Source organism: Pseudomonas sp. A-RE-22, from assembly GCF_019956035.1.
Taxonomy (GTDB): Bacteria; Pseudomonadota; Gammaproteobacteria; order Pseudomonadales; family Pseudomonadaceae; genus Aquipseudomonas; species Aquipseudomonas brassicacearum.
In genome coordinates, this window is the sequence record NZ_JAHBCZ010000011.1 from 288,357 (window position 1) to 344,203 (window position 55,847).

The following is a 55,847-nucleotide window of genomic DNA, read 5'->3' on the forward strand; positions in this document are numbered from 1 at the left end:
GCGCAGAAAAGCAGCCTCGACACCCAGCGCGAAGAACTCGAGAAGGTTCGCAAGGAACGCCAGGTGGCCCTGGCCAAGCTCAATGACGACGTGAAGGCTCGCGACAGCAAGCTCAAGGCCCGCGAGCAGGACCAGGCCGAACTTGCCAATGTGTTGAAAACCATCGAAGAAACCCTGGCCCGCCAGGCTCGAGAGGCAGAAGAAGCGCGCCAGAAAGCGCTGATCGCCCAGCAGGAAGCCGAAAAAAAGCGTTTGCGTGAAGCCCAGGCCGACGCAGATGCCGGCGACGCGCCGCGCAAGCCGGTGAAATCAAGCCCCGGCGCGCTGGTTTCCAGTGATGGCGAAACCTTCGGCGGCGCTTTTGCGTCGGCGCGGGGCAAACTTCCATGGCCGGTCAATGGTCGACTGCTTGCGCGCTTCGGTGAAACCCGCGGCGACGACACCCGCACCAAGTGGGACGGCGTGATGATCAGCGCCTCCGCCGGCAGCCAGGTGCATGCCGTGCATGGCGGGCGCGTGGTCTTCGCCGACTGGCTGCGCGGCGCCGGCCTGCTGGTGATCCTGGATCACGGCAACGGTTATTTGAGCCTGTACGGCCACAACCAGACGCTGCTCAAGTCCGCGGGGGATGTGGTCAAGGCCGGTGAGTCCATCTCCACGGTCGGCAACAGTGGCGGGCAGGATACGCCAGCACTGTATTTCGCTATTCGTCAGCAGGGTCGCCCCAGTGACCCGGCCCAATGGTGTCGTGCGCAAGGATAAGCGCGCCCATCCTATTAAGGAGTTCGTTCGACATGCTGCATTTGTCCCGCCTTACCTCGCTGGCCCTGACGATCGCCCTGGTGATCGGTGCGCCCCTGGCTTTCGCCGCCGAACCGGCCCCGTCGGCACCCGCCGCCACAGCCGCGACCACCAAGGCCCCGCTGCCGCTGGACGAACTGCGCACCTTTGCCGAGGTCATGGACCGGATCAAGGCCGCCTATGTCGAACCGGTGGACGACAAAGTACTGCTGGAGAACGCCATCAAAGGCATGCTCAGCAACCTTGATCCGCATTCGGCCTACCTGGGGCCGGAGGATTTTGCCGAGCTGCAGGAAAGCACCAGCGGCGAATTCGGCGGCCTGGGCATCGAGGTCGGCAGCGAGGACGGTTTCGTCAAAGTGGTTTCGCCGATCGACGACACGCCTGCTTCCAAGGCCGGCATCCAGGCCGGTGACTTCATCGTCAAGATCAACGGCCAGCCGACGCGCGGCCAGAGCATGACCGAAGCCGTGGACAAGATGCGCGGCAAGATCGGCCAGAAGATCACCCTGACCCTGGTGCGCGACGGTGGCACGCCGTTCGACGTGACCCTCACGCGGGCGGTCATCCAGGTCAAGAGTGTGAAGAGCCAGCTGCTGGAGTCGGGCTACGGTTACATCCGCATCACCCAATTCCAGGTCAAGACCGGCGAAGAAGTCGCCAAGGCCCTGGCCAAGATGCGCAAGGACAACGGCAAGAAGCTCAACGGCCTGGTCCTGGACCTGCGCAACAACCCCGGCGGCGTGCTGCAATCGGCGGTGGAAGTGGTGGATCACTTCATCACCAAGGGCCTGATCGTCTACACCAAGGGCCGCATCGCCAATTCCGAGCTGCGCTTCTCGGCCACCGGCAACGACCTGAGCGAAGCCGTGCCATTGGTGGTGCTGATCAACGGTGGCAGCGCCTCGGCATCGGAAATCGTCGCCGGCGCCCTGCAGGACCAGAAGCGTGGCGTGGTCATGGGCACCACCAGTTTCGGCAAAGGCTCGGTGCAAACCGTATTGCCACTGAACAACGACCGCGCCCTGAAGATCACCACCGCGCTGTACTTCACGCCCAACGGTCGCTCCATCCAGGCCCAGGGCATCGTCCCGGACATCGAGGTGCGCAAGGCCAAGATCACCAACGAACAGGACGGCGAATACTTCAAGGAAGCCGACCTGCAAGGTCACCTGGGCAATGGCAACGGTGGCGCCGACAAACCGACCGGTTCCGGTGGCAAGGCCAAGCCAATGCCACAGGATGACGACTACCAGTTGGCCCAGGCCCTGAGCCTGCTCAAAGGGTTGAACATCACTTCCGGCCGCTGAGATGGGCCGGCGCTTCATCCTCGGCCTGTTGTGCTGCCTGGCGGGCACTGCCTTTGCTGCGCCCGCCGCTTCACCCGCTCCACCGCACAAGGCCTACCTGAGCCTGATCATCGACGACCTGGGGCAAAACCTGCCCCGGGATCGCCGGGTACTGGCCCTCCCCGGCCCGGTCACCACCGCGATCATGCCTGACACGCCCCACGCCGCCGAATTCGCCCGCGAAGCCCATCGTGCCGGCAAACTGGTCATGCTGCACATGCCCATGGACCCGGCCACCGGGCCGTTCGCCTGGCATCCGGAGCTGCCCATCGAAGAACTGGGCAAGCGCCTCGACGCCGCGTTCGCTGCCGTGCCTTATACCAGCGGGATCAACAACCACATGGGCAGCCGCATGACCGCCCAACCCCAGGCCATGGCTTGGCTGATGGCGAACTTGCAGCAGCGACACAAGTTTTTCGTCGACAGCCGCACCAGCGCCCAGACCGTCGCCGCCGCCGAGGCGCAGAAGATCGGCCTCGCCAGCGTGTCGCGGGACGTGTTCCTGGACGACGAGCGCACCGAAACGGCCATCGCCCGCCAGCTCCAGACCGCTATCGACCTGGCCCGCCGGCAAGGCTCGGCCGTAATGATCGGCCACCCCTACCCACAGACCCTGGCCGTGCTCGAACGCGAACTACCCAAGCTCAAGGCCCAGGGCGTCGAATGGATCGACATCAAGTCGATGATCAGCCTGCGCAGCAATCGGGCGATGGTCGGGCATGGGAAGGATGGGGTTTATCGGTAGCGGCGACCCGGCTGGCGCAACCTTCAGAGATACCGCGCCATGATCGCGTCCACTTCACCTTCCTTGCGCAATTCATCCAGGGCCTTTTGAAGCCGGGCAACCACGTCGTCAGGCACGTCCTTGTTCAAGGCCAGGTACAACTCGGCACTGTTGAAGCGCAGCACGGTCTTGAGATCGGTCACCCCCTCCTGACGCGCCAGGTAACGCCCGGCAGGATCGCCGGTGGCCCACAGATCGATCTGGCCGTTGACCAGTTTTTTGGCGTTGTCCTGATCGCGCAACACGACAATCGGGTTCAGCCCTTGCTTGGCCAATGTCTCGGCAATCGCGTCGCCCTTGTAGGCCCCGACCTTGTATTGGCGCGCCTGCTCCAGCGAACCTAGGGCGATCTTGCTGTCGGCCTTGGCGAGCATGATCCAATCATCCGGACCGATGGGGCCAACCCATTTGAAAAGCCTTTCACGCTCCGGCAACCGCGCCATGACAAACACACCGTAGCCTGGGTTTTCCAAGGCGAGTTTGTAGATCCGCTCCCAGGGGAAACGCAGTGTCAGGCTGTAGGAAATATCGGCACGCTTGAAGACTTCGCGGACGATGTCCACGGCAATGCCATGGATGTTCTCGTCCTGAGCGAAGTTCTTGCCGTTCTTGGCCATGTTGTACGGGGGGAAGTTTTCCGTCAGCAACACCAGCGATGTATCAGCGGCGCGGACGGTACCTGCGAGCAGCAGCGTGACACCGGCAAAGGCAAGAACGAGGCGTTTGAGCATGTCGGGCTACCGCAATCCATGGTGTGCCCAAGAGTGCCTTGGGCCCGCCATGGTGTCCAGCGATCAGCGAATGCAGATACCGCGATGCGCCATGTAGGCCTTGGCTTCCGGCACGGTGTACTCGCCAAAGTGGAAAATGCTCGCCGCCAGCACCGCGCTGGCATGACCTTCCAGGATGCCGTCGGCCAGGTGTTGCAGATTGCCGACGCCGCCGGAAGCGATCACCGGGATGCCCAGGGCATCGCTGATGGCGCGGGTGACACCGAGGTCGAAGCCGTTTTTCATGCCGTCCTGGTCCATGCTGGTCAGCAGGATTTCACCGGCACCCAGGCCTTCCATCTTCTTCGCCCACTCCACGGCATCGAGGCCCGTGGGTTTGCGGCCGCCGTGGGTGAAGATTTCCCAGCGCGGGGTTTCGCCCGGGCCGGAGACCTTCTTCGCGTCGATGGCCACGACGATGCACTGCGAACCGAAGTGCTGGGCCGCTTCACCGACGAATTCCGGGTTGAACACCGCCGCAGTGTTGATCGACACCTTGTCGGCACCGGCATTGAGCAGGTTGCGGATGTCCTGCACGGTGCGCACGCCACCGCCCACGGTCAGCGGGATGAATACCTGGCTGGCCATGCGCTCGACGGTATGGAGCGTGGTATCACGGCCATCGACGCTGGCCGTGATGTCGAGGAAGGTGATCTCGTCCGCACCCTGTTCGTCGTAGCGACGGGCGATTTCCACCGGGTCGCCGGCATCACGGATGTTCTCGAACTTGACGCCCTTGACCACCCGGCCGTTGTCCACGTCCAGGCAAGGGATGATGCGTTTGGCCAGCGCCATGGTGAGTCCTCAGCCTTTATAGGTATCGCAGAAGGCCTGGGCCTCGGCGACGTCCAGGGTGCCTTCGTAGATCGCGCGACCGGTGATCGCACCGATGATGCCCGGCGCCTTGGCGTCGAGCAGTGCCTTGATGTCACCCAGGTTATGGATGCCACCGGAAGCGATGACCGGGATCTTCGTCGCGGCGGCCAGGGCGGCGGTGAACGGAACGTTGCAGCCCTGCATCATGCCGTCTTTGGCGATGTCGGTGTAGACGATGGCAGACACACCGTCGGCTTCGAAACGCTTGGCCAGGTCGATCACCTGTACGGTGCTGACTTCAGCCCAACCGTCAGTGGCGACGAAACCGTCTTTTGCGTCCAGGCCAACGATGACCTTGCCCGGGAAAGCGCGGCAGGCTTCGGCAACGAACTCGGGCTCCTTCACGGCTTTGGTGCCGATGATCACGTAGCTCACGCCAGCCTTGACGTAGTGCTCGATGGTTTCCAGCGAACGAATGCCGCCGCCGATCTGGATCGGCAGGTTCGGGTAGCGCTTGGCAATGGCCGTGACCACTTCGCCATTGACCGGTTGTCCTTCGAAGGCGCCGTTCAGGTCGACCAGATGCAGGCGACGGCAGCCGCCCTCCACCCACTTGGCGGCCATGCTCACCGGGTCATCGGAAAACACCGTGGAGTCTTCCATGCGGCCCTGACGCAGACGTACGCAAGCGCCGTCCTTGAGATCGATAGCGGGGATAATCAGCATCTGGCAAACCTTCAAATACGAATATTCAGCTTGGCTCGAAAATCAGTTTTTCTCGAGCGCCCACAAGTCGCTTTCAATGCTTTCGAACCTTTCTTTAAGGTGCGTCTGCACATCGAAAATCGCCCTGTTGTAATAATGCGGAGCAATTTCGCGGGTAAACAGGTCAAGAATTTCCGCCGCTTCGAACGAGCCCAGGTCCAGCTCGAAACGGTCCTCCATGAACCGCTGGATCTTGCGGTTCGCTTCACTCTCCTGCTCGGACGTGAGGGTGAGGATCGGCGGTTTCTTGCGGGCCATTACCAGCGCCCGTCCCACGCTGCGAAGTTCTGCAACAGTTGCAGGCCATGGGTATGGCTCTTCTCGGGGTGGAACTGCACGGCGAAGCGCGAGCCATCGGCCAGGGCCGCGGCGAAATCGACGCCATAGTGACCGCTGCCCACCACCTGCCGCGCATTGCCGGCGGCGATGTAGTAACTGTGCACGAAGTAGAAGCGCGCCAGGTCCGGGATGTTGTGCCACAGCGGGTGATCCACCGTCTGCTTCACTTCGTTCCAGCCCATGTGCGGGACTTTCAGGTGCTCGCCGTCTTCATGCAGGCCCTTGCCGAAAAACTTCACCTGGCCTGGAAACATGGCAATGCAATCGACGCCGTCGTTCTCTTCGCTGTGCTCGAGCAAGGCTTGCATGCCCACGCAGATGCCCAGGAACGGACGGTCCTGGCTGACTTCGTGCACCAGCTTGTCGAAGCCCAGGCGACGAATCTCGGCCATGCAATCGCGAATCGCACCGACGCCGGGAAACACCACCCGGTCGGCTTCGCGAATCACGTCGGCATCGCTGGTGATCAGCACCTTGCCGGCGCCCACGTGCTCGAGGGCCTTGGCCACCGAGTGCAGGTTGCCCATGCCATAGTCGATAACCGCGACCGTCTGCATTACAGGACGCCCTTGGTGGAAGGCATCTGGCCGGCCATGCGGTCATCGAGCTCGACGGCCATGCGCAGCGCGCGGCCGAAAGCCTTGAACACGGTTTCGATCTGGTGGTGGGTGTTGTGCCCGCGCAGGTTGTCGATGTGCAGGGTCACGTTGGCGTGGTTGACGAAGCCCTGGAAAAATTCCTGGAACAGGTCAACGTCGAAGCCGCCGACGGTGGCACGGGTGTACGGCACATGCATCTGCAGGCCCGGACGGCCGGAGAAGTCGATGACCACGCGCGACAGCGCTTCATCAAGCGGCACGTAGGCATGGCCGTAGCGACGGATGCCCTTCTTGTCGCCGATGGCTTTGGTAAAGGCCTGGCCCAAGGTGATACCGACATCTTCCACCGTGTGGTGGTCGTCGATATGCAGGTCGCCCTTGCTGACGATGTCCAGGTCGATCAGCCCGTGACGGGCGATCTGGTCCAGCATGTGCTCAAGAAAAGGCACGCCGATATCAAACCGGGCCTTTCCGGTGCCATCCAGGTTGATCGAGGCTTTGATCTGGGTTTCCAGAGTGTCGCGCTCGACAGACGCCTTACGTTCGGCCATCACCAGCTCCGCAAAATCATTGGGCGAAAAAGGCAGCCATTATAGGGGCGCGAGCGGCAAACAGAAACACGGGAGGTGATATCCCTGACGGGTTGTCGGCGATAGACATGTCCATACAAGCTTTCACCACACATAAAACAAATGTGGGAGCGAGCTTGCTCGCGATAGCAGTGGGTCAGCCGACCATGATGTCGACTGACACGCCCTCATCGCGAGCAAGCTCGCTCCCACACAAGCTCGCTCCCACAAGGTTTGCCCTCACCTGATGGTCAGGGCAACGGTCTTAGTGGAACAACACCGCCGTCTTCTGCAGGGTCACCCACACACCCCACGCCAATGGAATGCCCACCACCAGCCAGGCGGCGATCGCCAGGGGCTTGGTGCCCGGCGCAGCTTTCCACTCCAGCGAAGTGGTGCTGTCGGCGCCTTTGTCATGGCCCAGCGCCTGTTCGGCGGCCAGTTCGGCGTCGGTCATGAAGTACTTGTCGGCGACCGGACGGACCAGCAGGTTGCACAGGAAGCCCAGCACCAGCAGGCCGGCGAGGATGTACAAGGTGATGTCATAGGCCGCGGCACGTTCAACGCCGATGCTCAGTTGATATTCACGCAGGTAGTTCACCAGTACCGGACCCAGCACGCCCGCCGCTGCCCAGGCAGTCAGCAGACGACCGTGGATCGCGCCGACCATTTGCGTACCGAACAGGTCCGCCAGGTAGGCCGGCACAGTGGCGAAACCGCCGCCGTACATCGACAGGATGATGCAGAACGCCGCCACGAACAGCGCGACGCTGCCCAGGTGACCCAGGTTCGGGATCAGCGCGTACAGGGCAAAGCCCAGGGCGAAGAACACGAAATAGGTGTTTTTACGACCCAGGTAATCCGAGAAGGATGCCCAGAAGAACCGGCCGCCGATGTTGAACAGGCTCAGCAGACCGGTGAAACCAGCGGCGATGGCCGCGATCTGGCCCAGTTGCACGGCGTCCAACTGACCGAAAGGCAGGTCATTGCCGAGCAACTTGCCGCCGAACACTTCCTGCAACAGTGGCGAAGCCATGCCGAGAATGCCGATACCGGCGGATACGTTCAGGCACAGCACCAGCCATACCAGACGGAACTGCGGGGTTTTCCAGGCAACGTTCACGTGAACGTGGCGATGGGTGATCATCGCGTTCGCGGCTTTCTTCGGTGCCGGGGTCCAGCCTTCAGGCTTCCAGCCGGTTGGCGGAACGCGGTACGACAAGGCGCCACCGATCATGAACACGAAGTAGATCGCGGCCATGACCAGGAAGCTCTGCCATACGCCCACGCCGGTTGGCGAAGCGAAATGGCTCATCAGCGCTGCGGCCAGCGGAGCACCGACCATTGCACCACCGCCAAAACCCATGATCGCCATGCCGGTGGCCATGCCGCGCTTGTCCGGGAACCACTTGATCAGGGTCGACACCGGGGAGATATAGCCTAGCCCCAGGCCGATACCACCGATCACTCCGGAACCGACCCACATCAGCCAGATCTGGTGGGTATAGATACCCAGCGCGGAAATCAGCAGGCCACCGCACCAGCACAATGCCGATACAACGCCGGCCTTGCGCGGCCCGGCGTGTTCCAGCCAGCCGCCCCAGATGGCTGCCGAGCAACCCAGGAAGATGAAGAACAGGGTGTAGATCCAACCGAGCATCGAGATCGGCCAGTCACATTGGGACGAAAAGACTTGCGAGATGAAGCTCATATCCGGTGCACAGGCCACAGGCTTGGTGACACCCAAGGCTTTGGACAGTGGCAACCAGAACACCGAGAAGCCGTAGGCCATGCCGATGCAGAGGTGAATGGCCAGTGCGGCCGGTGGAACCAGCCACCGGTTGAAACCGGGCTTGGCGATGATGCGTTCCTTGGAGAGGAACGCAGGCTGGTCGGCGACGCCGCCGGCCGTGATGCTCGTGCTCATTTGTGTATCCCCCAGTTATTAGAATGGTTCGCCAGTCACGCATCACCGTCAGCCTTCATTGCACGCAGGCATGACTGTATTTTCTGGTAAAGCTCCATATTAGTGCGACATTACGTCGCAGAAAGACGGGCGAACAGGCAAAGGTTACCATTTGATCGTTACAGAAGAATCAAAGTGATATCACCTTTTTCGTTTCATCTGTCTTATCGCGCCATTACTGACTTTCTGTAGGGCGTGAACCGTTTATTTTTCAGGAATACGTATGCCCATCGTCGTCGAGCACCTGAACGAAGCCACCTGCCAAGACCAGCAGGATCTGCAGAAAATCTACCGGGATGCCCCGGCCTGGCTGTTCGAACCGTTTAGCGATGCCACGCAATTGATCGCGCAATGCCTCGAGGAAGGCTCGCTGATCGCGGCACGCTTCAATGACCGACTGCTTGGTGCAGCACGTCTGCAACGGCACCAGAACGCCTGGCGCTTGTCCCACCTGTGCGTACGAAGCGTTACCCGTCGCCGTGGCGTGGCTGAACGGTTGGTGAGCGAAGCCCGGCGACTGGCCGCGCTAAACGGTGCCGAGCTGCACTTGTTGGCCCCGGCCGGGCATCTGCAAGCCCAGGCGCTGGCGGCCAAGCTGGAACTGATGCTGGCCCAGGATTAGAAACCACTGTGGGGCGAGCTTGCTCGCGATGGCGGTCGTACACGCAACACCTTCATTGACTGTCACACCGTTATCGCGAGCAAGCTCGCTCCCACAGTGGATTTGCGGTCCCAACGCACCACCACCAACCCACAGCGTTATACTCCCGGCTAAATTTTGAACTCAACCTACAAGGATTCGCCCATGAAAGCGTTCGGCAAAATCCTGGGTCTGGTACTTCTCGGGCTGTTGCTGATCATCGTGGCCCTGGGCTTTGCCCTGACCCACCTGTTCGATCCCAACGACTACAAAGAAGAGATCCGCCAGATAGCCCGCGACAAGGCCCACATCGAGCTGACCCTCAATGGCGACATCGGCTGGAGCCTGTTTCCGTGGCTGGGCCTTGAGTTGCACGACGCCAGCGTCGCTACCTTGGCCAGTCCGACCCAGCCTTTCGCCGACCTGCAGATGCTCGGCCTTTCGGTCCGGGTAATACCGCTGCTGCGCCGGGAAGTACAAATGAGCGATGTGCGGGTCGAAGGCCTGAACCTGCGGCTCAACCGTGACAAGAACGGGCACGGCAACTGGGAAGACATCGGCAAGGTGCCGACCTCTGCGTCGACGGCGAACGTGCCGGCCGAACAACCGACCCCACCCGTCAGCACCCCGGCAGAAAAACCTGCCCAGCCGACCCGACTGGATATCGATAGCCTGACCGTGAACAACGCCCGGGTCGAATACACCGACGAGCAGACCGGCAAGCTGTTCACGGCGGAGAGCATCCAACTGAGCACCGGCCCGGTCCATGACTCCACCAATATCCCGGTCACCTTGACCGCATTCCTGTCCAGCAACCAGCCGGCCGTACGCGTACGTACCGAAGTGACGGGTGAACTGCGCTTCGAACGTGCCTTGAAGCGCTACAAGTTCGAAGACCTGAAACTGTCCGGCGAAGCCACTGGCGACCCCTTGCAGGGCAAGACCCTGAACTTCTCCGCCCAAGGCCAACTGTTCCTGGACAAAGCCGCAAACGTCGCCGAATGGACCGGCATCAAACTGTCGCTCAATCAACTGCGCGCCCTGGGTGAACTGAAGGTCAATGACCTCGACAAGACTCCGCAGTTGAATGGCGGCGTGTCGATCGCCCAGTTCGACTTGGCGAAGTTCGTCGACAGCGTTGGCCAGAAATTCCCAGCCATGGCCGAAGGCAGCCTGAGCAAGGTCGAGCTGTCCAGCCGCATTGCCGGTACGCCAACCAGTGTCGAGTTCAACGACATCAACCTGAAAGTGGACGACAGCAACTTCAGCGGTCGCATCGCCGTGGAGGACTTTGCCAAGCAGTCCCTGCGCGCGCAGCTCAAGGCCGACACGTTCAACGTCGACCGTTACCTGGCGCCGAAGTCCGCCGAAGCCGACAGTTCCAAGGCAGCCCGTGAGGCCGAAGTCAGCAACACCGAAGCCAGCGCCATGGTCGGTGCCGGCAGTACACCGCTGCCAAGCGCCCCGACCCAGGGCGCCTGGAGTAACGATCGACTGTTTCCAGTGGAACGCCTGAGCAAGCTGGACCTCGATGCCGACCTGACCTTCGGGCAACTGACTCTCGATAAACTGCCGATCCAGAACGCTGCGCTCAAGGCTATCGGCCTGGGCGGCCTGCTGACCCTGGAGAATCTGCGAGGCGACCTGTACAGCGGCAACTTCGAAACCAAGGGCACCCTGGACGTGCGCCAGCCTACGCCGCAACTGAGCCTGCAAACGCGCATCAACCGGGTCCCTGCCGAGAAGATCATCGAAAGCCAAGGCAAGAATCCGCCGGTCAAAGGCCTGGTCACCGTCAACAGCGCGATCACCGCCAGCGGCAATAGCCAGAAAGCCCTGATCGACAGCCTCAACGGCACCGCCGGGTTCGTCATCAACGATGGCGTGCTGCTCAATGCCAACCTCGAACAGCAATTGTGCAAAGGCATCGCCACCCTCAATCGCAAGACCCTCAGCGGCGAACCCCGGGGCAAGGACACGCCGTTCCAGCAACTCAACGGCAATCTCACCTTCAACAATGGCGTTGCCAATAACCCGGACCTGAAAGTCCGCATCCCCGGCATGACCGTCAACGGCAACGGCGACATCGACCTGCGGGTACTGGGCATGGACTATCGCGTCGGCGTCATCGTCGAAGGCGACAAGAGCGACATGCCCGACCCGGCCTGCCAGGTCAACGAACGCTACGTCGACGTCGAATGGCCATTGCGCTGCCGCGGCCCGCTGGAACTGGGCGCAAAGGCCTGCCGCCTGGACAACGACGGGCTGGGCAAGGTCGCGGCGAAACTGGCCGGTGACCGTCTCGGCGACAAGATCGATGAGAAGCTGGGCGACAAGGTCAGCCCCGAACTCAAAGATGCACTCAAGGGACTGTTCAAGCGATGAGAGCCGAGCAGTTTTCCACCGCCGTACTGGACTGGTTCGACCGCCACGGGCGCCACGATTTGCCCTGGCAACAAGCCATCTCGCCCTATCGGGTGTGGGTCTCGGAAATCATGTTGCAGCAGACCCAGGTCAGTACCGTGCTCAACTACTTCGACCGGTTCATGGCCTCGCTGCCCACCGTTCAAGCCCTGGCCGCCGCGCCGGAGGACGAAGTGCTGCACCTGTGGACCGGGCTGGGCTATTACACCCGTGCGCGCAACTTGCAGAAAACCGCGAAAATCGTCGTCGAGCAGTACGGCGGCGAATTTCCCCAGGACGTGGAAAAACTCACCGAGTTGCCGGGGATCGGCCTGTCCACCGCCGGTGCCATTGCCAGCATCAGCATGGGCCTGCGGGCGCCGATTCTCGATGGCAACGTCAAGCGGGTACTGGCGCGCTTCACCGCCCAGGAAGGCTACCCAGGCGAACCCAAGGTTGCGAAACAGCTGTGGGCCACCGCCGAGCGCTTCACGCCACAGGACCGCGTCAACGCCTACACCCAGGCGATGATGGACCTGGGCGCCACGCTCTGTACCCGTAGCAAGCCCAGTTGCCTGCTCTGCCCGCTGAAGCAAGGCTGCGAGGCCCACATGCTGGGCCTGGAAACCCGCTACCCGATTCCCAAGCCTCGCAAGGAAGTGCCCAAGAAGCGCACCTTGATGCCGATGCTGGCAAACCACGAAGGCGCGATCCTGCTTTACCGTCGCCCTTCCACGGGGCTGTGGGGCGGTCTGTGGAGCCTGCCGGAACTTGACGACCTCGACGACCTGCAGCATCTGGCCCTGCAACACTCGCTGGAGTTGGGCAGCCAACAGGAAATGCCAAGCCTGGTGCACACCTTCAGCCACTTCCAGTTGGCGATCGAACCCTGGCTGGTCCGGGTCCGGGAAACCGGCCATCACGTGGCCGAGGCCGACTGGCTCTGGTATAACCTCGCCACCCCGCCGCGCCTGGGCCTTGCCGCCCCGGTCAAAACCTTGCTCGAACGCGCGGCTGCCGTAATGAACGCAGGAGAGTTGCAATGACCCGCACCATCATGTGCCGCAAGTACAAAGAAGAACTGGAAGGCCTGGAACGTGCACCCTTCCCGGGCGCCAAGGGCCAGGACATCTACGACCACGTCTCGGCCAAGGCCTGGGCCGACTGGCAGAAACACCAGACCCTGCTGATCAATGAAAAACGCCTGAACATGATGAACGCTGAAGATCGCAAATACCTTCAGGGCGAGATGGACAAGTACTTTTCCGGCGAAGATTACGCCAAGGCCGAAGGCTACGTACCGCCGTCCGAATAAGCTGTTCAGTACGGGGGCGGATCGTAAGCGACGGTAATAGTTAAATATTTTTTGAAAACTTGCTTGACGCCCCCCTGAAAAACCCGTTTAATGCGCCCCGTTGCCCAGATAGCTCAGTCGGTAGAGCAGGGGATTGAAAATCCCCGTGTCGGCGGTTCGATTCCGTCTCTGGGCACCAAATACCGAAAACCCCGATCAAGAAATTGATCGGGGTTTTTTATTGTCCGGGATTTTCTTCCTCCGCCTTATCGACTCGGCTACATTCGTCCGCTCCCCTCTAGCAAGCGAGTCGACATGGACATCACCGGCATCCCCTTTGGCACCACCGATTGGTCAACCATCGAACCCACCGAGCACACAGGCATCACCGGAATCGCTTATTGGCGCACCCAACAGTTCGGGAACATTCGCGTGCGGATGGTGGAATATACGCCGGGGTACCTGGCCGACCATTGGTGCACCAAGGGCCACATCCTGTTTTGCCTCAAGGGCGAGCTCAATACTGAACTTGAAGATGGCCGGCAATTTTTGCTCAAGCCCGGCATGAGCTACCAGGTAGCCGACCAGGCCGAGCCCCATCGATCCTCCACTTCATCGGGGGCTACGCTCTTCGTAGTGGATTGAGATTCGAAGCACTCCCGCTGAAGCTGTAGGATAGATAGCCTTATCCATCAGGAATCCGACTATGTCATCGGCGAACAAACAGCAGAAGCGCAGCCAGCGCGCCAAGGCGAAAGCCAAGCAGAACCGTACCAAGCGTGCTGCTGCGCCGAACGATTTCCTCGACCCGAACGACGAGCGCATCGATCTGGAAACCGTGGACCTGACGGAGATGTTCCAACTCATGGGCGCTGCCGAAAAGATCAGCCAGCAGGCCATGTGCATCGCCTTCCTGGGGCATCCACTGCTGGAGCTGGTGCTGGAGCAGGAAGGTGAGGAAGAAGCGACCGACTTCATCTTTACCGCATTGATCGAATACCGCCGCTTGACCACCGGTGTGGATGAACAGACCGCGCTGGATTGGGTAGAAAGCAAGCAATTCCAGGCCGATTATGTGGCTGCATCCCAGGCACTGGCGCAAGGCAAGGTCTGACTGTCACCCGCCAAGCGCTTTGTGGCGAAGGGGTTCGCGGTGGCTGACAGGCTGCGGGAATAGTTCCTACAAGCCAAGGTCAACCAACATGGGACGGCGTCATACCCGTCCTGCGTCAATCAGCTATTTTTCCTCTCAAATTTGCGCTACATGCGCCTCTTTTATCAGGCGTCTCCAATCTGTGACGCACTGCGTCACGAATTGAGCTGGACTCACTATCGAACGCTGCCACGCGTCGAAAATGCGAATGCACGCCGTTGGTACATGAACGAAGCCGTCACTCAAAACTGGTCCACCCGCGCCTTGGAACGACAGATCGGCACGTTCTATTACGAACGTCTCCTGGCAAGCCACGACCGGCCTGCGGTAGAGCAGGAAGCGGCCGCCAATCTTGAGAAGCTGGATTTCGGTCCCAGGGACATCGTCAGGGATCCCGTGGTCCTTGAGTTCCTAGGATTGCCCAATACCGGCATGCCGCTGGAAACCGACCTCGAACAAGCCCTGATCGACCAGCTACAAGGCTTCCTTCTGGAACTGGGAAAAGGCTTCGCCTTTGTCGCCCGCCAACAGCGCATCAGCACCGAAAGCAAAGACTTCTACATCGACCTGGTCTTCTACAACTACCTGCTCAAGTGCTTTGTACGAGCTGGATCGCGAACAGGCGCGACTTGAAGAGGGGCGGCAATCGGGTACCGCGACTTGAAGAAGTGAAGGCCAACCTGATGAGCGCACACTCAAAAAACCCATGTAAGATTGGCGCGCTTTTTTTCCAGCAATGCTTCAGTCAACGAGCTTCATCCTGCATGTCACCGGCCGCGCCCCACCCTTCTCTGATCCAGGCATTGCGGACCGAAACCGCTGAACTGCACGTCGCCCTGGAAAAACGCCTGCCGTTTTTCTCGCCACAGTTGGACCCGGATCTGTACCGACGCCTGATGGCGGCCTACTACGGTTTTTATCAACCGCTGGAACAACGGCTACATGTGCTGGCACTGATTCCGGCCGGGTTGGACCAGTCCCTGCGCATCAAACTTCCGGTATTGCGGGCCGACCTCACGGCACTGGGCCTGGATGAAACCGCTATCGAGGCATTGCCCACCTGCCAGGCGCTGCCGCGCATCGACTCCCGGGCCGCCGCCCTCGGCGTTTCCTATGTGTTGGAAGGTGCGACTCTCGGCGGGCAGATCCTGCGGCGCAGGGTGGCCGAGCAGCTCGGTCTCGATGCTTGCAGCGGTGCTGCCTTTCTCAATGTGTATGGCGAACTCACTGGCCGACGCTGGAAGGATTTCCTTCAGTACCTGGACGACAGGAACCTTGGCGAGACCCAGACGCTCGAAGTCACAAGCGCCGCCAAGGCGACGTTCACTCATTTCGAACACTGGCTGGACAGCCAAAAGGTACTGTTATGACCCCGGAAAACCAGGAAGCCTTCGAAGAGCTGCTGGCCAATTGCGCAGATGAACCGATTCGCTTCCCCGGGGCCATCCAGCCTCATGGCGTGCTGTTGATGCTGTCCGAACCCGATTTCGTGATCCGTCAGGTCAGCGCCAACGCCTTGCAATTGATGGGTCAGGATCCCCACAGGCTGTTGGGCCAGACGCTGGACGCACTGTTGGGGCTGGAACAGGCCGAGGCGATCCTGGTCGCCTGTCGCGCCGCCCCGGAAAGCGACAACGTGCCCGTGGCCATTGTCGTGAACCAGCAGCGCTTTGACGCCTTGGTGCATCGCCATCAGGGCGCCCTGATCGTCGAGCTGGAGCAACACCTGAGCGACTATCGCCCTGAAGGCGTCAGCGGCGAGGCCAACCTGGGCCGCATGCTGCAACGCCTGCAAAGTGCGAAAACCCTCCAGGCCCTGTACGAAATCAGCGTGCGGGAAATCCAGGCCATGACCGGTTACGACCGGGTACTGATCTACCGCTTCGAGGAAGAAGGCCACGGCCAGGTGATCGCCGAGGCCAGCGCGCCGTCGATGGAGCTCTACAAGGGCCTGTTTTTCCCGGCCTCGGATATTCCCGAACAGGCCCGCGAGCTGTATCGCACCAACTGGCTGCGGATCATCCCCAACGCCGACTACGCGCCGGTGCCGCTGGTCCCGGAACTGCGGCCCGACGCCCAGGCGCCCCTGGACCTGAGTTTTGCCACGCTGCGCAGCGTCTCGCCGATCCACCGCCAATACATGAAAAACATGGGCGTGCTGTCCTCCATGAGCATCTCGCTGATGGAAGGCGAACGCCTGTGGGGGTTGATCAGTTGCGGCAATCGCCAGCCGCTGCTGGTCCCCCATGAGATGCGCATGGCCTGCCAGACCATCGGCCAGGTGCTGTCGTTGCAGATCAGCGCCATGCAGGCCCTGGAACTGAACCGGCAACGGGACGCCAAGCTGGAAGACCTCCAGGTCCTCGCCACCGTCATGGCGGAGTCCAGCGAAAACGTCTTCGATGGCCTGTCCCATGAGCCACAACGGCTCATGGACCTGACCGGCGCCAGCGGCGTGGCGATTTTCGAAGACAACAAGCTGCACCGCCACGGCCAGTGCCCGGAACCGGAACAGATCCGCGAGCTGCACAAATGGATCCTGGAAACCGGCAAACCGGTGTTATCCCACCACAACCTGAGCAGCGACTTCGCGCCTGCCCAGGCTTATCAGGACGTGGCGAGCGGCGTGCTGGCGATCCACCTGCCCAAGCCAGTGGAAAACGGCGTGCTGTGGTTCCGTCCCGAGGTGAAACAAACCCTCCAATGGAGCGGCGACCCGCAAAAACCCCTGGACCTGGAAAACAGCGAGACCGGCCTGCGCCTGCGGCCCCGGACGTCTTTCGAGATCTGGAAAGTCGAAATGGCCGGCATCAGCACCAAATGGACCCATGGCGATCTGTTCGCCGCCAACGACCTGCGGCGCTCGGCCCTGGAAAACGATCTGGCCCGACAGGTGCGCAAGGAGCGCCAGGCCGTGCAGGCCCGCGATGAACTGGTGGCCGTGGTGTCCCATGACCTGCGCAGCCCGATGACGGTCATTTCCATGCTCTGCGGCATGATGCGAAAGGCCTTCAGCTCCGACGGCTCCCACAGTTCCAAGCGAATCTCATCAGCCATCGACACCATGCAACAGGCCACCAGCCGCATGAACGCGCTGCTGGAAGACCTGCTCGACACCTCGCGCATCGATGCCGGACGCTACACCATCAATCCCCAGCCGATGGACGTCAGCCAGATATTCGAAGACGCCTGCTCGCTGCTGACGCCGCTGGCCACTGCCAAGGCCATCGACATTTCCTTCCATGCCGAACCCAACCTGAGGATCAATGCCGACCCCGAGCGGCTGTTCCAAGTGCTGTCGAACCTGATTGGCAACGCCATCAAGTTCACACCGCAACAAGGCACCGTGGGCATCAGTGCGATGTCAGTCGGCGATGAGATCGTGTTCAGCGTTCGGGACACTGGTGAAGGGATCGCGCCAGAGCAGTTGCCTCATGTTTTCGAGCGCTACTGGACGACCAAGGAAGGCAACCCGAACGGCACCGGGCTGGGGTTGTACATTTCCAAGGGGATTGTCCAGGCCCATGGCGGTAAACTGCACGCCGAAAGCCAGCCAGGCCAGGGCAGCGAATTCCGCTTTACCGTGCCGAAAATCGACTGAGCCAGGCACCGTCCCCTAACGAATTGGAAACCGAAGCCCAATGGCCTCACTGAACAAGCAGCAAAAACGCGCCAAGCGCGCCAAAGACAAAGCCAAGCAGATCCGCATGACCGGGCGCAAATCGATCCCAATGTATGGCGACCCGGCCCACGCCACCGCCCAACCACCGGTCTACGTGCTGGAACTGTTCGCCAAGCTGCGCGAAGCCGAGGCCATCAGCCGCAGTGAAATGCTCGACACGCTGCTCGCGTCCCTGAGCGAGATGATCATCGAACGCCCAGGCCTGCTCGACCTGAAAAACGCCGAAAACGAAAGCATGGCAGCGACCAACCTGGCCGCCGACATGCTGGTGGACTACCGCATGTGGGTCGATGAAATGGACCGCGAGACCGCCCAGCGCTGGCTCAGCACACCGGAGTTCATCAAGGACTTCAGCGAGGCGCTGGATCGGTATCGCCAGTCGATGGAAGAACCCGCCAGCGAATAAGCCGGCCGGTTATTCGTCACCGTTCCAATGGAACACCAGGTTGCGCGCGGCCCCGCTGCCTATCTCAGCAGTGTCGCGCCGCGCCTCACCTTTGCGCGTCGTCACCACGCTGTACTTGCCCGGCGGCAGTTGCACATAAACCAGCGGTCCGGCCTCAGTCAGCGTCAGCAGCGTTTGCCCCGACGCGTTCTGGATGACGACCTCCACATCCGGGATGTATTTGTTTTCCGGGCCGACCGCGAATGTCATGTGCAGGTTGTAGCCCTGGGCCTGCCCAATGGCCCGGGCTTCGTCCTCACCGATACCGCCCGACAGATAAGTGATGCCGTTCTGCTGCATGGGTTGGACCTGCACGCCTGCGTTGTCTATGGGCGCGAGGTTGGTGGCGTTGAGGGCGATGGGGAACAGCAGGATGCTGATGGCGATGAAAGGTAATATAAGATAATGAATGAGCTTCATGGCGAGGACTCCAGGTTCTGGAAACAACTCACATGAGTTCTTTTTGGAGCACCGTAGCGGGTTAAGGTTTAGATCGATTGGGACTATTGACTAGGACGAACCTATCGCACAACCGGCATATACCATTTACATGCCCCTTCATTGCCCTATGCTTTTAACTGATTCCAATGGATCGAGTTCATGCTCGATGCCAATATCTAACTTCCACTACAAATAACGGGACCACACCCATGGCCTCCGCGAACAAGCAACAAAAACGCGCCAAGCGTGCAAAAGCAAAAGCCAAGCAAATACGCGTCAGCCGTACCAAGCCTGCTGCTGTCACGTTTGATCTTCCCGAATACGACGATCCGTATTTCCTGGATGCCCTGCAAGACGAATTCAAAGAACGCCCCGGAGATTTCCTGTCACTGTTTTATGAGATGCAAGACGCCGAAGAAAAGACGGGGCGCATCGACATGATGGTCAGGATGCTCGGATTACTCATTGCGATGACGGATGAACAGCCCGAGCTTCTGGACAGTCAAAATGCCGAAAACGAGGCCATGGCAGTCCAAAACCTGGTCGAAAATACCCTGATCGCTTACCGAAGTTGGGCTGACGATATCGATCAGGAAGCAGCGAAGCATTGGCTTCATAGCCCTGAAGTTCAGGCGGATTTCAAAATTGCATGGGTCAGCTTCAGAGAGGTTCTCAAAATACTGTGGGACGCGCCCGAATAACCCAACAGACTTTTGATCGCGGCAACGCTCATCCGTTTAACCCTTCCAACCCCCGCCCAAAGCTGGCACCATCGCGCCTTTTTTTACGCGACTCCCCGGACTTTTCACCGGTAACCCAGGATCAAACGGCCGTTAGGTTGTTGATGGCGCGACAGTCTGCTGCGCCGATGCGACAACCTGCCGCACATCACCGGTTTACCGCCCGTAGCGCTGTTGGCTGCCATTCGGACGCATGCTAGCTTGGCCGCCTCGCCAAGGAAGGCAGCCAACAGCAAGGGAGCACATACCATGAGGACCGCACATGGCCCAGGCCACGCCCGCGCTTGAAATCCGCAACCTGCACAAACGCTACGGACAGCTGGAGGTGCTCAAAGGCGTCTCGCTGACCGCCCGCGACGGCGATGTGATCTCGATCCTCGGATCCTCCGGGTCCGGCAAATCCACATTCCTGCGCTGCATCAACCTGCTGGAAAACCCCAACCAAGGCCAGATCCTGGTGGCCGGCGAAGAACTCAAGCTCAAGGCCGCAAAGAACGGTGAACTGGTGGCCGCCGACGGCAAACAGATCAACCGCATGCGCAGCGAGATCGGTTTTGTCTTCCAGAACTTCAACCTTTGGCCGCACATGAGCGTGCTCGATAACATCATCGAAGCGCCGCGCCGGGTGCTTGGCCAGAGCAAGGCCGAAGCCGTCGAAGTGGCCGAAGCCCTGCTGGCCAAGGTCGGTATCGCCGACAAGCGCCACGCCTACCCGGCCGAACTGTCCGGCGGCCAGCAACAACGCGCCGCCATCGCCCGCACACTGGCGATGCAGCCCAAGGTGATTCTGTTCGACGAACCCACCTCCGCCCTTGACCCGGAAATGGTCCAGGAAGTACTTAGTGTGATCCGCGCCCTGGCCGAAGAAGGACGCACCATGCTGCTGGTCACCCATGAAATGGGGTTCGCCCGTCAGGTTTCCAGCGAAGTCGTGTTCCTTCATCAAGGTCTGGTCGAGGAGCAAGGATCGCCACAGCAGGTCTTCGAGAACCCGCTTTCGGCGCGCTGCAAACAATTCATGTCCAGCAACCGCTAACGGAGCAGTACACATGCAGACCTACAAGAAATTCCTCCTGGCCGCAGCGGCCAGCCTGGTCTTTTCGGCCAGCGCCATGGCGGCCGACAAACTGAAGATGGGCATCGAAGCGGCCTATCCTCCGTTCAACAACAAGGACGCCAGCGGCCAGGTCGTGGGGTTCGATAAAGACATCGGCGATGCCCTGTGCGCCAAGATGAAAGTCGAGTGCGAAGTGGTCACTTCCGACTGGGACGGCATCATTCCCGCCCTGTTGGCCCAGAAGTTCGACTTCCTGATTTCTTCGCTGTCGGTCAACGACGAGCGCAAGCAAGCCGTGGACTTCACCGACCCGTACTACTCCAACAAATTGCAATTCATCGCACCGAAAAACGTCGATTTCAAAGTCGATAAAGAGTCTCTCAAAGGCAAGGTCATCGGGGCACAGCGCTCTACCCTCGCCGGTACCTGGCTGGAAGACGAACTGGGCAGCGATATCACCGCCAAGCTCTACGACACCCAGGAAAACGCCTACCTGGACCTGACCTCCGGTCGCGTCGACGCGATCCTGGCGGACAAATACGTGAACTACGACTGGCTGAAAACCGAAGCTGGCCGTGCTTACGAATTCAAGGGCGACCCGGTGGTGGAAGGCGACAAGATCGCCATTGCGGTGCGCAAGGGTAACGACGAGCTGCGCAACAAGCTGAACGCCGCCCTCAAGGAAATCATTGCCGACGGCACCTATAAAAAGATCAACGACAAGTACTTCCCGTTCAGCATCTATTGATACTGACGTGCCTGGCCGGCGCTGTTCCCTGGCAACGCCGGCCCTTAGCAAAGCCTGCCGCGATATGAACTCTTACCCATGATGATCGATCTCTACGGATTCGGCCCGGCGCTCGCCGCCGGCGCGCTGATGACCGTCAAACTGGCGCTCACAGCCCTCTGCCTGGGGCTGGGGCTCGGCCTGCTCGGCGCCTTGGCCAAGACCTCGCCGTACAAGCCGCTGCAATGGCTGGGTGGCACCTATTCGACACTGGTTCGCGGCATCCCGGAATTACTCTGGGTGCTGTTGATCTATTTCGGCACCGTCAACCTGATGCGTGCCCTGGGTGAGTATTTCGGCAAACCGGACCTCGCCCTCGACGCCTTTGCCGCCGGGGTCATTGCCCTGGGCCTGTGCTTTGGCGCCTACGCCACGGAAGTGTTTCGCGGCGCGATCCTGGCGATCCCCAAGGGCCACCGTGAGGCCGGCGTAGCCCTGGGCCTGTCGAAGTGGCGGATCTTCACCCGGTTGATCATGCCGCAGATGTGGCGCATCGCCCTGCCAGGCCTGGGCAACCTGTTCATGATCCTGATGAAGGACACCGCGCTGGTCTCGGTGATCGGCCTGGAAGAGATCATGCGCCATGCGCAAATCGGCGTGACCGTGTCCAAACAACCGTTCACCTTCTATATGGTCGCAGCATTCATGTATCTGGGCCTGACAGTGCTCGCCATGATCGGCATGCATCTGCTGGAACGACGCGCCGCCCGTGGATTTACCAGGAGCACCCAATGAACTGGGACGTCATCATCAAGTGGCTGCCGAAGCTGGCCCAGGGCGCGACACTGACCCTGGAACTGGTGGCCATCGCCGTGATCGCCGGCCTGCTGCTGGCGATTCCACTGGGCATTGCCCGCTCTTCGCGCCTGTGGTACGTGCGGGCGTTTCCCTACGCCTACATCTTCTTTTTCCGTGGCACGCCGCTGCTGGTGCAACTGTTTTTGGTCTACTACGGCCTGGCGCAGTTCGATGCCGTGCGCAGCAGTGCAATGTGGCCGTACCTGCGGGATCCGTTCTGGTGCGCCACGGCCACCATGACCCTGCACACCGCCGCCTACATCGCCGAGATCCTGCGCGGCGCGATCCAGGCCATCCCCCGTGGCGAGATCGAAGCCGCGCGGGCCCTGGGCATGTCGCGGCCCAAGGCGCTGCTCTACATCATGCTGCCCCGCGCCGCGCGCATCGGCCTGCCGGCCTACAGCAACGAAGTGATCCTGATGCTCAAGGCCAGTGCCCTGGCGAGTACCGTGACCTTGCTGGAACTCACCGGCATGGCCCGTACCATCATTGCCCGGACCTATATGCCGGTGGAGATATTCTTCGCGGCCGGCATGTTCTATCTGTTGATGTCCTTCGTCCTGGTGCAAGGCTTCAAGCAGCTGGAGCGCTGGTTGCGCATCGATGCCTGCCAAGGGCGCTGACAGTGGAGTGCTGACGGGCGAGGCTCTACTCGCCCGCTTCACGGCGCTGGATACTTTTCTCACGGCGCACCAGGCACTGTGGAAACCGCGTCCGTTCACCCATCTGCAACTGCCTTGGGAAACGTCCCACCCGGAATTGTCCCAATGGCTACGCCAGCGTTCTCTGGAGGCCGCGGAAAACGACCATCATCAGCCGTGGTTGATGGAACACGCGCCAGCTCCATTCCCCGAATTGGCCGCTATCTCCCGTGCATTGAGCGCTGTCGCAGAATTGCCGGCCAGCACGCTTGAGGCACCAAGCCATCGCCTCAACGTCGACGTGCCCGGACGCAAGTGGCAGCAGATCGAAGCCTTCGCCAGCCGCCTGCACTTCACCACCCAACCGACCCATTGGCTGGATTGGTGCGCCGGCAAAGGCCACCTCGGTCGACGCCTGCTGCACGGTGAGCAGCAACTGACCTGCCTGGAATACGACCCCGCACTGGTCGCCAGCGGCCAACAACTGAGCCTGCGCCATCGCCTGCCCGCCACACATCTGCAACAAGACGTGCTGGCGGCGGACGCAACCCAGGCGCTCCACCCCGGACACACGCCTGTGGCCCTGCACGCCTGCGGCGACCTGCATGTGCGCTTGATGCAACTGGCCAGCGCCGCTGGTTGTGCACAACTGGCTATCGCACCGTGCTGTTACAACCGCATCAACACCGAGCGTTATCAAGCACTGTCCGACGCCGCCAAGGGCTCTGTCCTACAGCTGTCGCTCGATGATCTCAGCCTGCCGCTGACCGAAACCGTCACCGCTGGCGCCCGCGTCAGAAGACAACGAGACCAGTCCATGGCCCGGCGCCTGGGCTTCGACCTGCTGCAACGGCACATCAGAGAGTGCGACGACTACCTACCCACCCCCTCACTGCCCAGCACCTGGCTGGAAAAATCCTTCGCCCAATACTGCATCGATCTGGCGGCCCTGAAAGACTTATCCACAGTCGGCACGCCGGATTGGCTCGCCTTGGAAGCAGCAGGCCATCAGCGCCTGGCCGAAGTGCGCAACCTGGAGTTGTTGCGAGGCCTTTTCCGGCGGCCGCTGGAGCTTTGGCTGGTGCTGGACCGGGCGCTTTTCCTCAGTCAAAAAGGCTACGAGGTTCGCCTCGGCTCCTTCTGCGAAACACCGCTTACGCCGCGCAATCTGATGTTGCTGGCAGAGCGTTGCTGAGACGAAACACCCTGTGGATAACTCTGTTGATGAAATAAACCTGGATCCAAGAAATTCGCGATTTCCTGACCGATTCAACATTGGTCATTTTTTGTTCATATGGATAAAAAACCATGAAAACAGGGATTTGCGACGAAACGAGAAAGCGGTCACAAAAACGCAAGGTTCCATCCGCCTCATCCTGCCCGTTGTGCATAAGCGTCTAAGCAAAACGACATAACCGCCGAATTCAGTGCTGCCCCGCGCCAGTAATTGCGTCCACCGCGCCCGTGCTATACAACAGCCAAACGTATCGTGATTGACACAATGCCGACACACTCAAGGACTGGCCGTGACGTTCATTTCCTACGCACAGAACTTCGAAGACATACGCCTGTGGCGCGCCCTTCAATCGGTGGAAAACGGCTTTTACCTCGACGTCGGCGCCAACCATCCGACAGATGATTCGGTCACCCGAGCGTTCTACGATCGTGGCTGGCGCGGCATCAACATCGAACCGGTACTGGCTTACTACGACACCCTCTGCCAACAACGCCCCCACGACATCAACCTGCAATGCGTGGCCGGCGAAAACGCCGACAGCCTGACCTTCTACACCATCGCTGACACCGGCTTATCCACAGTAGAAGCCAGCGTCGCCCAACAACACCGCGACGCTGGCATGGACGTGCGCAACCAGACCGTCCAATCCCGAACCCTGGCCTCCATCTGCGAGCAATACGCCCAGGACCGCCCCATCCACTTCCTGAAAATCGACGTCGAAGGCCACGAGGAAACCGTCCTGCGCGGCATGGACTTCAGCCGCTGGCGCCCCTGGATCATCCTCATCGAAACCCCATGGGCCCGTGACCAGACCTGGGAAACCCTGGTGACCGGTGCCGGCTACCAGTCCATCCTGTTCGACGGCATCAACACCTACTACCTCGCCGAAGAACACCTGGCCCTAAAACCCGCCTTCGACATCCCCCCGTGCAACCTCGACGGTTTCCAACTCTGCAAAGGCCACAAATTCAGCCACCCCATCGACGACGCAGACCAACAGCTCAGCGCCGCCCTGCAACGGGCTGAACAGGCCGAAGCCCAACTCCAGGCCATGCAAAACAGTCGTGCGTGGCGAGCCTTGCAGAAAATGCGCGCCCTGCTGCGCCGCGCTTGAGCATGGGTCGTGCAAAAATAGTCAGAATTCAGGGGTTTACAGAACGCACCCAATCGCTATAATCGTCGCCCACACGCCGGTATAGCTCAGTTGGTAGAGCAACTGACTTGTAATCAGTAGGTCCCGGGTTCGACTCCTGGTGCCGGCACCATCCAAGGTTCCAGAGAAGGCTTTCAAAATCTCTGAAACCCCCGAAAAACCCGCCTTCTGGCGGGTTTTTTCGTTTTGGCGTTCCGTCGGATTCCGCCAAAATCTTATGGATACCAGCCGTTTTAAGGATAAAGATAGGGGTAAGGTCATTCGATAAAGGGAGGAGTACCCTTATGTCGCGCACCACTGCCCCACTCTCCGATTCGGCTTGCCGTTCAGCCAAGCCCACCGACCGCGCCTACAAGCTTTTCGACGGCGACGGCCTCTACCTTCTAGTCCAACCCAATGGCCGTAAAGGCTGGCGTTTCAGGTATGTAAAACCTGATGGTCGTGAAGGACTGACCTCCTTCGGCAACTACCCCGTGGTCGGCCTCGCCGATGCGCGCAAGAAGCGCCTGGAGGTCAAGCGGATGCTGGCGGAAGGCATCGACCCCATCGAGTCCAAACACCAAGCCAAGACGCAAGCCACAATCCGAGGCCGAACCTTTGAGAGCGCAGCCTTGGACTGGCACAAAGCGATGTCTGCCAAATGGGCACCGGGCCACGCCAAGACAGTTCTGAGCCGCCTAAAAACCCACGTCTTCCCGCTGATCGGCGCTCGCTCCATTGTCGATCTGGACACCCATGACCTGATGCAACCTCTGGAAGCGATCCAGAAGCGCGGCACGATTGACGTCGCTTTAAGGGTACAAAACTACCTGCAAAGCATCATGCGCGAGGCAAAGCGTTCTCGGCAGATCACCGCAAACCCTGCCTACGACCTTGAAGGTTTGATCAAAGCCCCGAGAGTGGTTCATCGCCCCGCTCTACCCTTATCGCGCCTGCCTGAATTGCAGGAGCGTATCGACACCTACAAAGGCCGCGCACTTACCCGTCTGACGGTCATGCTCTCGCTGCATGTGTTCGTACGCTCCAGCGAACTGCGCTTCGCCCGCTGGAGCGAGTTCGACCTCAAGCGCGGCACCTGGGAGATACCGGACACTCGACCCGCGCTGGACGGAGTACCCTTTTCAACAAGAGGTACGAAGATGGCCGGGGACATCCACCTTGTACCCTTATCGCCGCAAGCCGTGACCCTGCTTGAACAGATCCGTACCCTCACCGGCGAATTCGACCTGGTATTTGCAGGCGATGCCAACCCGTCGAAACCAATGTCTGAAAACACGGTGAACAGCGCGCTTCGAAATATGGGTTACGACACCAAAACCGAAATCTGTGGCCATGGCTTCCGCTCGATGGCATGTAGCGCACTGATTGAGTCAGGACTGTGGTCCGAGACCGCCATTGAAAGGCAGATGAGCCACAAAGAACGCAACAACGTCCGCGCCGCTTACATCCACAAGGCCGAATTCATCGAGGAGCGCAGGCTGATCATGAACTGGTGGAGCCGGTACCTGGAGGCCAACCGGCAGGAGCATGTCACTCCACACGAGTTTGCAAACCAGACCGGAACGAACGTCACTCGCCTAAAAGCAAAACGTGGCGCAACTGAGTAAGCGCTCGGTCTTCATATCTCAGCGATCCGCTTGTCCACGCGGGTCCATCCAAGCAGGGCTGCAAAGCCGCCCTGCTTGGATGGACCTCACTTAAAAAATCTAAAGCCCACGCAACTGTCTGTGGAAAACCACTGATTTCCACCGGTGGATAATTTCATCCACAGCCGCAGAATTCCCGAAAACTCGAGCCTTGACCCAAATTATCCACAGGCGTAGAAAAGATCGGGCAAGCGCTGTCGTTGACAGCAGCCCAGGTAGTCAGAACCTTTAAGGCTACGCCACACCGTGGTGGTTCTCCCAAAGTGCGATTAGCGTCCGGCGGCTCGCACGGTCACAGCGATGTGATGGATGCCTACTTTTACCAGTGTGCCCACTGCGGCAACTTCCCCCTTTCATAGCTGCCTTGCAGCAACCTATCCGCTTGGCCATTTCCTTGCGCCAACCTGCGCCCGTCTCTTTCTCCCGGAAAGAGACGGGCGCTCCTACCGCTGCTGCAGCCCAACTCGTACAAGGCTTTGCGGCATTCCCCCTCGTGACAATCGGCGTGACAAACACCGACGTCACCAGCAACAGCGATGCAGATGATGGTGCCGCAGCCTACGGAATGGACTGCACCTGACTGACAGTCAGGCATGCCCCGGTCATCGCATTACTGCCTTCACCCGACTCAGGATCTCGCGGCGTTGGTCTCGTCAGCCAGTGCAGCCTCCACCCGCCCACTTCCTCGGAAGTGCTCAGGAGGCCAGATCATGAGATGCCCAAGCTCCCGGTCGTAAGGAGCCGCCAGTCCCGCGTGAGTGGACACCCCTCACAGGTCGCAGGGGCCTTGATCCCTGATAACACTCAACATCCATGGCGGGATGACGTGAGGAAGGTTTCAAAGGTTTTGGCTTCGAGAGGAGTTCGATCATGGCACTGGTCGGTAAACGGGATGGGCGCAATTTTGGCTATGGCCGGCAATTGAGCTATGCCGGGCCGCAAGCATTGCGAGATCTGTTTGGCGGCGGGCATTACGGCACGGTCAAGGCGCACAGTGATCGATGGCAGGCATTCGTACGATGGTGTCGATCAGTAGATGGGCCAGAGTTTAACGATGCCCGGCAAATAGATCGGCAGACCTTGCTGACTTACGCGGATCACCTGCGTCAGCTAGTTGAACGCGGCGAACTGGGCATTGCTACCGCGCAAAACCGACTGTCCAGTGTGAACCGAACCATGGCAGCACTGCGCGGTGATCAGCATGTGAGGGTGGCAAGTCCAAGCCAGGCTTTGGGATTGCAGCGCACCACCGTCCGCACTACGGCTCCGAAAGGTCAGAATTATGAACAAGTGCAGCGGATCGTCGACGCGCTCTGCGAGCAGCATCCACGTGCCGCCGCCATTACGCGTCTGGCACGAGCCGCCGGCATGCGCATGCGCGAGACGATCTTGGCCGACCTTCCGCGCCTGAAGCGTGAGGCTGAACGATACGGCAAGATCAACATCCAGGATGGCACCAAAGGTGGCCGCTCAGGCGCTTCGGCACCTCGCTGGATCTGGGTTGATGATCATATTCGTGACGCGCTGAGATTTGCCGATCAGGCCTCGCCCGACGGCAGCCGCAACCTCCTCGCACCGAACGAACGCTACCTCGATTTCTTGCAGGGAATCGTCCGCCCCGCACGGGACATCCTTCATAAGCACAACCTCAAAGGCTTCCACGAATTGCGGGCGGCCTATGCGTGCGAACGCTATGAACAAATCACCCATCATCCTGCGCCCATAAACGGTGGCCATTGCTACCAACTCGACCGATACCTTGATCAGGCGGCCCGAGTGCAAATCAGCTATGAACTCGGACACAACCGTATAGACGTGGTATTGGCTTACATTGGGGGGCGGGCATGAGCATGCCATTCGATATGGAGCTGTTCCTGGGGGGCGTACTCACCGGCTCGCACTCCACCCGCCAGCGCCACCTGCGTCAAGCGAAGGCCATCCAAACAGCAATCGCTGATCGCTGGCAACGCAACAATCCATGGACTTGGCAGCAAAAGCATCTCACATGGTTTCTAAATCACCACGTGAACCAGCGCGCCGAATCGACGCGTTACTACTATCTGCTGACCATTCATTTGCTCACTCTTCGCTTAGGAAAATCCTGGCTGTTCAAACGTTAGGCTCAATGCCAGTATCCGGACAAGGCTGTATGAAAGTGTTTTCGACTAACTACAGAGCACGCTCCTACTTAAAATCAGCGACACGGAATTAGCGCGCGTTGGAGGATTTCACGTAGCGACGTAGACTTCTCGATTCCGTTGCTTTTTTGGCACAGCTTGGATCGAGGCAGGCGGTAGACGTACTGATAGCGTTGAGATATCGTCAGATACAGCCCAAAAACCGCTCTTACTTCTTTACTCCTAGAGGCAGAAAGAGATTTGACAAGGAATCAATTGATGACTTCGCCAAAGTTAATAGCCAAGGATACCTCCATTGACCACGTTGAAGATCTTTATGAAAAATATAGCAATGGAAAAACTTTATTAATACCAAATGGATTTAAAACTCTACGCATTGGGCTAGTATCAAGGCTTTCTCAGTTTTTTATAACCCAAGAAAAAAAATATGGTTCCCCCTTATACTTTTCCTGGGTAAACCCAGAAAATAAAAACAATACCTCCGACATCATTGAAGATCCGATTTGCCTGACTGCGCTATTAATGGCCGATGATATTATCGGTGAAAATAAAAAACCAATCAAACGAGAATTATCTAGTCTTCTTGTGAAAAGATTCGACATTCCTGTGTTCAGGAAGGGTCGTCAAATACAAATGTTCGCAATTGATCACTCGATTGATAAATACGCTAGACCCGAGTGCTTTTACTATTCAGACAATGAAGCAAAAGCGCCACAAACCGCATCATATTATTTTGACATAATTCAAGAATACCTGAAGAAAATTGCGAAAGATTCAAAACTCAGGACCCGTGACTACATCGGAATTGGTGAATTGTTAGCGGAGTTAGTAGACAATACTGACCAGCATGGAAGATCAGATTACGCGAAGGGGAAAAGTTCCAGATCGGTGAGAGCTGCAATCTTGAACTCCCACTTAATTCCGACAGGAGTCGACGCATCTAGTATTTGTGGTGAAAACAACTCTATAGCGTCCTACATTGATACATTTCGCCCCAACAAAGAAAGCCTGAGCGTACTTGAAATCTCAGTTTTTGATAGCGGGCCTGGAGTATATAAAAGTTTCCCAAGACCCAAAGAGCGCCCTACCTTAATTGAAGAATCTGAGGTAGTTACGAGCTGCTTCAAAAATGGAATTACTTCAAAGCCCAACGGAATAGGTTTGGGCCGCGGACTGGACAGAGCGCGCAAAATTTTGAATGACCGGCAAGGCTATCTGTCTATTCGAACTGGGCGATTGGCCATGTACCGAGATTATCGATTAAATCCCATTACCGAACAGCCTGAATCGGATACTCCTGACGTTCTACTATTCGATGAAATAACTGGTCAGCAAAATATCTTTAGTGAGATGAACGAAGTTGAAGGGGTCAGCTACACTATTTTGGTGCCACTAAAATGAATAGCTTCTATTTATATCGAGCAGACATTTCCCCTCATCAGAATATTTTAGTTTGCTATATCGCAAGCTACGGATTCGATCTCGTAAAATTCAAAGCAGTTATCAAAAATGCATTTGACGGCTCTCCCTTCTCTAGAGAACTTGTAATAATAACGGCAGACTTTAATAGAGCAACCATTCTAGAAAACTTCATCGAACAACCTAACGAAATTAAAAAATTAAAACAGAGCATAAATAACTACCAAACTCTAAATCTACATCTAGCCCTAATTAATTCAAAAGGTGCTGCGTCCTTCCTAGAAAAAATCGAAGATAGCGCGAATCCTTTGTTCGGGCTGCCAAAAAATTTTGAAAGGATAGTTGACCATGGTTTAATAGACATTCTTTCAAGAAACAATCTGATAATGGAGTCTTCGCCAAACTATCATTTTGTAAAACCTTCGGGGAAACACTCACGAAAATTCATGAAGGCCTCCAATGTGATGCAGCGAAGCGCCGAGATATCTTTTCTCGCGATGAATCTGCTGAAACATGTGAATTCAAAAATCGACAAAATCTATACAGATACAGCTGGTATTTTTCCGCTTGCGTATGAACTAATTTCCATAAAACGCCGTTTCTCCGATGATCTCTGTGAATTCATAGACTCTTTTGGAACCTATAAGGGTCTTGAGAGTTATACATTTTCCGGCACCGAGAATACACTTGTTCTAATATCAGCCTCAACGAGTGACGATCTCTTAAATAAACTAAAAACAAAGTCAGGTTTAGAGCAAGCCAAAATCGTATCGTTATTCGCCTCCACCGCTAAACCTACATCCCCGGCACTTGTTAACCTGACGAATTTTCACATCAAGTATAAATTGGATTTGTTTGCAAATTTCACCTCAAGCTCGGAGCATGAATGTGAAATGTGCATATACGAAAAATCGATCCCACTATCCCTATCAAATAGCCAGTTTGTTTTCGAAGCTCCAAAGTCCGAGTTCTACTTACCTATTGCCAAAGACTCAACCGCTTCGCTCAGAGGTTTAATTTCAAGTTATAAAGACAGCAAGGCATTTAAGTGTCTTTATGATGGACTGGATGGAAAAAGCAACGCAACACCAGAGTATTTTATTGATGTAAGCAAGCTGGTTATCAAAAACTCTAATTATCAAAAAAAGATCAAGAACTACGTAGCGAGAAACTTCCCACTCAGTGCCGATCTTATTGTGCATGCCAATGACCAAGGAGCTTGTGACCTAGCGAATGCAATAAAAAAGGAAGTCAAACGCCTAGGTAAAAACGTCACGATATCATCGGTGAACGAAATCGAGACGCGATCCCCCAAGCACGGAATTGTAGTCGTAGCAGGCTCAATTCAGACAGGAAAATCACTCCTTGACATAAGCCGAAAATTGCGGGCATTCGACAAACTACCAATTAGCTATGTTGTTGGATTCGCTAAGTTCAACGACTGGGCGGGATACTCGAAACTAAAGAATGACCTATGTTACAACAATGGGAACCCCAGCTTAGGCTCTCATCAGTTCAATGCTATCGAAGAGATCATGTTGCCAATAAACGAGCATAGAGTAACCTCATGGGATCGGGAGCACGAGGTTATAAAGCTTGTTAGGCAAAATGTTAAACTATCGAAAAGAGCAAGGAGTTTGTTAAACCAAAGGTCTCTGGAACTACGCAAAGCTACTGATAGTACGAACCAGGGTCTCGGAGATAAAATCTTCCTAAAAAGTCCAACTGGGAATGACATGACTTTGGGCAAGACATTTGCATTCTGGAATGAAAAAGACAATAGCCAAATTTGGGAACATCAAGCGACAGTTTATTTCACTATCTCAAGTGTCCTGCAAGGATTGAGGTACACGAAGAACCCAAAAGATCCAGCACCTCTTAAAGGTGGATACATTCTGAAGCAACTTGACCCATTACTATTTGATCGATTCAATGAAGGCATAATTCAGGCTTCCGTTCTTAGATCTGCAAAACCAAGAGAACTTGACTATAGCGCCGATGATGTAAGTAGCAAAATCATTGGGTCGTTAGTCGAGCGAATGGTTCAAAATCCTGACGCAAGTACATCTGAGGCTCTGCCAGAGTTCCTCCTCGCAATTTGCTCGTCAAAATTACAAATAAAAAAAGACCACATTAAGAGTTTGAGCTCACTAAATATTGATTCAAAAAAATTTCCACTAACAGCTACACTTTATGATCATGCCAAGGCTTTACTGTTTGGTAACTTTGACGAAGGTGAGGAACTACCTGCGGTTATCCCATTCTAGCGAGGGTAACCTAGAGACTAGATGAAAGGAAATTTTAGGTGCCTTCTACCCTACCCCAAACAATGGTTTGAGGTAGGGCGTACAACGTTCTACTTGTCCGCTAAGACACCTACTTTCCGATTCCGGCGTATTATCCATTGAGATAGCCGGCGATAACATTCCAACTCAGGAGGTTTACTACACCGAGAAAGCAAGGGGGCATACCACGCTTTGTCAGACTCATATTAAATCGTAGCCTGCCCCTATCTCCCATCTACTTACTATTTTTCTTTACTATTAATTTCCCGTTAACTCTGCAAAGCGTAGGTCTGCGACCTCATCCCAGTAATATAAGAAGCCGCCGCAAACAACGCTAAATTCCTGCTCAAAGATCGTTCTCCATTTAACCATAACCCCAAAGCCTATGGAGCTAATTGATAGACGCGGGAAGTGTATTTCCCCATGAAGACCTCTTATTTTTGACGATAAATCATGAGGAATCTCCGGGCTTAGTCCCGTGCCAACAAGACGGTGTTCAGCAAGATCCCTGCTAAGTATTTGATGTACCTCAGAACGAGGAGCTAAGGGGATTAGTTGCTTCGTTGTTGCAGTAACTGAGAAATTTTTAACCTTAGAGATATCTATGCACTTGCTAGGGGAAAATTTTGCAATTTCTGAGTCAGTCTCTCCCGGCTTTTTCGGAAGGAGGATTGAAACCTCCAATGCATGAGCATCAAGTTTGGTAGTATTCTCTAGCTCCAGTGTCAAGTAGGGCTCATTATCCCCAATGAACTCTTTGAAGCTCAACTCGCGCATCACTAACTTAGTCGGGTTGCTCGCGACAAGAAACGCTTCCTGTTTTTTACTGAGAGAATCGGTATTGTACATGTTGGGATAGTATTTCTTGGCCACAGACTCATGCTCGTCAAGCAGAAGAACAATATCTTCCCACCCTAGAACTGTAACCATAAACAATCCGTTCTTTAAGTTTTCAAGAGTTATTTCACGAGCGAGCTTTTCAATTGAAATATCTTTTGGCCCCGTGGTGGCAATAATCAGGTGAGCGATGGGCGGGTCGAATTTCACGGCTTCCGCCACTTCGCTCCGTACCTCCGCTGCGGTTAATTTTGAATGCACTAAATTAGATTTACTTTTACATTGAACACCCTGAAATTTAAGCTCACCATCCGGTATACCGAAAACATCTACACCACACTGAGTTTGCCCTTTACGTCCGTGTTTTTGAGTATTCTTAGACTTCCAGATTTGGCGCCATAGGTCACAACAGAAGTCTTCAAAAATTTCCGCATGCTTTATAGGAGAAAGGTTGTAATGCGAAAGCCTCATGATAACTGACACTCCTTTTCGTACTATATTTAATTAGTTGAAAAAACGAGATTTTTGGCTTATACACGCCCTACCATTCTAGACAACCGAACCTACAGTTTTTTAAAGTGACGCATCTATTCCCCCAATAACAGAGCAATAAAATCACTATGCTTTGAGTCTTACTTTTAGCCCCTCGAAAGCAACTGCTCTAACGAGCGAGGCAAGGTCTATCACTAACAGCTGACGTGATCGCCAGGATTTGCATAAAAAAAGTAATGGCCATATAGTACCGCTCCAAACTCTGGATCCATCCTTAGATGTCAATCCTCATATTTCAAAGAATCTCGTCATAAATGGATTTTTAATGAACACCGAGCTTGCCATAAAAATTGACTATCTTCAAAAAAGAAAAAACCCCGCTCAGGTTTTTGAAGCAATGGGTCTTTATATAAATGCCTATCAAGATTTGTGCCAACTCCTGGCAAACTCCGTTGATTTGGAGATCGCTTTTGAGCTAGAGCTAAACTCTGTTGATACCGGTTCAATAATAAGCAAGCTAGGCAGTGTCGGAAGTTCTATTGCAAACTACATCGAGGAAGCCCTATATTCTTCTGGAAGCACCTTGAGCTCAGAGTTAATGCATGTATCTGAAACTGGAACCGAGGCTGAAGTAAATTCAATAGCGACCGTTTTAGAAGCAGATATTAGTAAGAAAATCCCGGAAACTATTGTCCCCCCCCACATAGATAGACAAGGCTTGGCATACGTTTTGACTGAGTTTTCAAATGCCAACAAAAGGCTTCAATCCGGCGAAATCGTGCAACTTGGAGCGGCAAATAGCGAATATTTATCGGAATTTAATACCGAGTGGAGATTTAGCGGCGACGCCAGCAAAATGTTTATCGGTGACACTTCTGATTTTAACGGAAGGGACAAACTATATACCATGGTGCAGGTGAATGAGGGCAATTCGGTATGGTCATTCAAAAGCGCAGCCATGGAACGTAAGTTTCCGGCAAAGATAGTTGATAAGGACTGGCTACATCGATATCAATCGGGTTTGATAGCCCCCATCGGCCCTCTAGATATTATGGACGCAGAAATATCATACTCTATCTATACGCCTCCTGACGGTAAAGGACGGCCACAGATTAGAAGAGCAAAAATTCATAAAATATTAAGCATCCATAGAAATCGAGATTATCAAAATGCTCTCGATGTCTGACCATCGCCGCCGGCGGGCTTTGCTCGCTGATTTAATGGCAGATTACATCTATGTAGTTATGCCGTTTATTTTACTGATCGGAATTAAGTTTTATTTAAGTAGCTGGCAAGATATATTTTTGTCATCCGACTGGGCGTTGGGCGCATGCATTGTTTTTGGTCAAGTTACGTATAAAGTTTCCAAGGCGGTAGCTAAAGCTAAAGCAAGGGCCAATGAACAACATTACGGCCTTTATACTGCGCATAGATTCTTACTTGTTGTAGTCTCAGCGGTTATCTATTGCGGAATGGTGGTAAAACCAACGATGCCACTCGGCATAATTCAGGTTACCTGGTTCTTTGTTGCGTCCTTTTATCATTTCAGGGATGGGATTGCAGCTAATTTAATTGAAAAAATGGAAGCTAATTAGGGTCAATAGCTTTATGACCACTCCAAATAATCACATAATCTTTAAAAAATAAATATCATTCCCAATATATCCCTCTAGACAAAAGCATTCACTATGCTTCTATCTTTCGCTTGCTAAGCCCTAAAGCGTTTCCCATGCTTTAGGGTAGTTTTAGAGGTAGCGAAATTATATCCATTTAGTATTTTCAATTATTTTCGGCATTTAGCATCTGGTTCGACTCCTGGTGCCGCACCATACAAGACGAAGCCCTCGCAGAAATGCGAGGGCTTTGTTGCTTCTGGGAGGTTTAAACCTCCTAGAAGCTGGATAAAGTCCAGCACTGCCTTATCAGCATCGACAGACCAAGCTTTACTCGCGCGTCTACTCGTTACAATTTCACGTCAGTGCAACGTTGACGGTCTCTTACACCTACCTATAATGCACCCCAACACACCCGCCAAGCCTAGGTTGACCCAGTCAGCAAGCTCAAATCGTGCGGGTTTTTTTTGCCTGGAGAAAACTACATGAGGCCCTTCGACAAACCGGCCCTCAGCGTAGAACAGCAATTGGAACTGCTGAAACAACGAGGCTTGCACATCGCCAACGATGATCGGGCCATGCGTTTTCTCGAAGTGGTCACGCTGTTTCGCCTGAGTCCCTACATGCGCCCCTTTCAGGAGCCAGACCCTGAACACACGTTCAAGCCAGGCAGCACACTGAAGGCAATCGTCGACATCTACCGCTTCGATGGTTCGTTGCGGCGCATCACCATGGATGCCATCGAACGTGTCGAAGTCGCCATACGAGCGACCATCAGCAATCATATGTGTCCAAAATACGGGCCTGACTGGATAGCTGACGCGTCAGTCTTCTCCTCGTCATACTCACACCCCGATCTGTTGCGTCCGTTGCGGGAGCAAATGAATAAGGAGGGCAGCAAACTCAGACGTGATATCGACCGCATCAAAAAGGGCCGACAGACCGATGGGCTCCAGCAACAGCGGATCGAAAACCGCATGCGTGACAACTACTTCCGATATTACGGTGCAACCTATGCCCACCCTGAGCTGCCGCCCGCTTGGGCAGTCCTGGAAGAACTCAGCCTTGGGACGGTATCTACCCTCTTCAATGCCATAGGCAGAAGCGCCGATAAGAAAGCTATCGCCACCCGATTCAGCCTGCCCTTCGAAGTATTGGCCTCCTGGCTTCACACGCTGACCTTCATTCGAAACTGCTGTGCCCACCACTCACGGCTATGGAACCGGGAGCTCTCGATTCGACCATCCTTACCTAAAGAATGGGTCATCCCAACGGCTCCCGCCGACCGGCCTCAGCCCAAGCAGCGGCTGTACGTTGTATTGACGATGCTGGCCTACCTAACCGACTTGATCAGCCCAGACAGCCAGTGGAAGCTCCGCCTGGCCGAAATCATGGATCAGCAGAAAGTGGATCATCTGCTACTCATGGGATTTCCAAATGATTGGAAAGATCAACAGCAATGGGGTCTAGCGTAAGCCTGGCAATGGCGCAGAGAGGAGGAATTGATATGGATACTCAACCTCGCAAAGCATCAAGCTCGCCATTGTGTCGGCAACCGGACTGTCAAAAGACGCGCTGCATATCTATTTGGGCATGGCAGTCTATTTAGGGGGGAAACGGGGACAGACCCTGATTGCTCATTCCGTGCAATGGCGGCTGTGCGTGGGAGACCTTCGGGTCTGCCGGGTTCCTGTATCTCCGGTTTCTCAGCCTGCGCACAGCTGCCACCCATTCGCCTGAGAACGAACGTGGCAGCTCTCATTTGATATGGGAGTTTATCGATGCATGCCTTGGATCTGCTGCAGTCTCGCTTTATCGCTTTGCTAGTCACCACCTGCCGCCAATTAGCAAATGGAGGTGCGCGATGACCCATCCCAAAGACCTCAAAACCCCAGGCCTAACCCCCTTCTCCTACCACTCCGACCGCCCGCTATTCCGCGTCAACAGCGGCATACCCATCGGCGAAGCCCTGTCCCACGCTTCCGACCTGCTCCACGTTGCCAAGGTCCTGGCCGAGGACGCGGCGATGATTCGCGGCACGGATCGGTATGCCTGGGCGTCGTGTTATTTGCAGGATATGAGCAAGGCCGTCATCGATGATGTGGTGAAGGTGCTGGAGGCGCCGGGGAGTAATTCTGCTTAAGAGTCGCTGTGCAATGCTGCTCCGAGCGGGGCAGCATTGAATTTCATTTGCGGGAGCGGATTAAAAAAAGGGCGCTTCGCAGCCCAGCGGGAGCAAGCTCCCTCGCCACGGGGTTACGGACAAACACTGAATCAATCTAGTCAGTCCCCGTTTTGGTGCCAGGATCAGGCGTGGACTTCGCGATCCAGAACGTCGGAAACCCACTGATTGATGCTCTTGTGAGCCAACTCTGCCTTGGCAGCCACTGTGGCATGAAGAGCCGGAGCCAGTCGTAGGCTCAGCTTTCCTGAGTAGGGTTTCTGTGGAGCACGGCCGAGCTTGGCGCAAGTGTCGAGGTAATCGACAACTGCCTCTTCAAACGCAGCTCGCAACTCCTGAACCGACTCTCCATGGAAGCCAACAACATCTTTAATGCCTGCGATATGGCCTACAAACAGGCCGTCCTCTTCGCTGTATTCGATTCGGGCGGCATAGCCCTGGTAACTCATCACGTTCATGGGGTAACGCCTGCTAGTTCAAGGAAAGCCCGAGCATCACGAACCTGATAGGGCTTTGCTTCTTTATCGGGGTGTGGCCGGTGGAAGGTACCGACCACCATTCAGTTCAAACCGTACTCGCGACCCATTGCCTTCAATGGTCTTGGCGCCTGCGGCACCAAACAGCGATTCGATGCGAGCCCATTCCAATGTCGCCGGAGCGGGCTTCGAGAAGCCGGCCTTTAGGGTGCTGAGCTGCTTGCTATTAATGGTATTACACTATGATACCGTTCGCGATAGGTAACCAATGCTGATTGAGTAGAGCCAAACTTGGCACGGCCTATCCGGGGTCTTGGATCGGGCCACGATAGCGTTCAACAAGCGTCCACACCTGAAAATAATATTTTCTACTCATTTCTAAATGGCCTCGAAATATCGCCCTCGTTGCCCCCTCGGTAGAGGCCCTGGCCTAACCCCTTCTCGTACCAGTCAGACCAACCGAGCCCCACCATCAATGTTCAACGTGGCGCCGTTCATAAACGTGTTGGTCATCAGAAAAACGGTAGCCGCACCTGCTTCAGCAGCAGTACCCACACGATGCAATGGCAACGCTTGTGCCCACGCACGAACATACGCATCGCGCCCTTCACCCAGGGCTTTGCTGAAAATGGGCGTATCGATCGGGCCTGGAGACAGGGTGTTGACGCGAACAGGCGCCAGTTCGAGGGTCAGGCCACGTGCCAATGCTTCCATCGCGGCCGAAGCAGCAGCGAGCACAGCAGTGCCGTGCGCATTGGGCCGGTCGGCCAAGCAGCCAGAGATAAAGGTGATGGAGCCGTCCTTGGACAAACGATCCCCGAGCGCGCGAATGGCGTGCACAGAAGCCCACATCCGCTCTTCGAACGCCCGGCGCAGGTGATCGATTTCAGCATCCAGCACCTTACCACCCACAAATGTGCCGGCGAGTAGAACCAAATGATCCACGTGCGGGATGTCCGCCAAGGCGGTGTAGATAGCCTCGCTATGGGTGACATCAGCAACACGCCAGCCGGCGAGCCCGTGTTCCAGGGCAGCCTGCTCGGCACGCTCGGCGTTGGAACCGATCACGGTCACGAATGCCCCGGCAGCTTTGGCCTGAGTCGCGGCGGCTAAACCGATGCCGGACGTGCCGCCGAAAATCACCACGGTGCGGCCGTCCAGTTGGGCTGGAAGCGGTTGGGTCAATGCGTTTTGGGTAGCAGTGAAATGGCTCATGGTCTCTCTCCTTGAACGCCTTGATGGCGTCGATGGGCAAAGACTAAAGGCTCGATACAACATTGATAATTAGGGCGGAAGTCGCTTTACTGATGCCATGAAGGAACAAATAGGGTTGGACCGCCTTACCGGTCTCATTGCCTTTGCCCGAGCGGCCTCTTTGGGCAGTTATACCGCTGCAGCGCGCGATTTATCAGTGTCGCCGTCCGCCATCAGCAAGAGCGTGCAACGCCTGGAGCAGCATTTCGAGCTGAGTTTGTTCAACCGCACCACCCGCTCGCTCACCCTGACAGCTGAAGGACGGGATCTGTACGAACGGGCGCTGCGGATTCTGCGCGAGGTGGAGGACATTGAGCAGGCCGCAGCGGCCTCGCGCGCTGAGCCCTCCGGCATCTTGAAAGTGACAGCGCCACCGCCTATCGGATTGAACATATTGGCGCCGGCGATTCCCAGGTTTCGCGAGCGCTACCCCAAGCTCGCCATCGACTTGCGCTTGGGCGATCAGTTTTCGGACATCGTTGAACAAGGCATCGATGTGGCCGTGCGCGTGGGCGATCTGGCCGATTCGCGACTCATTTCTCGTACGCTGGGACCGCATCGAATTTGCGCTTTTGCCTCGCCAGCCTATCTAGCCAAACGCGGCACGCCGCTGGAACTCAGTGATCTGGCCGACCATGACTGCGTGAATTTTCGCTACCAGAGTTCGGGTCAAGCGCTGCGCTGGCCATTTAGCGTGGGGGACCGAATGGTGGAGATCGCACCCGACGCAGCCATCGTCATCGACGCGAGCGATGCGGTTGCCGCGGTGCTCGCAGCGGGCGGTGGCATCGGCATTTCACCCACTTATGTCGCAGCGCCCTATGTTGCCCGGGGAGAACTGAAGCCGCTCTTTCCACAGTTCGCCGTCGACCGTTTCTCCATCACCGCCTTGTGGCCTGAAAGCCGTCGGGGAAGCCCTAACGTTAAAGCGTTTGTGGGTTTTCTGAGCGAGCTATTCCCCACCCCCACAGCGTGGGACGAGATCGTGGCGAAGGCGTAGGCGCTTGCTTCGCACCCTCGCGAGAAAAACTCCCTCGACCCTGCCTCCTGTCCAGACAGTCTGCGGCGTATTCATCTAATCATTTACCCCGCCGATACCCAAATAGGAGCCTGGCCCGTCCCAAGGCTCCGCCGGCACTCGACTACACTTTCCCAGAATTCCCCGCTCCAGGAGCAGTAAGCATGAAGATCCGCACCAAGGTCATAGGCTCGGGGTTGGTCAGTCTTTCTTTTGCGCTGTTGCTCGGTGGTATCGGGTTGTGGGGTTATCACTCCATGACCGAGGCCCTGGTGCAGAACGAGACCAGTATTTCGGCCATGCGCAAGCACATGGAGGCGGACATGATGCACGACGCCATTCGTGCCGATGTGCTCGCCGCTCTGCTGGTGAAGCCGGGCGATGCCCAGGGGGCGAAGGAGGTGCTTGAGGCGTTCGATGAGCATACGCAGCGGATGCGCAAGGTTATCGCCGAAAACGCCGAGGCCAAGTTGCCAGGGGATGTCGCCAAGGCGATTGGCGAGCTCAAACCACAGGTCGAAACCTATATCGACAAAGCCAAGCAAATAATCGGCAAGGCACTGAGTGGTTCCCAGGATGGCCATGCGTTGCGCGCAGAGTTCGACAAGGCGTTTTCAGCGCTGGAGGAACGCAACGAGGCGGTGAGCGAACTGATCGAGAACCAGGCGCAGTCGTCCCGCGAGCATCAGGACAGCAGCATTCAAACCTCGCAAACCTGGCTGATCGTTACCTTGTTGGCCACTTGTGTGGCGCTGGCGCTGTTGTCGTGGAGCCTGCTCAAGGCGGTACTTACGCCGCTGAACAAGATCATCCTCAATACCCAGGCGATTTCCCAAGGGGACTTGCAGCGCTCGATGGGGGCCCAGAGCAAGGATGAGCTGGGTCAGTTGCAAGGTGTGATCGAGCAGATGCAGACCAATCTGCGGCAGATGATCGCCACTATCCGCGGTCAGAGCGATGAGTTGCACGGCACGTCCCGGCACCTGGGCGATACGGCGCGGCAGATTGTGTCCAGCGCCGATCAGCAGGCCCAGAGCGCGACCAGCATGGCGGCAAGCATGGAGCAGATGATAGCGAACATCAGCCAGATCCATCAGCACGCCGACAGCGCCCGGACGATTTCCGCGCAGTCCGAACATTTGGCGAGCAGCGGTGGCCAGGTGATTCTCGGGGTGGTGGAGGGCATGAACCGGATCGCTGAAGTGGTCAACCAGTCGTCCAGCAAGATCACGGCACTGGACGCATCGTCCGAGGACATTCATTCCATCATCCAGGTGATCAAGAGCATCGCCGAGCAGACCAATTTGCTGGCCCTCAACGCCGCCATCGAAGCCGCCCGTGCCGGTGAGGCGGGGCGTGGTTTTGCGGTGGTGGCCGACGAGGTGCGCAACCTGGCGGCGCGCACCACGCAGTCCACCCAGGAAATCACCGCGATGATCGAGCGCATCCAGTCCAGCGCCCGGGACGCGGTGGCGAACATGCAGGCGTGCGTCAGCCGTGTGGACGAAGGCGTCAACCTGGCCCAGCAGGCCGGGGTGTCCATCAGCGAAATCCGCACCGGTGCCCGGCATGCGGCCGAAGTGGTGGAGGAAATTTCCCACACCATTGCCGAGCAGTCCAAGGCCAGTGATGAGATGGCTCAGCGGGTGGAGTCGATTGCCGAGCAGTCCCGCGAGAACACCCGCTCGATTCACACCCTGACGCAAACAGCGGATCAATTGAACAATGCGGCGGGGTCGATGCAGGCTTCGGTGCAGCAGTTCAAGATTTGATCAATCGACTGCGCTTCTGTGACGAGGCTTGCTCCTGTTGGCTGCGTGGCAACCTCTGATTTCAATAATCACGAATTGTTGAAAATTATGGCTGGGCAATAATTATTGCCCAGCCATAAAACGCCGTAGAAACCTGACTCACACCTCGCTCACCTCAAACACAAACGAAATCTCCCGCTTCTGGGCACTCCAGACGTACCGAATGTGCTTGCCCTGCGTCGGAATCGAAACAGCCGGCGGGCGAAACGCGGCCACGCATTCGTGGCCGGGCAGGCGGACGCTGTTGTACAGCAGCCCCCAGGACAGGGTTTCACGCAGCTGCCGGGCAAACACTTGGGACGGGCCGTAGGCGGTAGGGTCCGGGTTGTGGAGGTGGGGGTAGTCGTGGCGGATGTCGTGCAGGGGTTTGACGACCTTGTTGACGTAGGTGCGCATGGTCAACTCCAGGTCCGGCTCGTTGGTCGCGCCAAGGAATCGCGCCTGGTGATAGCAGGTCTCGGCGATGGCGGCTTCCTGGCTGCTGGCCGCGTAGTAGACACCGAAGGTGCCGTCGCTGAAGCGGCTGCTTTTGCCGATGTGGGTAAACGCCGCCATCACCGGCGAGGAGCCGGGCCCGGAAATGCGGTCTTCGGGGCGTACCCGGGACAGCACGCCGGCTTGTTCCATCAGCCGATCGTTGGTCAACGCTTCCAGAGCGTAGGCCGTGGGCAGGTCTTCCGGGTCGAGTACGTCTTCAAACAGCGAAATCGGCGGGAAGCTGCTGTTGACGATCCGATAGGCCCGTTTCCATTGCGGGTCCGCCAGTGGTGGCACCATTAACCGCGCACTCCGTCGAGGTATCGCCGCACATCGGCGATGTCCACCACCCGCCCTGTCAGCATGTAGGACAGCGCCGACTGGCCGTTGAACGGTGCCGCGGTGTTCGGGCTGCTGACCCATTGATAAGCACGGTCCCGGCTGTTGCTGAAGATGATGCTCAACGCCTTGTGAATACCCATGAGGTAGGAAATGCGCTCGAGCGTATCGCGAGGCAGCTTCACGTTTTCCGGCAATTGTTTGTATTTGTAGAAGGTCGTGTTCCCCACCTTGCCCAGCAATGTTCGCTGCTGCTCGACGCTGCAGCCCCAGAGCGCCATGAGGTTGAAGAAAAACTTCAACGCGACTCGACCCGCATCCGGGGAATCCAATTGTTGCTGTGCGTTGAGGGTAATGGAGGAAGTCGCCATGGGTTTGGGCTCCTTTGTCGCGGGGTGGTGCCTAGAGGATAGTACAGATGTGGATTATTTTTAAGTTTTTATTCGCAAGCGGACTCGGTAGGTTCCCTATTTGAACAATTCGGCATGACTTCCCAAGTCAACAAACGTAACCAGGTCCGGGCGTGAATGCTCATAAATCAACAGAAAGTCACCGCCAATATGGCACTCTCGAAATCCAACCCAGTTACCAGTCAAGGCATGATCCATGTATTCGCTCGGTAACTGCTCACCCAAAAAAAGCATGACCATCACATGACGCACTTCATTCATATCGCGCCGCCCTGCCCGTTTGTAACGCTCCCAGGACTTTTTGAATTCAGACGTATATGCACATTGCTTCGGCAATTCAGCGCGTTTTTGCTTTTCTCCCGGTTTCGCCATCAGCCTCTCTCAGCATGTCGTCTATCGAGTTGAATCGTTGACGGATATCCCGTGCCTCAATCATGGCCCGGGCGGTCTTGTCCGAAGGCACTCGTATCTCGAATGGAAGCCCCTGAGTCTCAACAACCTGGCGCAGGAAAAGACGCATCGCGTCGCTAACACTCAATCCGCAGGCGTTCAAAACCTCGGTGGCACGAGCCTTCAAGTCCTCATCAATGCGGCAACGCACGTCGGTGGTTTTTAATAATGCACCCATGAAATAAACCTCATCGCTAAATTTGTAGCTACATTGGCGCTACCTCAAAAACATTGTGGTGGGACTGCCGCCATGGGTCAACGTCAGGTGGATAAGCGGCCTTGCATGGATAACGGCAGGTTTGGCATCGCCTGTATTAAGGGGCGTATTTCAACCTGAGTTTCCAAGGACGGATATCAGAGCGATCAGCCATGATGTTGGGAGTGTTCCGAGACTCACGCAGGATTTTTCGCAAGACAGCCCACCTATGACCCTGCTAACTGATCCCGGCCAGCACCGACTGGGCAGAATCCCCAAATCCCGCATAAGCTCCAACCATCGCCTCCCGGCGCTTTTCGGCACAAAATCGCGACAACCGTGGCAAGGTGCATGATGATAGCCAGCATGCACTGCCTGGCCCGGACCAGGTGCACAACAATAGCGAGCCCACTTAAGCAGAGGGCATTACCTCATGGATAGCAGAACCCTACGCAACCTCATGCGTATCGTGCAGACCGGCTCGTTGTCGGCAGCGGCCGAGCATTCGTGCCTCACGGTGCAAGCGTTGGCGGCGCAGTTGAACAAGGTCGAGGAACAGTTCGGTTTCCGGTTGTTCCGGCGCTCGAACAAGGGCCTGACGTTGACGAGCCAAGGCTCGGAACTGACCCCCTTCATGGATCAGGTGCTGGTTGCCACCCGGCAGTTGGAGGAGAAAGTCGCGGCGCTCAAGACCCCGCGACAGCGCACGCTCAGAGTGGCGCTCAATACCACCCTGCCGGCAGAGTTCAACCGGCGAATGATCGACCGGTTGATCGCTGTGTTCCCCCAGTATCAGCTGGAATTCAGCTACGCCGAGTCGATGGAGAACCTGAGCAAGCTCAGGAATGAAGATTTTGACCTGGCGATCCTGATCGGCCAGCAACAGGGCGGTTTTACCAGCATCACCATGCCCGATGTGCAGGTGCGGGTGGTCGGCGCCCATTGTGGCGACGCAGACGATTCCCTTGGCCTGCTCGGTGACAAGTTTCAGGTGCGTCCGGCAGAAGAATGTCCGTATTCCCACAGTTTCCTGCGCTTTCTCGACGCCGGCCTGGGCGAGTACGGCTCGAGCCAGCGCATGGTGTATTCCTGCAGTGAGACGCTGACGTTGTCGTTGATCACTCAGCTCGATGGCTTGGGGCTGGTGTCCCGGGAAGCCGCGTTGCGCAACGGCCTGGCGATTTTCCCGGATTTCGAGGACTTCCTAGAGGTCCGCCTGGCGGTGAACAATCCGGAGTTGTCCGGCCAGGCACTGCACGATGTGGTGGACCTGACGCTACAGGAACGAACCGAGCGCGATGTACGCCGCCGTGCCCACCGCCACACTGAGAAACAGGTTGCGGCTGAAATACGCACATAACAGCGTCGGAATCGCGGCATAAAACTCAGGGCGGTCGAGTTGTATCCGCTGATCCTTGATCAACAAGGGAGTCAGGCTGATGGCAGCGACGATCGCCACTGGCAGGTATTCCAGGGCGCGGGCGACGAAGGGCGGCCAGTGTTCGGTATTGATCTGCAGCGGCAGGGCGCGTGGCAGGAAGGTCACGGCCATCATCAGGACCACGACCAGAATCAGGAACGTTTGGTCAGGCATACACCCACCCCGCAGCCAACGAACGTGGCAATGAAGACATTGAACGGCGAGCTGCCCAGCAGGCTCAGCCCGCCCATGCAGACGACAGCCGCCAGGGCTGCGATCAGTTTGTTGCGGGTGTTGCACAACGAAACCAGCACATAGAGCATCATCGCCGTCAGGGCATAGTCGAGCTGGTATTTGATGAGGTGCGCCGCGTACTGCGCACACACGGCGCCCAGCAAGCCTCCGAGCACCCAGGATGTATGGCAGAACAGGTTGAAGCCGACCAGATAGCGCACGCTCACCGGCGCCCCGCTGCCGAGCTTGACGCTGTGGAACGCGAACGACTCATCCGTCAGCCCCGCCGCGTAGCACCAGCGCTCTAAACGGCTGAGCCCCAGCGCACGCAGGGCCTTGGCCATGTAGACCGACATCAGCATGTGCCGGGCATTGATCAGGAACGTGGTGAGCACGATGGTGGTCAGCGACGCGCCGCTGGAAATCAACGCCAGCGCCGCGAATTGCGAAGCGCCCGCGTAAACGAACAGGCACATCGCCACCGGCAACCACAAGGGCAACCCGGCGTTGACCGCCATCAGACCGAACACAAACGAAACCGTGAAATAACCCGCTACCACCGGACTGGCTTCAGCAAAGGTACGCGAGGCTTGTGGTTCGACCGCCAGCGGCTGGCTGGAAGTCTTGTTCATAAATCCCTCTCGAAGGTGATTTCACCCCGGGGCTCACAGAAGCCCTGGGCCGCCCAGAAGCGCTTGCCGGCCAGATTAGCATCGTCGACGAAAAGGAACATGCGCAGCACGCCGACCCGCTTCATGTCAGCCGATGCGGCTTCGACCAGTCGCTGGCCCAGGCCTTTGGTGCGATGCTGCGGGCTGACCGCCAAGTGATTGATGGTGCCACGGGTACCGAGCATGCCGCCGATCACCGCGCCCACCACTTCACCGCTCGCATCGATGGCCAGGTAGGCGGTGGTGGTTTCCTGCAATAACACACCGCGCAAGAATCGCGCGTCCTGCCACTCGCAGAACGACACTTCGTCGAAACCGCGAAAAAACCGCTCCAGTCGCTCGGCGTCCCGGACCATGGTCCGGCGCAACAGGACCTGCTGCGCCGGGTCGTCCATGGGTTCGAGCCGTTCAGCGAACAATGTCGAAAGCGGTCCCGGGCCGCGAGAAGGAGATGGCCAGGATCTGCCGGTACGCCATGTCATGGCTATGGGTGTTGCGCGCCGGGGTCACGTAATGGCGCATGTCACGATCAAGGAAGAACGTGGTGTCGAGGATGTCCTCGTAGGTCGTCGCCGCCAGCTGTTCTTCCTGGGCGCTGTACAAGCGGCTTTCCGCACCCGCCACATTCTGACGGCCCCAGAAGTGCACGCCGCTGAACGGATAGCCGTCGCAGTGAATCCCTTCGGGGGTGATTTCCAGTTGTTTGCCCGGCTTGATCTCGATGCGGATCTGATGGATCTGGCACTGCCAGATTTCATCGTGCAGTTCCTGTGGCAGGACGTTCTTGTAAACCTCGAAGTCCGTGTCGATCAGGCTGCGCATCACCGGCGAATTGATCACTTCGTTGGAGAAGTCCTGGAAGTGTCGCTCCAGTCCACCGACATAGCTGTTGTTGGCCTTGGACTGAATGTAGGCCCGGTGTTCGAGCTGCGTGAGCTCACGGGTCGTAGGGTTGTATTCGAAGTCGCTGTAGCGGCGAAAACGCATGCCTGACTCGGCCTGGCCGTAGTAACTGTCGGGCTCCATGTTTTCCCAGCTTTTGGTCAGCCGGACAAAATCGCCGAAATGACCGTAGAGGTTGAAGTCCCCACCGCGAACGTTGACGTATTTGTCACGTCTTAGCGCTTCGCCCACTTCCCTGTTCAGAACGATCATTTTTCATAGGTCTCCGCTGCATTGAGCGGCCTAATCTAGTAGGTGCAGGATTTACGTCCATGAGAAAGTATTTGAGGCATTTCAAGCGGTGCTTGAAACGGCGGATAAAGCCGCATTAGTACGACTTTTGCTCGGGAAAACAGGCGGTTCCAGCGTTGTTTTTTGCGTTAAAAGCCAAAAGCACCCGAGTTTGAGGCCGCAACGCTATTCACTTCAGGCATGGCGAGGGAGCAAGCCCCCTCGCCACGGTTTTATCCACTTACAACGCGATCAGGCATCAGAAGACGTTGATCGGGTAATCCACGAACACCCGCAGCTCATTGCCGCTGACGTTGTACTCGCTGGACTTCTGCGACACCCGCAGCACGGAACTGCGCAACCTTACGCTCAAGTCCTTGGCCGGGCCGCTCTGGACCACGTACTTGAACTGGTTGAAGATCTCGCGCTCGGTACCGCCTTCGCTGGTAGAGGTGGTGATGTTGTCGCCACGCACATAAGCGACGTTATAGGTCAGGCCCGGCACGCCGAAGGTGGTGAAGTCCAGGCCATAGCCCAACTGCCAGCTGCGTTCGTCTTCAGCGTTGAAGTCGGACCAGTAGGAGTTGGCCAGGTAGATCGTGTTACCACCATCACCCACCCGATTCTGCTCGCGCTGATAGCCGCCGTAGGCATAACCCAGGTTGCTGTCGCCGGTGCTGCGCTGATGGGCGAGCGTGAAACTGTGCGGGCCCGTGGCGAAGGTGGCAGCCAGGCTCCAGATCTTGTTGTCATCGCCGGTGACGTTGTTTTCACGAACGTAGCTGTTATCCAGCTTGGTGCGATAGCCGTTGAAATCCAGGGTCAGGGACTGATCCTTGGCCAGCGGGAACACATAGTTGGCGTTCACGTATTGCTTCTTCAATACGTCCTCGACATCCGAGGCGTAGAGCGAAGCCTTGAACTGCTCGGTGAACTGATAGCTGCCGCCCAAGACGTTGATCGACTTCAGGCCACCGCTGTCGCGGCCTTCAGCGCTCTTGCGCGATTCGGCGGTGAAACGGCCAGCATTGAGTTCCAGGCCCTTGATCTCCTTGGAGGTGATCAGCGTACCGGTGTAGCTTTCCGGCAGCAGGCGCGAGTTGTCGTAGCTGAGCACCGGCAGAGCCGGCATCTGGTCGCCGTAGGCCAGCACGGTGTTGGAGACCCGGAACTTGACCGCTGCGCCGAACTTGGACAGGTCATCGGCCGCGTTGCCGCTGTCGCCTTGCTTGAAGAAGTCGATGCCACCCGCACCGCTGCGGCCTTTACCGCCGTCCAGACGCAGCGCGTACAGGCCGAACGCATCCACACCTACGCCCACGGTGCCCTGGGTGAAACCGGACGAGAAGGTACCTATGGCCGCCTGGCCCCATTCGGCCTTGTCTTCGTTGCCATCTTTGTAGTCGCGGTTGATATAAGCGTTGCGCAACAGCACTTTCAAGCTGCTGTCTTCAACGAACCCTTTGGACTCAGCCTGGTCGTTGGCCATGGCGTGTGTCGTGCTCAAGATCCCCAGTGCGATCAAACTAATGCGCTTGTTCAACATGATTATTTTCCTTGTACGGGTTGATACGCACTGCGGCGGGCAACCGAAATGGCGCTTTTGCGCTCTTTTTCGGACTCTTGCTCCTGAAAATAATGAAAAGGCCCGCCCACGAATGATCGTGTCGGGCCTTTTTATTATTTAAGAGTCATGGCTGTTAGCCACAGGCGTAGGACGAATCCTAGTCGCGCCCTCAACGGTGTGTCAATTTCGTGAATCGTCTGTAATTAGGCGAAAAACATCTAAGAATCGATCAAAACGAACAACCATCCAGACCGCAGGCCGCCGATGGCGTAGAGGCCTGCTCCGGCAAGGCTTGCGTCAGCCATTGGGCGAATGCCTCGGGTTTGCCGAGCCAAGGGCCGATGTCGATCAGCATGAACTGGCCGTCCTGCTCCAGGGCAAAGGTCGGGAAACCCTGGCCGCCGACCTGGGCCAGAAAGGTACGACTGGCCTTGATATGGGCCTGCACGTCAACCGCGCGCAACGCCGCCAGGAACGCCTGGGCCGGCAGGCCAATGGATTGAGCGAGCTCCAGCAGGACGGCTTCGTCAGCGATGCGCCGGCCTTCGACGTAGTGCGCGGTTTGCAGGCGCCCGAGCAATTCCAGGCCGTGGCCGCCGAGCTGTTCGGCAGCGAGGATGGCGGCGGTCGGCGGCGCCGAATCGAACACGGCGCTGTGATCACGCAGCAAACCTTCGAAATAGGCCTCGCCAAATGGCTGCCCGGAATATTCGGCGATGCGCCGGTCGTGGGGCATCACGTAATTGCGCAATTGCGGCGAAACCTGCTGGCGATTGGCACCGGTCATCATGCCGCCGCCATGGGCAGTGACCGGCAAAACGGTCCGGGCGGCCTGCACCAGCGGCTTGGCGCCGTAGCACCAGCCGCACAGAGGGTCGTAGATGTAGTGAAGGGTGGTCATGGGAACTCCGCTAGCCGTCAGGATTCGATGACAGCAGGGTAGCCTCGGGAGAGCTGCGGAAAAACGCCGGAATGGCTTTCAATCTATTTCGCGGATCGGTCGAATGCCCACTGAATTTGAACACCACCCCTTGTGGGAGCGAGCTTGCTCGCGATGGCAGTGTGTCAGTCAACAGCAGTGTTGTTGATCCACCGCTATCGCGAGCAAGCTCGCTCCCACAGGGATTTGCGTGAATTCGAAAGCCAGCGGACACAAAAAAAGCGCTGCCATCCCGGCCAGCGCTTTTTATCAATCCGTCGAATTCTATCCTTGCATCACATCCCACAACGCTTCCAGCTCCGCCTCACTGAACAGGCCAGCGGGGTAACGCTCAACGATCATCCGGCGCGGATCAGGTTCTCTGATCTGACGCGTTCCGTTGGACTTCAACCACTGCGCCAAGGCTTGAAGCGACTCACCATTAACGGCCAAGGGATGGCATGTGCGCTCGCTTGTCATATTCATTCCAGCGCCCTCTCCTGGTTGATGAGCGGCCAATTTATCCAAGGTTTATGACAAAACAACTCAGTTCTCTCCCCAGAACTGCCGAAGCACAGATACAAGAGCTATGCCAATGTATCCGCCACGCCAATAAACAGGCACAAAAAAACCCGCGCGCCAATCGGGCCGCGGGCTTGCCAGGGTGGATCCAAAACCGCCGACCTAGAGCCGACGCGTTCGATATCACCCAGCTGTTACATCGCCACTCATTTTGCCCGCGGTGCAGGTTGCTGTTGAGTAAGGCAATGGATATTGCCGCCCCCCAGTAACAGTTCGCGCCCTGGCACCATGACCACTTCGTGCTGCGGGAACAGGTTCTGCAGGATATCCCTGGCCGGTGCGTCCAGCGGATCGTCAAAACTTGGGGCGATGATGCCGCCGTTGACGATCAGGAAGTTCACATAGGAACCGGCCAGCCGCACGGTTGGGTTGCGCTCCTGGGAACCTTCCACCGCATCGACGCCGGCACATTCTTCCTCGGTGGCGTACAACGGCCCCGGAATCGGCATTTTGTGCACTGTGAACGGGCGTCCCTTGGCGTCAGTGCTGTTTTGCAGCACGTTCATCGCCGCGTGGCAGCGGGTGTAGTTCGGGTCTTGCGGGGCGTCGGTCCAGGCAAGCAGCACTTCACCTGGCCGCACGTAGCAGCAGAAGTTATCCACATGGCCGTCGGTTTCGTCATTGAACAGCCCGTCCGGCAGCCAGATGATCTTGTCCACCGCCAACTGCGCGCTGAGCACCGCCTCGATCTCTTCGCGGCTCAAGTGCGGGTTGCGATTGCGGTTGAGCAGGCACTCTTCGGTGGTGATCAGGGTGCCTTCACCATCCACGTGGATCGAGCCGCCCTCGAGCACAAAACCTTCGGTGCGATAACGCGGGCTGCGCTCGATCTCGAGGATCTTGCCGGCCACTTGCGCATCACGGTTCCACGGCGCATACAGGCCACCGTCGAAACCGCCCCAGGCGTTGAAATCCCAATCGACACCGCGCACTTCGCCGTTGTCATTGATGACGAACGTCGGCCCTGTGTCGCGAACCCAGGCGTCGTCGCTGGACATTTCCACCAGGCGGATATTCGGCACGTCGAGACGCGCCCGGGCATTTTCGTATTGGGCCGCAGACACCGCCACGGTCACCGGTTCAAAACGGGCGATGGCCTTGGCGACGGCTACGTGGGCCGCCTGCGCGGACTTGCCGCCCAAGCGCCAGTTGTCCGGGCGCTCAGGCCAGATCATCCAGACCTGGGTCTGGGTCGCCCACTCGGCAGGCATGTGGAAACCATCCGCGCGGGGAGTGCTGTGCAACGTTGTCATGGGTCGTCTCCTGGGCGATGGGCAGTGGCAACTTTATAAACGATAAATATCGACTAATAAAGCCAGAAAAACTAAGCACCATCAAAAAATAGCGAAAAAAACCGACAAAAATCGATTTCATAAAGTTTGTGCCAAACCCTGTGGGAGCGAGCTTGCTCGCGATAGCGGCGAGTCAGCCAAATCAATATTGGCTTGGGCACCGTCCATCGTGAGCAAGCTCACTCCCACTAAGGGGAACAGCTTGGCGTTCCAGATTAGTTACAGCCCTTCGTCCAAGACCTTCACCAGGATATCGACGAAGAAATCCACGCTCTGGCGCGTGGTGACCATCGGCGGCTTGATCTTGAGGATGTTCAGGTAATCGCCGGTCGGCTGCATGAAAATCCCCAACGCGCGCAGGCGGTTGCACAGCGCCGTGGTTTCTTCAGTGGCCGGTTCCAACGTGTCGCGGTCGCGGATCAGTTCCACGCCCAGGTAGAACCCGGAGCCATGCACCGCGCCGACCAATGGATAGCGGTCGATCAAGGCCTCCAGCCGCGCCTTGAAGTGCCCGCCCACCACCCGGGCGTTTTCCCAGAGATTCTCTTCTTCCATGACATCCAGCACCGCCATGCCGATCTGGCAACTGACCGGGCTGCCTCCGGCCGACGAAAAGAAATACCCCTCGGCTTCCAGCGCCTCGGCGATCTCCCGGCGGGTAATGACCGCACCCAACGGCTGGCCGTTGCCCATGCCCTTGGCCATGGTGATGATGTCCGGCACCACGCCTTGTTCTTCAAAGCCCCAGAAAAACTCGCCCATGCGCCCGTAACCGACCTGTACTTCGTCGGCGATGCAGACCCCACCGCGCTCGCGCACCATCGCGTAGACCTGCTTCAGGTAACCGGGCGGCAGCGCGATCCCACCAGCGTTGCCGTACACCGGTTCGCAGATGAAGCCGGCGAGTTGGCGCTTGTTTTCGGCGATTTTCGCCAGGTTGTGTTCGACGCTGCGCACGTAGTCTGGCGCAGTGTCGGCGCCACGGAATTCGCCGCGATAGGTGTTCGGTGCGGTCACCGGATGCACCCAGTCCGGGCGGCTGCTCAGGGCCTGGGGGTTGTCGGCGATGGACGTCGAGACCGCATCGGCCGCCACCGACCAGCCGTGATAGGCCTCCAATACGCTGAGCATGTCCCGCCCGCCGCTGTAGGCCCAGGCCAGGCGGATCGCCAGGTCGTTGGCCTCGGTGCCACTGTTGACCAGGAACACCCGGTCCATGTTGGACGGCGCCAACGCCAGCAAGCGTTCGGAAAATTCGGCGATCGCCGCATAGTGGAAACGCGAGTTGGTATTGAGCAGCGACCACTGCCGGGCAGCCACTGCCGCCATGCGTGGATGGCCGTGGCCCAGCACCGCGACATTGTTGAGCATGTCCAGGTAGGAGCGGCCCTGCATGTCGATCAGGTGATTGCGCCAGCCGCGCTCGATACGCGGCGGATCGACGTAATAGTGCTTCTGCGAACGGGCAAAGCTCGCATCGCGACGGGCCAGCAGCACCTCGGGATCGATCTCCGGCTCGGCATCGCAAGCCAGCCCCAGCAGCACCGCCGGCGAAGGGCATAGCGCCTGCCAGGCCAGTGCCCTGGAGGGCGTGCAGAACAGCGGTGGATTCACTTGGGCACCACGGCACAACTGAACCCGCAACGGCCCCGTCACTTCGCCCAGCACCTGCCCCTTGACCAGTGCCGCGCCGGAATGCAGCGGCGACGTCACGCCCCACAGCCGCACGCTCAACTGCGCACTGTCCAGCTGCAACAGACCGTCGGCCGCCTTGTGCACGACCCCAGCGAACGGGGATTCGAGCGGCGTCCCCCGAGGAACGCTCAACTCCACGTGCAGTGGATAAGTATCGGGTTCGACGGGGCTGTCCGGCCTCGTGCGGGATAACCGGTACTGCCCATAGCGACTGGCGGCCAGGCCATGAACGCCCGCGGCCTCGCTCAGCAGGCGCTGGTCGATCCCCGGCTGCTCCCAATTGCCGGCCTCGAAATGCGGGCTCAGTACACCCAGGTCAATCAGCGCGAACTCACTCCCCACCAGGGTCGGCAACAACGGCGCAAAGCCTTCGCTGGCGATGGGCGGCAGGCTGTGGCCGACGGCGGTGAGAATCGCCGCTTCCATCAGCTCGAAGGGCACCGAGTGGGCGACCCGGAAAATCTCCCACTCATGGGCCAGGTTGTCGCGGCTGTATTGGTTGTCCGGGTCGATGGAAACCTGCTGCTCACCGCTGAGCACCAGTACCGCGGCGCGCGCCACGATCAGTGGCCACAGCGCCAACAGTTCTTCGCGTTGCAAGGGGTTGACCGCCTGGTAGGCCTTGATCGCCGGCAAGATGAAGAACGGGTCGCCGTCGGCGTGGTGCAGCAGGGCCGCGCACGTCACCGACAAGTCAGTGATGCGCCAGGTGCGGATCAGGTCGCCGAAATCGATGACGCCCTGCAATTGCCATTGGCGCTGGGCATCGCGCTGCCAGACCACGTTGTCATCAGTGATGTCCATGTGGATCGCCTGCACCGGCAGGCTGGCCTTGAGCGGCTGCAAGCGCCGCTCGGCCTGTTGCGCAACCTCGGCGATCAGTTGTCGCCGTTGATCGTCGTCGATGACCGGCAACAGGTGATCGACCAGGGCAGGGGCGTGGCGAGCGTCCCATTGCAGCGTGCGCTCCAGGCCTGGGTGGTCGAACGTCGCCAGGGCCAAGTCCATTTCCGCGCACAGGCGGCCCAGGCCGGTCACCAGCTCAGGCGGCAAGTGCTTGAGCTGCGTGACGGACTCACCATCGATGTACTCAAGCAGTCGCATGTGAACCGCTTGGCCGTCGACGTCCAATGTCAGCAGGTCCTGGCCGTTACTGGCGGTAATCACCCGCGGCACCTTCACCACGCCGTGTCCGGCCAACTGCTTGAGAGCTGCGTGTTGGGCCTGGAGCTCCTGGACGGCGTAGTCGCCATGGCAAATTTTCAGCACAAAGCGCCCGCGCTCGCTGTCTACGCGGTAGTTGAGGTCCTGGTTGCTGCCAAGGGGTCGCAGGTCACCGCTGAGTCCGTAATTCAAGCGCAACAGCACCAACGCCTGCTCGGCGCTGATCTGTGGGCTTGGCAAACTGGCACGGTGAACCAACGTAGTGAGTGGCATACAACGACCCCTGAGGTGGTTTTGATCGGATGCCTATCACGCCACTGAGTCAGGGGATAAGCAACCCCTCTTACTTACGCACCCTGGTACTGGGCCTGCGGTGCGGGGATCTATCCCAATGCGCAGGTTCATTCTTGCGCTGGTCGCCTGTCGACGCAGCAATATCCCTCTTGCGCCGCCCCCGCCATGCCTACAAGCTATGCTCTTATCGCTCTACTCTCTGGTCCAAAAGGCTTACTGGATGCGTATTCTCATCACTGGCGGTGCTGGCTTCATCGGCTCGGCTCTCATACGGCACTTGATTCTTGATACCGGGCACCAGGTCCTGAACCTCGATAAGCTGACCTATGCCGGCAATCTCGAATCGCTGAGCAGCATCGATCACGACAGCCGCTACGAATTCGTCCAGGCCGATATCGTCGATCAATCAACCGTCAGTGCAGTGCTGGCGCGATTCAAGCCCGACGCCATCATGCATCTGGCGGCCGAGTCCCATGTAGACCGCTCCATCGATGGCCCGGCGGACTTCATCCAGACCAATATCGTGGGCACCTACAGCCTGCTGGAAGCCACTCGAGCCTATTG

Annotated in this window: 56 protein-coding genes, 2 tRNA genes and 2 pseudogenes (2 of these 60 cut by a window edge); 35 read left to right on the forward strand and 25 right to left on the reverse strand. The window is 57.5% G+C overall.

The window, feature by feature from the left end:
- The 3 genes in view from KGA89_RS07530 to KGA89_RS07540 are tightly spaced (at most 32 nt apart) and all read left to right on the forward strand, a layout consistent with a single transcriptional unit that may run on beyond the window.
- Positions 1-762 carry the 3' portion of a murein hydrolase activator EnvC family protein gene (locus tag KGA89_RS07530; RefSeq protein ID WP_223471089.1) on the forward strand. The gene continues 531 nt to the left of window position 1, outside the view, so the window shows 762 of its 1,293 coding nt (coding positions 532-1,293); its start codon lies off the left edge, out of view; its stop codon occupies positions 760-762.
- Between the two features lie 32 nt (positions 763-794).
- On the forward strand, positions 795-2,111 hold the full coding sequence (locus tag KGA89_RS07535) for a S41 family peptidase (protein WP_003196836.1): 1,317 nt from the start codon (positions 795-797) through the stop codon (positions 2,109-2,111).
- A gap of 1 nt (position 2,112) precedes the next feature.
- Positions 2,113-2,895: a divergent polysaccharide deacetylase family protein gene (locus tag KGA89_RS07540; RefSeq protein ID WP_223471090.1), complete on the forward strand. Its 783-nt coding sequence runs from the start codon at positions 2,113-2,115 to the stop codon at positions 2,893-2,895.
- Between the two features lie 23 nt (positions 2,896-2,918).
- Here KGA89_RS07540 and KGA89_RS07545 read toward each other — a convergent pair whose 3' ends face one another.
- The 7 genes from KGA89_RS07545 to KGA89_RS07575 form a co-directional block, all read right to left on the reverse strand.
- On the reverse strand, positions 2,919-3,665 hold the full coding sequence (locus KGA89_RS07545; RefSeq protein ID WP_223471091.1) for a substrate-binding periplasmic protein: 747 nt from the start codon (positions 3,663-3,665) through the stop codon (positions 2,919-2,921).
- A gap of 63 nt (positions 3,666-3,728) precedes the next feature.
- The gene (gene hisF / locus KGA89_RS07550; protein ID WP_003196830.1) at positions 3,729-4,499 is read right to left on the reverse strand and encodes an imidazole glycerol phosphate synthase subunit HisF; all 771 of its coding nucleotides are present in this window, start codon (positions 4,497-4,499) and stop codon (positions 3,729-3,731) included.
- Between the two features lie 9 nt (positions 4,500-4,508).
- Positions 4,509-5,246 (reverse strand): 1-(5-phosphoribosyl)-5-[(5-phosphoribosylamino)methylideneamino]imidazole-4-carboxamide isomerase, encoded by a 738-nt coding sequence (hisA, locus tag KGA89_RS07555; RefSeq protein WP_003196828.1) that lies wholly within the window; start codon positions 5,244-5,246, stop codon positions 4,509-4,511.
- A 42-nt stretch (positions 5,247-5,288) separates the two neighbouring features.
- Positions 5,289-5,543, reverse strand: coding sequence for a DUF2164 domain-containing protein (locus KGA89_RS07560; RefSeq protein ID WP_003196826.1), 255 nt, complete (start codon positions 5,541-5,543; stop codon positions 5,289-5,291).
- Positions 5,543-6,181: an imidazole glycerol phosphate synthase subunit HisH gene (gene hisH, locus KGA89_RS07565; RefSeq protein ID WP_003196824.1), complete on the reverse strand. Its 639-nt coding sequence runs from the start codon at positions 6,179-6,181 to the stop codon at positions 5,543-5,545. Before hisH ends, KGA89_RS07560 begins: the two co-directional genes overlap by 1 nt.
- A complete protein-coding gene (gene hisB, locus KGA89_RS07570) occupies positions 6,181-6,774 on the reverse strand; it encodes an imidazoleglycerol-phosphate dehydratase HisB (protein WP_003186751.1) in 594 nt (197 codons plus the stop codon). Before hisB ends, hisH begins: the two co-directional genes overlap by 1 nt.
- A gap of 283 nt (positions 6,775-7,057) precedes the next feature.
- The gene (locus KGA89_RS07575; RefSeq protein ID WP_003196821.1) at positions 7,058-8,719 is read right to left on the reverse strand and encodes an OFA family MFS transporter; all 1,662 of its coding nucleotides are present in this window, start codon (positions 8,717-8,719) and stop codon (positions 7,058-7,060) included.
- 262 nt (positions 8,720-8,981) lie between these two features.
- On the opposite strand from KGA89_RS07575, the gene panM reads away from it, so the two are divergent.
- The 11 genes and pseudogenes from panM (at position 8,982) to KGA89_RS07630 (ending at position 18,336) form a co-directional block, all read left to right on the forward strand.
- A complete protein-coding gene (gene panM / locus KGA89_RS07580) occupies positions 8,982-9,380 on the forward strand; it encodes an aspartate 1-decarboxylase autocleavage activator PanM (RefSeq protein ID WP_223471092.1) in 399 nt (132 codons plus the stop codon).
- Positions 9,381-9,563: 183 nt separating this feature from the next.
- Complete coding sequence (locus KGA89_RS07585; protein ID WP_223471093.1) at positions 9,564-11,783, forward strand: AsmA family protein; 2,220 nt, start codon at positions 9,564-9,566, stop codon at positions 11,781-11,783.
- Positions 11,780-12,847 carry an A/G-specific adenine glycosylase gene (gene mutY / locus KGA89_RS07590; protein WP_223471094.1) on the forward strand — a complete coding sequence of 356 codons (1,068 nt, stop codon included), beginning with the start codon at positions 11,780-11,782 and terminating at the stop codon, positions 12,845-12,847. The genes KGA89_RS07585 and mutY overlap by 4 nt, the downstream gene beginning before the upstream one ends.
- Positions 12,844-13,116 carry an oxidative damage protection protein gene (locus KGA89_RS07595; RefSeq protein WP_003196814.1) on the forward strand — a complete coding sequence of 91 codons (273 nt, stop codon included), beginning with the start codon at positions 12,844-12,846 and terminating at the stop codon, positions 13,114-13,116. Before mutY ends, KGA89_RS07595 begins: the two co-directional genes overlap by 4 nt.
- Before the next feature lie 102 nt (positions 13,117-13,218).
- A tRNA-Phe gene (locus tag KGA89_RS07600) sits at positions 13,219-13,294 on the forward strand.
- A gap of 116 nt (positions 13,295-13,410) precedes the next feature.
- Positions 13,411-13,740: a DHCW motif cupin fold protein gene (locus KGA89_RS07605; RefSeq protein WP_003196810.1), complete on the forward strand. Its 330-nt coding sequence runs from the start codon at positions 13,411-13,413 to the stop codon at positions 13,738-13,740.
- Between the two features lie 61 nt (positions 13,741-13,801).
- Positions 13,802-14,209 (forward strand): hypothetical protein, encoded by a 408-nt coding sequence (locus tag KGA89_RS07610; RefSeq protein WP_003196808.1) that lies wholly within the window; start codon positions 13,802-13,804, stop codon positions 14,207-14,209.
- 126 nt (positions 14,210-14,335) lie between these two features.
- Positions 14,336-14,851 (forward strand): annotated as a pseudogene (locus KGA89_RS07615) (PDDEXK nuclease domain-containing protein); the annotation flags it as partial.
- 161 nt (positions 14,852-15,012) lie between these two features.
- On the forward strand, positions 15,013-15,618 hold the full coding sequence (locus KGA89_RS07620) for a biliverdin-producing heme oxygenase (RefSeq protein ID WP_223471095.1): 606 nt from the start codon (positions 15,013-15,015) through the stop codon (positions 15,616-15,618).
- Positions 15,615-17,849 carry an ATP-binding protein gene (locus KGA89_RS07625; RefSeq protein WP_003196801.1) on the forward strand — a complete coding sequence of 745 codons (2,235 nt, stop codon included), beginning with the start codon at positions 15,615-15,617 and terminating at the stop codon, positions 17,847-17,849. Before KGA89_RS07620 ends, KGA89_RS07625 begins: the two co-directional genes overlap by 4 nt.
- A 40-nt stretch (positions 17,850-17,889) precedes the next feature.
- A complete protein-coding gene (locus KGA89_RS07630) occupies positions 17,890-18,336 on the forward strand; it encodes a hypothetical protein (protein ID WP_003196799.1) in 447 nt (148 codons plus the stop codon).
- 9 nt (positions 18,337-18,345) lie between these two features.
- On the opposite strand, the gene KGA89_RS07635 is transcribed toward KGA89_RS07630, so the two are convergent.
- Entirely contained in the window at positions 18,346-18,795 is a 450-nt protein-coding gene (locus tag KGA89_RS07635; protein WP_223471097.1) for a carboxypeptidase regulatory-like domain-containing protein, read from the reverse strand.
- 230 nt (positions 18,796-19,025) lie between these two features.
- On the opposite strand from KGA89_RS07635, the gene KGA89_RS07640 reads away from it, so the two are divergent.
- From KGA89_RS07640 to KGA89_RS07700, 13 genes are all read left to right on the forward strand, one after another.
- On the forward strand, positions 19,026-19,517 hold the full coding sequence (locus tag KGA89_RS07640) for a hypothetical protein (protein WP_223471098.1): 492 nt from the start codon (positions 19,026-19,028) through the stop codon (positions 19,515-19,517).
- 301 nt (positions 19,518-19,818) lie between these two features.
- Positions 19,819-20,592 carry an ABC transporter ATP-binding protein gene (locus tag KGA89_RS07645; protein WP_003196795.1) on the forward strand — a complete coding sequence of 258 codons (774 nt, stop codon included), beginning with the start codon at positions 19,819-19,821 and terminating at the stop codon, positions 20,590-20,592.
- A 13-nt stretch (positions 20,593-20,605) separates the two neighbouring features.
- Positions 20,606-21,361, forward strand: coding sequence for an ABC transporter substrate-binding protein (locus KGA89_RS07650; protein ID WP_003196792.1), 756 nt, complete (start codon positions 20,606-20,608; stop codon positions 21,359-21,361).
- Positions 21,362-21,439: 78 nt separating this feature from the next.
- Positions 21,440-22,135 carry an ABC transporter permease gene (locus tag KGA89_RS07655; RefSeq protein WP_003196790.1) on the forward strand — a complete coding sequence of 232 codons (696 nt, stop codon included), beginning with the start codon at positions 21,440-21,442 and terminating at the stop codon, positions 22,133-22,135.
- On the forward strand, positions 22,132-22,821 hold the full coding sequence (locus tag KGA89_RS07660) for an ABC transporter permease (protein ID WP_003196788.1): 690 nt from the start codon (positions 22,132-22,134) through the stop codon (positions 22,819-22,821). Before KGA89_RS07655 ends, KGA89_RS07660 begins: the two co-directional genes overlap by 4 nt.
- Entirely contained in the window at positions 22,802-24,034 is a 1,233-nt protein-coding gene (locus KGA89_RS07665; RefSeq protein WP_223471100.1) for a methyltransferase, read from the forward strand. Before KGA89_RS07660 ends, KGA89_RS07665 begins: the two co-directional genes overlap by 20 nt.
- 331 nt (positions 24,035-24,365) lie before the next feature.
- The gene (locus KGA89_RS07670) at positions 24,366-25,190 is read left to right on the forward strand and encodes an FkbM family methyltransferase (protein WP_223471102.1); all 825 of its coding nucleotides are present in this window, start codon (positions 24,366-24,368) and stop codon (positions 25,188-25,190) included.
- A 75-nt stretch (positions 25,191-25,265) separates the two neighbouring features.
- Positions 25,266-25,341: transfer RNA gene (locus tag KGA89_RS07675), tRNA-Thr, on the forward strand.
- A gap of 172 nt (positions 25,342-25,513) precedes the next feature.
- Positions 25,514-26,836: a tyrosine-type recombinase/integrase gene (locus tag KGA89_RS07680; RefSeq protein ID WP_223471103.1), complete on the forward strand. Its 1,323-nt coding sequence runs from the start codon at positions 25,514-25,516 to the stop codon at positions 26,834-26,836.
- A gap of 909 nt (positions 26,837-27,745) precedes the next feature.
- A complete protein-coding gene (locus KGA89_RS07685; protein WP_223471104.1) occupies positions 27,746-28,723 on the forward strand; it encodes an integrase domain-containing protein in 978 nt (325 codons plus the stop codon).
- Positions 28,720-28,995, forward strand: coding sequence for a hypothetical protein (locus KGA89_RS07690; RefSeq protein ID WP_223471105.1), 276 nt, complete (start codon positions 28,720-28,722; stop codon positions 28,993-28,995). The genes KGA89_RS07685 and KGA89_RS07690 overlap by 4 nt, the downstream gene beginning before the upstream one ends.
- A 276-nt stretch (positions 28,996-29,271) precedes the next feature.
- Entirely contained in the window at positions 29,272-30,414 is a 1,143-nt protein-coding gene (locus KGA89_RS07695) for a hypothetical protein (RefSeq protein ID WP_223471106.1), read from the forward strand.
- Positions 30,411-32,699, forward strand: a complete 2,289-nt coding sequence (locus tag KGA89_RS07700; protein WP_223471107.1) for a hypothetical protein — start codon at positions 30,411-30,413, stop codon at positions 32,697-32,699. The genes KGA89_RS07695 and KGA89_RS07700 overlap by 4 nt, the downstream gene beginning before the upstream one ends.
- Before the next feature lie 276 nt (positions 32,700-32,975).
- Here KGA89_RS07700 and KGA89_RS07705 read toward each other — a convergent pair whose 3' ends face one another.
- Positions 32,976-34,025, reverse strand: a complete 1,050-nt coding sequence (locus KGA89_RS07705) for a hypothetical protein (protein WP_223471108.1) — start codon at positions 34,023-34,025, stop codon at positions 32,976-32,978.
- Positions 34,026-34,371: 346 nt separating this feature from the next.
- On the opposite strand from KGA89_RS07705, the gene KGA89_RS07710 reads away from it, so the two are divergent.
- The 4 genes from KGA89_RS07710 to KGA89_RS07725 all read left to right on the forward strand — a co-directional run bounded on the left by KGA89_RS07710 (position 34,372) and on the right by KGA89_RS07725 (position 37,802).
- On the forward strand, positions 34,372-35,232 hold the full coding sequence (locus tag KGA89_RS07710; RefSeq protein WP_223471109.1) for a hypothetical protein: 861 nt from the start codon (positions 34,372-34,374) through the stop codon (positions 35,230-35,232).
- The gene (locus tag KGA89_RS07715) at positions 35,225-35,641 is read left to right on the forward strand and encodes a hypothetical protein (protein ID WP_223471111.1); all 417 of its coding nucleotides are present in this window, start codon (positions 35,225-35,227) and stop codon (positions 35,639-35,641) included. Before KGA89_RS07710 ends, KGA89_RS07715 begins: the two co-directional genes overlap by 8 nt.
- Positions 35,642-36,144: 503 nt before the next feature.
- Entirely contained in the window at positions 36,145-37,134 is a 990-nt protein-coding gene (locus tag KGA89_RS07720; RefSeq protein ID WP_003196783.1) for an Abi family protein, read from the forward strand.
- 389 nt (positions 37,135-37,523) lie between these two features.
- Positions 37,524-37,802, forward strand: coding sequence for a DUF3077 domain-containing protein (locus KGA89_RS07725; RefSeq protein WP_003196782.1), 279 nt, complete (start codon positions 37,524-37,526; stop codon positions 37,800-37,802).
- A gap of 164 nt (positions 37,803-37,966) precedes the next feature.
- Here KGA89_RS07725 and KGA89_RS07730 read toward each other — a convergent pair whose 3' ends face one another.
- The 3 genes and pseudogenes from KGA89_RS07730 to KGA89_RS07740 all read right to left on the reverse strand — a co-directional run bounded on the left by KGA89_RS07730 (position 37,967) and on the right by KGA89_RS07740 (position 39,532).
- Positions 37,967-38,299, reverse strand: coding sequence for a type II toxin-antitoxin system HicB family antitoxin (locus KGA89_RS07730; RefSeq protein WP_003196781.1), 333 nt, complete (start codon positions 38,297-38,299; stop codon positions 37,967-37,969).
- Positions 38,296-38,548: pseudogene (locus KGA89_RS07735) on the reverse strand (type II toxin-antitoxin system HicA family toxin). Before KGA89_RS07735 ends, KGA89_RS07730 begins: the two are co-directional and overlap by 4 nt.
- Positions 38,549-38,767: 219 nt before the next feature.
- On the reverse strand, positions 38,768-39,532 hold the full coding sequence (locus tag KGA89_RS07740) for an SDR family oxidoreductase (RefSeq protein ID WP_013692057.1): 765 nt from the start codon (positions 39,530-39,532) through the stop codon (positions 38,768-38,770).
- 97 nt (positions 39,533-39,629) lie between these two features.
- Here KGA89_RS07740 and KGA89_RS07745 point away from each other — a divergent pair, with 97 nt between their 5' ends.
- Together KGA89_RS07745 and KGA89_RS07750 are read left to right on the forward strand one after the other, a co-directional pair.
- On the forward strand, positions 39,630-40,571 hold the full coding sequence (locus KGA89_RS07745) for a LysR family transcriptional regulator (protein ID WP_003196777.1): 942 nt from the start codon (positions 39,630-39,632) through the stop codon (positions 40,569-40,571).
- Between the two features lie 182 nt (positions 40,572-40,753).
- Entirely contained in the window at positions 40,754-42,361 is a 1,608-nt protein-coding gene (locus tag KGA89_RS07750; protein ID WP_027911787.1) for a methyl-accepting chemotaxis protein, read from the forward strand.
- 138 nt (positions 42,362-42,499) lie between these two features.
- Here KGA89_RS07750 and KGA89_RS07755 read toward each other — a convergent pair whose 3' ends face one another.
- The 4 genes from KGA89_RS07755 to KGA89_RS07770 all read right to left on the reverse strand — a co-directional run bounded on the left by KGA89_RS07755 (position 42,500) and on the right by KGA89_RS07770 (position 44,254).
- Positions 42,500-43,177, reverse strand: coding sequence for an RES family NAD+ phosphorylase (locus KGA89_RS07755; RefSeq protein ID WP_003196773.1), 678 nt, complete (start codon positions 43,175-43,177; stop codon positions 42,500-42,502).
- Positions 43,177-43,587, reverse strand: coding sequence for an MbcA/ParS/Xre antitoxin family protein (locus KGA89_RS07760; RefSeq protein ID WP_003196771.1), 411 nt, complete (start codon positions 43,585-43,587; stop codon positions 43,177-43,179). The genes KGA89_RS07755 and KGA89_RS07760 overlap by 1 nt, the downstream gene beginning before the upstream one ends.
- A 96-nt stretch (positions 43,588-43,683) precedes the next feature.
- Complete coding sequence (locus tag KGA89_RS07765; RefSeq protein WP_041475662.1) at positions 43,684-43,998, reverse strand: type II toxin-antitoxin system YafQ family toxin; 315 nt, start codon at positions 43,996-43,998, stop codon at positions 43,684-43,686.
- Entirely contained in the window at positions 43,964-44,254 is a 291-nt protein-coding gene (locus KGA89_RS07770) for a type II toxin-antitoxin system RelB/DinJ family antitoxin (RefSeq protein ID WP_041475661.1), read from the reverse strand. Before KGA89_RS07770 ends, KGA89_RS07765 begins: the two co-directional genes overlap by 35 nt.
- Positions 44,255-44,705: 451 nt before the next feature.
- Here KGA89_RS07770 and KGA89_RS07775 point away from each other — a divergent pair, with 451 nt between their 5' ends.
- Positions 44,706-45,632: a LysR family transcriptional regulator gene (locus KGA89_RS07775; RefSeq protein ID WP_003196769.1), complete on the forward strand. Its 927-nt coding sequence runs from the start codon at positions 44,706-44,708 to the stop codon at positions 45,630-45,632.
- Here the strand turns inward: KGA89_RS07775 and KGA89_RS07780 are convergent.
- The 9 genes from KGA89_RS07780 to KGA89_RS07820 form a co-directional block, all read right to left on the reverse strand.
- Positions 45,549-45,866, reverse strand: a complete 318-nt coding sequence (locus KGA89_RS07780) for an AzlD domain-containing protein (RefSeq protein WP_013692053.1) — start codon at positions 45,864-45,866, stop codon at positions 45,549-45,551. The two genes, KGA89_RS07775 and KGA89_RS07780, sit on opposite strands and share 84 nt — an antisense overlap.
- Complete coding sequence (locus KGA89_RS07785; protein ID WP_069971237.1) at positions 45,845-46,558, reverse strand: AzlC family ABC transporter permease; 714 nt, start codon at positions 46,556-46,558, stop codon at positions 45,845-45,847. Before KGA89_RS07785 ends, KGA89_RS07780 begins: the two co-directional genes overlap by 22 nt.
- On the reverse strand, positions 46,555-46,992 hold the full coding sequence (locus KGA89_RS07790) for a GNAT family N-acetyltransferase (RefSeq protein ID WP_003196766.1): 438 nt from the start codon (positions 46,990-46,992) through the stop codon (positions 46,555-46,557). The genes KGA89_RS07785 and KGA89_RS07790 overlap by 4 nt, the downstream gene beginning before the upstream one ends.
- Positions 46,993-47,005: 13 nt before the next feature.
- Entirely contained in the window at positions 47,006-47,752 is a 747-nt protein-coding gene (locus tag KGA89_RS07795; RefSeq protein WP_003196764.1) for a 2OG-Fe dioxygenase family protein, read from the reverse strand.
- Between the two features lie 277 nt (positions 47,753-48,029).
- Positions 48,030-49,316: an OprD family porin gene (locus KGA89_RS07800; protein WP_003196762.1), complete on the reverse strand. Its 1,287-nt coding sequence runs from the start codon at positions 49,314-49,316 to the stop codon at positions 48,030-48,032.
- Between the two features lie 250 nt (positions 49,317-49,566).
- Complete coding sequence (locus KGA89_RS07805) at positions 49,567-50,238, reverse strand: DsbA family protein (RefSeq protein ID WP_223471112.1); 672 nt, start codon at positions 50,236-50,238, stop codon at positions 49,567-49,569.
- A gap of 303 nt (positions 50,239-50,541) precedes the next feature.
- Entirely contained in the window at positions 50,542-50,742 is a 201-nt protein-coding gene (locus KGA89_RS07810; RefSeq protein WP_057449186.1) for a hypothetical protein, read from the reverse strand.
- A 242-nt stretch (positions 50,743-50,984) separates the two neighbouring features.
- Entirely contained in the window at positions 50,985-52,091 is a 1,107-nt protein-coding gene (gene aguA / locus KGA89_RS07815; RefSeq protein WP_223471113.1) for an agmatine deiminase, read from the reverse strand.
- Between the two features lie 258 nt (positions 52,092-52,349).
- Positions 52,350-55,262 (reverse strand): aminotransferase, encoded by a 2,913-nt coding sequence (locus tag KGA89_RS07820; protein ID WP_223471114.1) that lies wholly within the window; start codon positions 55,260-55,262, stop codon positions 52,350-52,352.
- 241 nt (positions 55,263-55,503) lie between these two features.
- On the opposite strand from KGA89_RS07820, the gene rfbB reads away from it, so the two are divergent.
- Positions 55,504-55,847: the 5' portion of a dTDP-glucose 4,6-dehydratase gene (gene rfbB, locus KGA89_RS07825; RefSeq protein ID WP_223471115.1), read on the forward strand. Its footprint extends 739 nt past the window's final position; 344 of the gene's 1,083 nt are visible here — the first part of the coding sequence; its start codon is at positions 55,504-55,506; the stop codon falls past the right edge of the window.

Excerpts from the sequence above, each read along its gene's own strand:
- KGA89_RS07535 (WP_003196836.1), top strand. The coding sequence starts at position 795 with ATGCTGCATTTGTCCCGCCTTACCTCGCTGGCCCTGACGATCGCCCTG.
- KGA89_RS07540 (WP_223471090.1), top strand. The coding sequence starts at position 2,113 with ATGGGCCGGCGCTTCATCCTCGGCCTGTTGTGCTGCCTGGCGGGCACT.
- KGA89_RS07545 (WP_223471091.1), bottom strand. The coding sequence starts at position 3,665 with ATGCTCAAACGCCTCGTTCTTGCCTTTGCCGGTGTCACGCTGCTGCTC.
- hisF (WP_003196830.1), bottom strand. The coding sequence starts at position 4,499 with ATGGCGCTGGCCAAACGCATCATCCCTTGCCTGGACGTGGACAACGGC.
- hisA (WP_003196828.1), bottom strand. The coding sequence starts at position 5,246 with ATGCTGATTATCCCCGCTATCGATCTCAAGGACGGCGCTTGCGTACGT.
- KGA89_RS07560 (WP_003196826.1), bottom strand. The coding sequence starts at position 5,543 with ATGGCCCGCAAGAAACCGCCGATCCTCACCCTCACGTCCGAGCAGGAG.
- hisH (WP_003196824.1), bottom strand. The coding sequence starts at position 6,181 with ATGCAGACGGTCGCGGTTATCGACTATGGCATGGGCAACCTGCACTCG.
- hisB (WP_003186751.1), bottom strand. The coding sequence starts at position 6,774 with ATGGCCGAACGTAAGGCGTCTGTCGAGCGCGACACTCTGGAAACCCAG.
- KGA89_RS07575 (WP_003196821.1), bottom strand. The coding sequence starts at position 8,719 with ATGAGCACGAGCATCACGGCCGGCGGCGTCGCCGACCAGCCTGCGTTC.
- panM (WP_223471092.1), top strand. The coding sequence starts at position 8,982 with ATGCCCATCGTCGTCGAGCACCTGAACGAAGCCACCTGCCAAGACCAG.
- KGA89_RS07585 (WP_223471093.1), top strand. The coding sequence starts at position 9,564 with ATGAAAGCGTTCGGCAAAATCCTGGGTCTGGTACTTCTCGGGCTGTTG.
- mutY (WP_223471094.1), top strand. The coding sequence starts at position 11,780 with ATGAGAGCCGAGCAGTTTTCCACCGCCGTACTGGACTGGTTCGACCGC.
- KGA89_RS07595 (WP_003196814.1), top strand. The coding sequence starts at position 12,844 with ATGACCCGCACCATCATGTGCCGCAAGTACAAAGAAGAACTGGAAGGC.
- KGA89_RS07605 (WP_003196810.1), top strand. The coding sequence starts at position 13,411 with ATGGACATCACCGGCATCCCCTTTGGCACCACCGATTGGTCAACCATC.
- KGA89_RS07610 (WP_003196808.1), top strand. The coding sequence starts at position 13,802 with ATGTCATCGGCGAACAAACAGCAGAAGCGCAGCCAGCGCGCCAAGGCG.
- KGA89_RS07620 (WP_223471095.1), top strand. The coding sequence starts at position 15,013 with ATGTCACCGGCCGCGCCCCACCCTTCTCTGATCCAGGCATTGCGGACC.
- KGA89_RS07625 (WP_003196801.1), top strand. The coding sequence starts at position 15,615 with ATGACCCCGGAAAACCAGGAAGCCTTCGAAGAGCTGCTGGCCAATTGC.
- KGA89_RS07630 (WP_003196799.1), top strand. The coding sequence starts at position 17,890 with ATGGCCTCACTGAACAAGCAGCAAAAACGCGCCAAGCGCGCCAAAGAC.
- KGA89_RS07635 (WP_223471097.1), bottom strand. The coding sequence starts at position 18,795 with ATGAAGCTCATTCATTATCTTATATTACCTTTCATCGCCATCAGCATC.
- KGA89_RS07640 (WP_223471098.1), top strand. The coding sequence starts at position 19,026 with ATGGCCTCCGCGAACAAGCAACAAAAACGCGCCAAGCGTGCAAAAGCA.
- KGA89_RS07645 (WP_003196795.1), top strand. The coding sequence starts at position 19,819 with ATGGCCCAGGCCACGCCCGCGCTTGAAATCCGCAACCTGCACAAACGC.
- KGA89_RS07650 (WP_003196792.1), top strand. The coding sequence starts at position 20,606 with ATGCAGACCTACAAGAAATTCCTCCTGGCCGCAGCGGCCAGCCTGGTC.
- KGA89_RS07655 (WP_003196790.1), top strand. The coding sequence starts at position 21,440 with ATGATGATCGATCTCTACGGATTCGGCCCGGCGCTCGCCGCCGGCGCG.
- KGA89_RS07660 (WP_003196788.1), top strand. The coding sequence starts at position 22,132 with ATGAACTGGGACGTCATCATCAAGTGGCTGCCGAAGCTGGCCCAGGGC.
- KGA89_RS07665 (WP_223471100.1), top strand. The coding sequence starts at position 22,802 with ATGCCTGCCAAGGGCGCTGACAGTGGAGTGCTGACGGGCGAGGCTCTA.
- KGA89_RS07680 (WP_223471103.1), top strand. The coding sequence starts at position 25,514 with ATGTCGCGCACCACTGCCCCACTCTCCGATTCGGCTTGCCGTTCAGCC.
- KGA89_RS07685 (WP_223471104.1), top strand. The coding sequence starts at position 27,746 with ATGGCACTGGTCGGTAAACGGGATGGGCGCAATTTTGGCTATGGCCGG.
- KGA89_RS07690 (WP_223471105.1), top strand. The coding sequence starts at position 28,720 with ATGAGCATGCCATTCGATATGGAGCTGTTCCTGGGGGGCGTACTCACC.
- KGA89_RS07695 (WP_223471106.1), top strand. The coding sequence starts at position 29,272 with ATGACTTCGCCAAAGTTAATAGCCAAGGATACCTCCATTGACCACGTT.
- KGA89_RS07700 (WP_223471107.1), top strand. The coding sequence starts at position 30,411 with ATGAATAGCTTCTATTTATATCGAGCAGACATTTCCCCTCATCAGAAT.
- KGA89_RS07705 (WP_223471108.1), bottom strand. The coding sequence starts at position 34,025 with ATGAGGCTTTCGCATTACAACCTTTCTCCTATAAAGCATGCGGAAATT.
- KGA89_RS07710 (WP_223471109.1), top strand. The coding sequence starts at position 34,372 with ATGAACACCGAGCTTGCCATAAAAATTGACTATCTTCAAAAAAGAAAA.
- KGA89_RS07715 (WP_223471111.1), top strand. The coding sequence starts at position 35,225 with ATGTCTGACCATCGCCGCCGGCGGGCTTTGCTCGCTGATTTAATGGCA.
- KGA89_RS07720 (WP_003196783.1), top strand. The coding sequence starts at position 36,145 with ATGAGGCCCTTCGACAAACCGGCCCTCAGCGTAGAACAGCAATTGGAA.
- KGA89_RS07725 (WP_003196782.1), top strand. The coding sequence starts at position 37,524 with ATGACCCATCCCAAAGACCTCAAAACCCCAGGCCTAACCCCCTTCTCC.
- KGA89_RS07730 (WP_003196781.1), bottom strand. The coding sequence starts at position 38,299 with ATGAACGTGATGAGTTACCAGGGCTATGCCGCCCGAATCGAATACAGC.
- KGA89_RS07740 (WP_013692057.1), bottom strand. The coding sequence starts at position 39,532 with ATGAGCCATTTCACTGCTACCCAAAACGCATTGACCCAACCGCTTCCA.
- KGA89_RS07745 (WP_003196777.1), top strand. The coding sequence starts at position 39,630 with ATGAAGGAACAAATAGGGTTGGACCGCCTTACCGGTCTCATTGCCTTT.
- KGA89_RS07750 (WP_027911787.1), top strand. The coding sequence starts at position 40,754 with ATGAAGATCCGCACCAAGGTCATAGGCTCGGGGTTGGTCAGTCTTTCT.
- KGA89_RS07755 (WP_003196773.1), bottom strand. The coding sequence starts at position 43,177 with ATGGTGCCACCACTGGCGGACCCGCAATGGAAACGGGCCTATCGGATC.
- KGA89_RS07760 (WP_003196771.1), bottom strand. The coding sequence starts at position 43,587 with ATGGCGACTTCCTCCATTACCCTCAACGCACAGCAACAATTGGATTCC.
- KGA89_RS07765 (WP_041475662.1), bottom strand. The coding sequence starts at position 43,998 with ATGGCGAAACCGGGAGAAAAGCAAAAACGCGCTGAATTGCCGAAGCAA.
- KGA89_RS07770 (WP_041475661.1), bottom strand. The coding sequence starts at position 44,254 with ATGGGTGCATTATTAAAAACCACCGACGTGCGTTGCCGCATTGATGAG.
- KGA89_RS07775 (WP_003196769.1), top strand. The coding sequence starts at position 44,706 with ATGGATAGCAGAACCCTACGCAACCTCATGCGTATCGTGCAGACCGGC.
- KGA89_RS07780 (WP_013692053.1), bottom strand. The coding sequence starts at position 45,866 with ATGCCTGACCAAACGTTCCTGATTCTGGTCGTGGTCCTGATGATGGCC.
- KGA89_RS07785 (WP_069971237.1), bottom strand. The coding sequence starts at position 46,558 with ATGAACAAGACTTCCAGCCAGCCGCTGGCGGTCGAACCACAAGCCTCG.
- KGA89_RS07790 (WP_003196766.1), bottom strand. The coding sequence starts at position 46,992 with ATGGACGACCCGGCGCAGCAGGTCCTGTTGCGCCGGACCATGGTCCGG.
- KGA89_RS07795 (WP_003196764.1), bottom strand. The coding sequence starts at position 47,752 with ATGATCGTTCTGAACAGGGAAGTGGGCGAAGCGCTAAGACGTGACAAA.
- KGA89_RS07800 (WP_003196762.1), bottom strand. The coding sequence starts at position 49,316 with ATGTTGAACAAGCGCATTAGTTTGATCGCACTGGGGATCTTGAGCACG.
- KGA89_RS07805 (WP_223471112.1), bottom strand. The coding sequence starts at position 50,238 with ATGACCACCCTTCACTACATCTACGACCCTCTGTGCGGCTGGTGCTAC.
- KGA89_RS07810 (WP_057449186.1), bottom strand. The coding sequence starts at position 50,742 with ATGAATATGACAAGCGAGCGCACATGCCATCCCTTGGCCGTTAATGGT.
- aguA (WP_223471113.1), bottom strand. The coding sequence starts at position 52,091 with ATGACAACGTTGCACAGCACTCCCCGCGCGGATGGTTTCCACATGCCT.
- KGA89_RS07820 (WP_223471114.1), bottom strand. The coding sequence starts at position 55,262 with ATGCCACTCACTACGTTGGTTCACCGTGCCAGTTTGCCAAGCCCACAG.